Raw genomic sequence first — 44,278 nt, forward strand, 5'->3', positions numbered from 1 at the left:
TTTATTTACCTTACCCCTTAAAATAATGAATCCTGTCACATTGCACTGGCAAGTTCGTTACGAAAAAGATTTTATCATTCGTCAGCCTGCAACTATTGATGCTGATATATTAAGGCAGATAATTCGTTACGAAAAGAATTTTATTTACTTACCCCCTTAATATAATGAATGCTGCCACATTACGCTGGCAAGTGCGTTACGAAAGGCGTTTTTACTTTCCGTCAGGTCTGAAAATTATTGATGCTGCGATATTACGACAATAAATTCGTTACGAAAACTTATTTATCGCTCAAGGTTTATTGATAATCAGATATAAAATCAGATAATTATTGACAAAAAAATCGCAACTTTTTATGTCTGTACTTGTTGATGCTGACATATTAACAGGGGTATTTCGTTACGAAAACCCCTTACCATTATTATATTTCTTTCAGCATAAAAAATGCACTCCCGGCAGTCATCCAGACCGCCAGCAGAGTGCATATAAAATATCTTTTCAGGTTCGTCATCGTTAAAGAACCATAGTGCTAATTTACTCGTCTAAATTCGTTACGAACAGCCCTTTTATAAATTATTCTTACCATGAGTAAAATTTAAAAAAATCAGGACAAAAATTTCCCTGACAACATCCGCCATCCTTAAAGTTCCTTTGCTTGTTTTTTATATTCGTTACGCAGGAATTATGTCCAGGCATCCATTTCCAGCTCCGCGTCGCTCATGATGATACAGGCGTCAACGAAGGTCTCAGCTATCATTAGCTGGTTTCTTATTTTTCCTTCCGAACATTTCTTTTTTCTGGCAATAGCGGATTTAGAAATATTATAGAGATAATGCAGGATAATCAGCTCGGCCTCATCCGAACGCCCAACCTTGTGCAGTTTAGCGATGGCCGCATCGACAATCAGCCCATCGCTGTCGCTACAGGAGAGTCGGCTTCTTCTCTCATCCGGCAGCAGCCCTTTAAAACCCGCCGCAACGGGCGACCAGTCAAGCTGCGTGCCCTCTGCCACCGCCCAACCGCCCCAACGCTCCAGTACTTTTTGTATATTACGCATCAAACGACCTCCTTTTCTTACCCGATTTTTATGGCCCGTCCGATCGGACAGGATGACTGTGGCGATGAACTATACTAAACTGCATTATATGATGAAGCACAATCGCCTTAACACCACCTATTCTAATGCAAAAACGCATAATTGCAACGTTAGCCGGCAATAACAGGAAGATAAAATGATCTTTGATTTGGATGTATTCAACAGTAACATCAAGCACTTGATGGAAAGGGAGGGCATCGGCAGCGTGACGGAGCTCTCTAAAAAAGTCAGGCTACAGCAGTCCACGCTGCACCGACTGTTAACGGGAGAAGTGAAGGACCCAAAGTACACCACGCTGAAGTCACTGGCGGATTATTTTCACGTCTCGCCCATCGATCTGATTGAGCGAGATCTGCAGGCGTCGGCGGCGCAACGTGCGTCAGGGATGACAGGCGAACATCATTCGCTGGTGCTGCATAAGGTACCGGTGCTGGGCAACACCCAACTTGGCCACAGCGGCTACTGGAGCGATATGCAATATCCTGTTGGCAATGGTGACGGGTTTCTACGCTGGCCTTCCTGCGATCGCGATGTCTACGCGCTGAAATGCGTGGGGGATTCGATGATGCCAAGGATCAAAGAGGGCGAGTTCGTGATCGTGGAGCCTAATCAGAACTTTCATCCGGGCGATGAAGTGCTGGTGGTCACCAGCAGTGGTGAGGTGATGGTAAAAACCTTCCTGTTTAAACGTGACGGCTTTTACCATTTACTTCCGGTCAATGAAGATCATGCGCCGATCCGCCTGCCGGTTGAAGAGGTCACGCAGATGCAGTATGTCGCGGGGATCGCAAAATCTTCGCTGTGGCACCCTTAGGCAACCACGGCTGCCTGATGTCCTGCGGGGTCATGGGAAACGGAAGTTGAGTGTGGTAAATTACGTCCCTTCTTCTTTTAAGGGTATTCGCTGAACATGGCTTTGTTGATCACTAAACGCTGTATCAATTGCGATATGTGCGAGCCCGAGTGCCCGAATCAGGCGATTTCCATGGGCGAAAGCATTTATGAGATCGATGTAAACCGCTGCACGGAGTGCGTGGGTCATTACGACACGCCAACCTGCCAGCAGGTTTGCCCTATTGATAATACAATTATCAGCGATCCGGCGTGCGTGGAAAGCCGCGACAGGCTGTGGGAAAAGTTTGTTGTCCTGCATCACGTCGCGTCCTGAAGGGATGAAAGCCCGGGGGAAAATCACGCTCGGGCTGATATTGCAGCCCGAGCGCTTTAGCTCTCAATGATCACCGTCGCGCAGGCGTAGTGCCGTTCGTCCGCCAGGGTAACGTGAACATGCGCCACGCCCAACTTATGCGCTACCTCTGCCGCCTGCTGAAAGAAACGTAGCCCGGGCTTGCCCAGCGCATCGTTATAAACTTCAAACTGATTAAAAGCCAGGCCACCGCGAATACCCGTGCCAAATGCCTTGGCCGCGGCCTCTTTAACCGCAAACCGCTTGGCAAGAAAGCGTACCGGCTGCTGATGCGCCTGATACTGCGCCCATTCGTTTTCGCTCAGCACGCGTTTTGCCAGCCTGTCGCCGGAGCGGGAAATGACCCCTTCAATACGGTCAATCTCCACAATGTCCGTGCCCAGCCCCAGAATGGCCATTAGCGACGCGCTTCCCGCATCAGCGCTTTCATCTCGCTTACCGCATCGGCCAGCCCGCTCATCACCGCACGTCCGATAATTGCGTGCCCGATATTCAGCTCATGCATCTGCGGCAGCGCGGCAATCGGCTGCACGTTATGGTAGGTCAGGCCGTGGCCCGCATTGACCTTCAGCCCTTTATCATGCGCGTAAGCCGCTGCATCTTTGATGCGCCGAAACTCCGCGTCACGGATGGCTCCCTCTTCTGCTTCGGCATAGGCACCCGTATGGATTTCAATATAGGGCGCGCCAGAAGCCATTGCGGCATCAATTTGACGATGGTCGGGATCGATAAACAGCGAAACCTGAATGCCCGCTTCTTTCAGGCGCGATACGGCAAAGGTGATTTTTTCCAGCTGTCCCGCCACGTCTAAACCGCCTTCGGTGGTCACTTCCTCGCGCTTTTCCGGTACCAGGCAGCAGAAATGGGGTTTGATCTCGCAGGCAATATCAACCATTTCGTCGGTCACGGCCATTTCGAGGTTCATGCGTGTCTGGATAGTTTGACGAAGAAGCCGGACATCGCGGTCGGTGATATGGCGACGATCTTCGCGCAAATGCACGGTGATACCGTCCGCGCCAGCCTGCTCGGAAACAAAGGCGGCCTGCACGGGATCGGGGTAATGCGTGCCGCGAGCGTTGCGCACGGTAGCAACGTGGTCGATATTAACGCCTAACAGGAGTTCAGCCATAACAAACCTCAGAATAATGTACGAGGCCTACAGTGTACGTCCGTGCCGTTCCGTGGTACAGCCAGTCGACTTTACTCTGGCGCGTCCGCACGTTTTTTCGGCACGAATTGCCGAAAAAGCTCCTGACTCTTCAGCGGTTTCCCGCCCAGGTAGGGCTTCAGCGCCATGCGTGTGAAGCGCTTAGCCGCTCTGAGCGTCTCGCTATCCGGGAAGCTACGCTCGTAAAGCGCCCGCAGCTCGCGTCCGGTAAAACTTTTATGGCTTTTAACCAGGCTGGCGATAAACCCTTTTTCTTCACGATAGATGTAGGTCATTTCATCCGTCACCTCTTCGCCGCTGCCCGCACAGTGCAGAAAATCGACGCCATAGCCCAGGTGGCCCAGCATCGCCAGCTCGAAACGGCGCAGTGCCGGTTCCGGCGAGCCAACGCCAGCCGCCAGCGCCTGAATGCAGTACAGGTAGTCGAAGAAAAGTTCGGTAAAAGCGGTTTCCTGCTCCAGCACGCGAGCGACAAGCTCGTTAACATACAGGCCGCAGTAAAGAGAAATGCCGGTCAGAGGAAGGGCCAGAGAGATAGGTTCGGCGCCGCGCAGGGTTTTCACCTCGCCGCGCCCGCCCCAGCGTACCAGCAGCGGCGTAAAGGGCTGTAACGCCCCTTTCAGGCTGGAACGCTTGCCGCGCGCGCCTTTGGCAAGGACGCGAACACGGCCATAGTTTTCCGAAAAGAGATCGAGCAGCAGGCTGGTTTCGCTGTAGGGCCGTCCATGCAGGACAAAGGCGCGTTGCCAGCCTTCCATTTATTTCAGATCGTCTACATAACCCAGACTGCGCAGCGCACGCTCGTCGTCTGCCCAGCCGGACTTGACCTTCACCCACAGCTCAAGGTGCACTTTCGCTTCGAACATTTCTTCCATGTCCTTACGCGCCTCGATGCCGATGGTTTTGATCTTCGCGCCCTTATTACCGATAACCATTTTTTTCTGGCCTTCGCGCTCAACCAAAATCAGGCCATGGATGTTATAGCCGCCGCGTTCGTTGGCAACGAACTGCTCGATTTCCACGGTCACGGAGTAAGGCAGCTCGGCACCCAGGAAACGCATCAGCTTTTCGCGGATCATTTCGGAAGCCATAAAGCGCTGAGAACGGTCGGTAATGTATTCTTCCGGGAAATGGTGCTCCGCTTCCGGCAGACGCTTACGCACGATGCTGGCGATGGTATCGACGTTTTTGCCCGTTTCCGCCGAGATCGGCACGATATCAATAAAGTTCATCTGCTGACCAAGGAACTGCATATGCGGCAGCAGAATCGTTTTATCGGTGACGTTGTCAACTTTATTGATCGCCAGCAGCACTGGCACCTTGCCGTCTTTCAGCTTGTTCAGCACCATTTCGTCGTCGTCGGTCCATTTGGTGCCTTCGACAACGAAAATCACCAGCTCAACGTCGCCGATTGAACTGCTGGCCGCACGGTTCATCAGGCGGTTGATGGCCCGCTTTTCTTCCATATGCAGACCCGGCGTATCGACGTAGATCGCCTGATACCCCTCTTCCGTATGGATACCGGTAATGCGGTGACGCGTGGTTTGCGGCTTACGTGAGGTGATGGAAATCTTCTGCCCCAGCAACTGGTTCAGCAGCGTAGATTTTCCAACGTTCGGGCGGCCTACAATAGCAATAAAGCCGCAATGGGTAATTTGTTCGCTCATTCAAGTCCCAGCTTAATCAGCGCCTGTTCGGCTGCTGCCTGCTCGGCTTTGCGACGACTGGAGCCGGTTCCCACAACCGGATCCGTCATGCCGCTAACCTGGCAGTGGATAGTAAATTCCTGGTCATGCGCTTCGCCACGCACCTGCACCACCAGATAGGAGGGCAGCGGCAGATGGCGACCCTGCAGATACTCCTGCAGACGCGTTTTTGGATCTTTTTGTTTGTCGCCCGGGCTTATCTGCTCGAGACGACTGGCGTACCAGTCAAGGATCAGCTGCTCTACGGTCTGGATATTACTGTCCAGGAACACGCCGCCAATCAGCGCTTCTACGGTATCTGCCAGAATTGACTCGCGACGATAGCCGCCGCTTTTCAGTTCGCCAGGCCCCAGACGCAGACATTCGCCTAAATCGAATTCCCGGGCCATCTCCGCCAGCGTATTGCCCCGCACCAGCGTGGCGCGCATTCGGCTCATATCACCTTCGTCCACGCGAGGAAAACGATGATAGAGCGCGTTGGCAATCACGTAACTGAGGATAGAGTCGCCCAGAAACTCCAGTCTTTCATTATGTTTACTGCTGGCGCTGCGGTGGGTCAACGCCTGCTGCAACAGTTCCTGATGGGTAAAAGTGTAGCCCAACTTCCGCTGGAGCCTGTTAATTACGATGGGATTCATGCGTTACCAATATCTTAATGCGAAAATTTTCCTGCACAGGGAACAGGGCTGGACACGCCAACACGAGACTGTTTCGTGTGCAGTGGCTTCCCGCAGGAAGCCACCCTTTTGCAGCGGCGCTTGCGCCGTCAGTGAATACCGCCAATACGGCTAAGGCGAACGCCGGTCGGCCATTGCCCTTCCTGCTTTTCAAAGCTCATCCAGATAGCCGTGGCTTTGCCAACCAGATTCCTTTCCGGTACAAAACCCCAGTAACGGCTGTCGGCACTGTTATCGCGGTTGTCGCCCATCATGAAATACATGCCGGCGGGAACAACCCACGTAGACTGCGGCTGGCCCGGCTGCTGATAGTAAGAGCTTGCCTGACTTTGCGCCTGGGTCACCAACAGAATACGGTGCGTGACGTCACCCAGCGTTTCGTTACGCGTGGCAAGACGCAGGCCGCCGCGGATCGTTTCTCCCTGCGGTTTCTGCCAGAAACCGTTGCCGGTTTCGTTGCCGTCAAAGCCGCTGAAGGTTTGGATAAAATCGCTCGGCTCCACGTCAGAATAGGTAATCGGCAGCGCCGTATCGCAGGCTTTTTCCGGCGCACAGGCTGGATTTACCGTCACGGTTTTGCTCTGCGGATCGTAGCTGACGCGGTCGCCAGGCAGCCCTACTACGCGTTTAATATAATCCATGCTCGGATCTTTCGGATATTTGAACACCGCGATATCGCCGCGTTTTGGATGTCCGGTTGGGATCAGCGTGGTCTGCGTAATCGGATCTTTAATCCCATAGGCGAATTTCTCTACCAGGATAAAGTCGCCAATCAGCAGCGTCGGCATCATTGAGCCTGACGGGATCTGGAAAGGCTCATAGATAAAAGAGCGCACCACAAATACCAGCAACAGCACCGGAAAAACGGACGCAGCCGTTTCTATCCAGCCTGGCTGTGCGGTTTTTTTCTCGCCCACATTGTCTGCTGAAGCCTCCGCAAGTGCCTGGTTGGCCCTGCGGGCCGGTGCCCACTTGAATCTGTCCACGCACCAGATAATACCGGTTACGAGCGTTGCTATCGCCAGTATCAGGGCGAACATATTAGCCATTCCAGTTCCCTCGTCGTTTTAGGCTTTACTTACTCTCTTTACCCACATGCAGAATGGCCAGGAAGGCTTCCTGAGGCAGTTCGACATTGCCGACCTGCTTCATACGCTTCTTACCGTCTTTCTGTTTCTGCAGCAGCTTTTTCTTACGGCTAACGTCGCCGCCGTAGCATTTCGCCAGCACGTTTTTACGCAGCTGCTTAACGGTGGAACGGGCAATAATGTGGTTGCCGATGGCTGCCTGAATCGCGATATCAAACTGCTGGCGGGGGATCAGATCTTTCATCTTTTCCACCAGCTCGCGACCACGGTACGGCGCATTATCGTTGTGGGTAATCAGCGCCAGCGCATCAACGCGCTCAGAGTTGATCAACACATCAACACGCACCATGTTGGAAGCCTGGAAACGTTTGAAATTGTAATCCAGTGACGCATAGCCGCGAGACGTGGATTTCAGACGGTCGAAGAAGTCGAGCACCACTTCCGCCATCGGGATGTCATAGGTCAGCGCAACCTGGTTACCGTGGTAAACCATGTTAGTCTGCACGCCACGCTTTTCGATACACAGTGTGATAACGTTGCCCAGGTATTCCTGCGGCAGCAGCATATGACACTCCGCGACCGGCTCGCGCAGCTCTTCAATATTGTTCAGCGGTGGCAGTTTGCCCGGGCTGTCCACATAGACAGTTTCGCCTGAAGTCGTCAGGACTTCATACACTACTGTTGGTGCGGTAGTAATCAGTTCAAGGTCGTATTCACGCTCCAGACGCTCCTGAATGATCTCCATATGCAGCAGACCCAGGAAGCCACAGCGGAAACCGAAGCCCAGCGCGGTAGAGCTTTCCGGCTCGTAGAACAGCGAGGCGTCGTTAAGGCTGAGCTTGCCCAGCGCGTCGCGGAAAGCTTCGTAGTCGTCAGAGCTGATCGGGAACAGACCCGCATACACCTGCGGCTTCACTTTCTTAAAGCCAGGCAGCGCTTTTTCTGCCGGATGGCGAGCCAGAGTCAGCGTATCCCCCACCGGCGCGCCCAGGATGTCCTTGATGGCGCAAACCAGCCAGCCTACTTCACCGCAGTGCAGCACGTCGCGATCGACACGCTTCGGGGTAAAAATCCCCAGACGGTCGGCGTTATAGACCTGGCCGGTACTCATTACCTTGATTTTTTCGCCCTTGCGCAGCGTGCCGTTTTTAATACGCACCAGCGAGACTACGCCAAGATAGTTATCGAACCAGGAGTCAATAATCAGCGCCTGCAGCGGTCCTTCCGGATCGCCTTCCGGCGGCGGGATATCGCGTACCAGACGTTCCAGCACGTCAGGCACGCCGACGCCGGTCTTGGCCGAACAGCGCACGGCGTCGGTCGCGTCGATGCCGACGATATCCTCGATCTCCTGCGAGACGCGATCGGGATCGGCGGCTGGCAGGTCAATCTTGTTCAGTACCGGTACCACTTCCAGATCCATTTCCATCGCGGTGTAGCAGTTGGCCAGCGTCTGCGCCTCCACACCCTGACCGGCGTCTACCACCAGCAGCGCACCTTCACAGGCCGCCAGCGAGCGGGAAACTTCATAGGAGAAGTCAACGTGACCCGGCGTGTCGATAAAATTGAGCTGGTAAGTTTCACCGTCAGGCGCATGATAATCGAGCGTCACGCTCTGTGCCTTGATGGTAATGCCGCGCTCGCGTTCCAGATCCATAGAATCCAGTACCTGAGCCGCCATTTCGCGTTCGGTGAGGCCACCGCAAATCTGAATCAAACGGTCAGAGAGCGTTGATTTGCCGTGGTCGATATGAGCGATGACAGAAAAGTTTCTTATATGCTTCATTTATATGAATTTTTTCGCTTAAACGTTCGGTTTAGTTCTTGCGGTGGACAGAGCCGTAAACACAGACTGCAATGTACCCGCCATCAATGAGCACGCATCTTACACTGTTAGCCCCCGCCACGAAAGAATTCACATGCATAGCAGATGATTTCCCTGCAGGCCGCGCGTTTACTGTCATCATCATGACCGCAGCGCGCAGCAAGAAACGCTTGTGGGAAACGTTTTGACGTCCGGGAGGAGGAATCCGACCGTGTGTCGGATCGCAGAGAAGTTACTCGGTTTCAACACGTAGCGCATCCGGCGGAAGAGCCACGCTCAAAATCACCGGATGAAAAGAAGCGGATTTACCCAAATAGCCGGAAATGCCTTTAGCGACGATAAACCCCCCGATCCCGCCCAGCAGCGCGCCTGCCGCAGCGGCCAGATCGCTGTGGAAAAACGTCTGGAACAGGCCGGCCACGATAAACAGGCCCAGCAGCGGCGTCATATAGACCAGCAGCGCCGAGCTGAGCAGGCTTTTCTCTTCGATGCCCAGCTCAATACGCTGCCCGGGCACAAGCGGTTCGGCGCTGGCGATTTTCATCACGTGCGCATTTTTCGGCCCCAGCTTGTTCAGCATATGGCTGCCGCAGCCTTTTCGGGCAGAGCAGCTGCTACAGGACGTTTTCAGTTCGGAGTGCAGCGTTGCCACTCCGTTGTGCCAGGAGACCACGGTAGCCCATTCTTTCATCATTTTGCGTTACCTATGCTGTCAGCGATACGCTTGGCGGTGGAAGGCGGAAGCTCACCCACTACCGTAATTTCTTTATTATTGCGTATTACCGTGTGCACCGTACGACGCCCCGTGCGCAATTGCTGCGGAGTGCTGTTTTTGTCCGCCGCGCTGACGTTGATTGAAAGGCTGAACAATCCGTCTGAATAGAGACGCGACTCAACCGGCTTGTTCAGCGAGGGGATTTGCCTGCGGCTCTGGGTGACTTCTTTCATGCCTGCCGGTAACCATGCAGGCTGCCAGGAAAAGGTCGCTTTATCCGCAGCCGGAACCGAAAGCGACGGCGGCAGGCTGGCTTTCTCCAGTCCCTGCATCATTTTTCTGACCCCGTCGTCCACGGCAAAGCTGACCACACGGTATTGTTCCAGCGTATCGCCGTCCCGATCCAGCAGATCGACCCTTAACGGCAACCGGGTATCACTGTCCAGCCAGACGATGTAGCTATAACGGGTGCCATCACGCGCTACGATACGGATCACTTCACACAGCTGATCGGCAATGCGCGTTCGCCCTACGGGGACAAAATCGTAATATTCAGAGAGCTTCTGAAAGTCAGCAAAAACCAGCGACGGCAGCGAATCCACAATATGTTTGCCGGGCAGCGTAAAAGGCTCCAGACCCGGCTCAAAATAGCTGATCTCGTTGCCTCGCTGGATGATCTCACGACGTGGCCCATCCATCTGCAGCAGCTGCGCATACGTTTTACTGTCCAGCACGGCATGGCGGAAACGCAGCGACTCAATGCCAAGTCGCGAGACGTTGATATAGGCAAGTTCGTAGTTGAGGGACTGGCTGGCCTGCTCCATCTGTTGCAACAGCGCCCCGGACGTGGTTTGTGCCGGAGCGAGGGAGGAATAAAACAGGCTGCCAGCCATAAGGCTGACGGCACACCAAAGCTGCTTCATTACTGCTGCTGAATTCCTAACGACTGGTTACCCGGAACCTGAACAGCAGCCTGCTGCGCAGGGGTCTGTTCAAACTGCAGGCTGTCTGAATGCAGGCGGCGCTGCAGTTCATAATCCTGCAGCATCGCGTTAACGCGACGACGCTGATCCTGAACCTGCTGCGGCGCATTGCTGCTGGTTTCTGACGGCACGCCCAGACTGACCGGCGACGCCTGTCCCATCATCGGCAGCGTATTGAAGGCTGGCGAATCTGACTGCGGCTGCCCTTCAGCAGGCTGGTTGTAATGCTGTACGCCAACGATAACCGCTAACGACACGCAGGCTGCTACACCCATTTGCGTGAGCTGCGAGGCCCAGGGACGCACTTTGTGCCAGAACGGCAGTTTGTCATAATTCTGCGGCTCAGGCTGCGCCTCCGGAATGACGCGCTGCACCGGTAGCGGTTCGTTTGCGATTGCCGCCGCGACTTTCGCTGCGATATCAAAATGCATGACCGGCGCAAGGTCACCACGCAGGGTATCGCGGATAAGATGATGGCTTTCCCACTGTTTTTGCAGCACAGCGTCTTTAGATAATGCGCGTAACACGTCATTATCCAGCGTTTCACCATCCATTAAAGCGGAAAGTTTTTCTTTCTGCATGCCTCAGTACCCTTCCTGTGTCCGCTATTGCTAGCGTTGGATAAGTGGTTGAATTTTAGCATCAATGGCTTCGCGCGCACGGAATATACGGGAGCGAACCGTTCCCACCGGACACGCCATGATGGCGGCTATCTCTTCATAGCTCAGTCCATCCAGCTCCCGAAGCGTGATCGCCATACGGAGATCTTCGGGCAGCGTCTCAATGGTGCGAAAAACCATCTGTCTTAACTCTTCCGACAACATTAAGTTCTCAGGGTTCGATATTTCTTTTAACGCGCCCGCACTTTCAAAGTTTTCCGCGTCGATAGCATCGACATCGCTGGCAGGCGGTCTGCGTCCCTGAGCAACCAGGTAATTTTTGGCCGTATTGACCGCTATTCGATAGAGCCAGGTATAAAAAGCACTATCCCCGCGAAACGATTCCAACGCGCGATAGGCTTTAATAAATGATTCCTGCACTACGTCAGGCACATCTCCAGAGGGGACATAACGGGAAACCAGGCTCGCCACTTTATGCTGATAGCGAACTACCAGTAAGTTGAATGACCGCTGATCTCCTTTCTGCACTCGCTCTACGAGAGCCTGATCCGTTAACTGCTCGCTCATCCGAGGTAATGTCTCCCCAAATCTTTTTCCACGCGTATTTGAACTACCCGTAACTCATAATTTTCGAGCAAGCATCCGCTTAGAGTAATGGTCATGAGTAAAGTTCCGTTGCGCCGTTATATTTGTGGTGTCATATGCGTCATCGCCGCAGAGTACTCTAAGAAAGCCGCTTTTTCACCTTTAAATCTTGCAGGTTCACCATAATAAACCGGCCTGCCTTGATGTACAGGTAGAACACCCTTTTTCGGGCCAGTCTGAACGATTTGAAGCGCTATTTTTTGCCTGTTGTCGAAAAAAACCTGTTTTGCTCACGGAAACGGCGTTATGCTCAGCAAACAACCTGTTTAGTAAATTAAACACTATGACTCTGGCATCCGATTACAGTTGTGACGTGTTAATCATCGGCAGTGGTGCGGCGGGCCTGTCGCTGGCGCTGCGCCTGGCTGACCACCAGCGGGTAACCGTCCTGAGCAAAGGCCCGATAAATGAAGGCTCCACGCTTTATGCGCAAGGCGGTATTGCCGCCGTTTTCGATGAAACCGACAGTATCGCCTCGCATGTGGAAGATACGCTGATTGCGGGTGACGGCCTCTGCGATCGGGAGGCGGTTTCCTTTATCGCCAGCAATGCCCGCCACTGCGTACAATGGCTGATCGATAACGGCATGATGTTTGATAAAGCGGCCCCGGACGGCGGTTACCACCTTACGCGTGAAGGCGGCCACAGCCATCGCCGTATTCTGCACAGTGCCGATGCGACCGGTCGGGCAGTAGAAACCACGCTGGTCAGCCAGGCGCTCAGCCATCCCGGCATCACCATTCTTGAGCGCAGCAATGCGGTCGACTTGATTGTTTCAGATAAAATCGGCCTGCCTGGCGAACGCCGCGTGGTAGGGGCGTGGATTTGGAACCGCAAACGCGAAAAAGTAGAAACCTGCCGCGCCCGTGCCGTGGTCCTGGCGACGGGCGGTGCCGCCAAAGTTTATCAATATACGACTAACCCTGATGTCGCTTCTGGCGATGGTATTGCCATGGCCTGGCGAGCAGGCTGTCGCGTGGCTAACCTGGAATTTAACCAGTTTCACCCTACCTGCCTCTACCATCCGGAAGCGAGAAACTTTTTGCTCACCGAAGCGCTACGGGGCGAAGGTGCGCTACTGAAGCGCCCTGACGGCACGCGCTTCATGCCCGATTTTGACGAGCGAGCCGAACTGGCCCCCAGAGATATCGTTGCCCGCGCTATCGATCATGAAATGAAGCGGCTGGGTGCGGACTGCATGTATCTGGATATCAGCCATAAATCCCCGGCGTTTATCAGGGCGCACTTTCCAACTATTAATGAAAAGCTGAAAACGCTGGGCCTGGATCTGACGAAGGAGCCGATTCCCATTGTCCCGGCCGCACACTATACCTGCGGCGGCGTGATGGTGGATCACTACGGCCGCACCGATCTTAACGGACTGTATGCCATAGGCGAAGTCAGCTATACCGGCCTGCACGGGGCCAACCGCCTTGCCTCTAACTCCCTGCTGGAGTGCCTAGTTTACGGTTGGTCAGCGGCAGAGAATATCGTTAGCTGGCTTCAGGACGTCGGACCGGTAGAAAGCCTGCCTGCGTGGGACGAAAGTCGCGTCGACGATTCGGACGAGCAGGTCATTTTGCAACATAACTGGCACGAGCTGCGGCTTTTTATGTGGGATTACATGGGGATAGTGCGTACAACCCGGCGGCTGGAGCGGGCGCTGCGCCGCATCAATCTGCTCCAGCAGGAAATTGACGACTATTATGCCAACTTCCGTATTTCCAATAACCTTCTGGAACTGCGTAATCTGGTGCAGGTGGCCGAACTGATGGTGCGCTGCGCGATGGCAAGAAAAGAGAGTCGCGGCCTGCATTACACGCTGGATTATCCCCTGCAGCTGGAGGAAGCCAGACCCACCATCCTGACGCCTTGATGAACGGAACAGATAAAAGTCGCGGGTCAGGCTGCAGTGCGCTTCTGAATAACGCTGATCTGGCCCGCGTATTGTCATTCTGTCCTGAAACAGCTCGCCCGATTCAGGCGACAGTGCCAACAGCACGCGGTTAGGCGGCCGGTTATCATTGTCAGCAATATCGGTACGGAACCGCAGATGCCATCCTCGCTGTTGCGCCAGCTCTACCAGCTTGTCGCCTGCCGCTGTCGGCAGCACCACGCAAAAGAAGCCGTCTTCGGTGATCAGCGCTTCGGCACAGGCCAGCAGGACATCATGCGTCAGATCGGTGGTAGACCGTGCCGAAGCGCGTTCCGGTGTGGCGCATTCGCTGCCCGGGACAAAATAGGGCGGATTGCTGACAATCAGGGAATAGCGGCGCTCACACTGATTTGTCCAGTGGCGGATATCCCCCTGATGAACGCAAATACGACTGACCCAGGGTGAGGCCATCGCGTTTTCCTGCGCCTGGACGGCAGCCTGCTCATCCAGCTCAACCGCTTCAACGGTGACGTTTTCACCGGTACGCTGCGCCAGCATCAGGGCAATCAGACCGCTGCCCGTGCCAATATCCAGCACGGCGGTCGCGCCTGCCACTGGCGCCCATGCGCCCAGCAGCACGCCGTCGGTGCCGACTTTCATAGCGCAGCGATCGTGCGCGATAAAAAATTGTTTAAAGGTAAAGCCGTTAGGGCGTAATACCGCTTTTTGTTGAGACATTTAAGCGACCTGAAAGAGAAACGGCGCTAGCATAGGACAATTAAGATGCAAGGAAAAGTCATTCATTCCACACAAAGAGATGAAGATCGCGCGCAATCTGTCTATAATCAGCGCCCCAAACTGAGGTAGACCATGACTGTAACCACTTTTTCCGAACTCGAACTTGATGAAAGCCTGCTGGAAGCCCTGCAGGAAAAGGGCTTCACGCGCCCCACGGCAATCCAGGCCGCTGCGATCCCGCCTGCACTGGAGGGTCGCGACGTTCTGGGTTCGGCACCAACAGGTACAGGCAAAACCGCGGCTTACCTGCTGCCCGCGCTCCAGCATCTGCTGGATTTCCCGCGCAAAAAATCCGGCCCGCCGCGAATTTTGATCCTGACGCCAACTCGTGAACTGGCGATGCAGGTAGCCGATCAGGCTCGCGAGCTGGCGAAACACACCCATCTGGATATCGCGACCATCACCGGCGGCGTGGCTTATATGAACCATGCAGAAGTGTTCAGCGAGAACCAGGACGTGGTGGTCGCCACCACCGGTCGTCTGCTGCAATACATCAAAGAAGAAAATTTTGACTGCCGCGCCGTTGAAACGCTGATCCTTGATGAAGCCGACCGCATGCTGGATATGGGCTTCGCGCCAGATATCGAAACTATCGCTGCCGAAACTCGCTGGCGTAAGCAAACGCTGCTGTTTTCCGCCACGCTGGAAGGCGACGCGATCAAAGATTTCTCCGAGCGTCTGCTCAACGAGCCAGTCGAAATTGAAGCTGATCCTGCCCGTCGTGAACGCAAGAAGATCCTGCAGTGGTATTACCGTGCCGATGACGTTAAGCATAAAACCGCCCTGCTGCTGCACCTGCTGAAACAGCCGGAAGTCACCCGTTCGGTGATTTTTGTGCGCAAACGTGAGCGTGTGCACGAGCTGTGCGGCTGGCTGCGTGACGCCGGTATTAACTCCAGCTATCTGGAAGGCGAGCTGGAACAGTTCAAGCGTAATGAAGCGATCAAGCGTGTCGTTGATGGCCGCGTTAACGTGCTGGTGGCTACCGACGTTGCAGCACGTGGCATCGACATCGACGATGTAAGTCACGTGTTTAACTTTGACCTGCCGCGCACGGCGGATACCTATCTGCACCGTATCGGTCGTACCGGCCGCGCGGGCAAAAAAGGCACCGCGATTTCCTTGGTGGAAGCCCATGACTTCCTGCTGCTGGGTAAAATCAGCCGCTACGTCAATGAACCGCTGAAAGCGCGTACCATTGATGAGCTGCGTCCAACCACGCGTGCACCAAGTGAAAAGCTGAACGGCAAGCCATCGAAGAAAGTGCTGGCGAAGCGCAAAGAGCAGAAAGAAAAGAAAGAGAGCGAAGAGAAGCCGCGCGTGAAAAAACGCCATCGCGATGCCAAAAACGTTGGCAAGCGTCGTAAGCCAAGCTCGGCGCCAAAAACTGACAGCGCTGAATAAATACGCTGCCCAACAAAAAACCGCCCTCGACAGGGCGGTTTTTTTATCTTTATCGGTTTGCTTTTAAAGCGTTAGCCCGATTTTTTATCTGAAACGTATTTTTCCGGCTACGTTGGTGCGAAAAATATTCCTTACTCGTTAATTAAATCTTATTTTTCAAAAAAGTAGAACAAATCTTCCCTGATGTTATTTTCCGCACCTGCCCAACCTTCTTCAGGCGAATTTTTACAAACTGGCCGTAAAAGTACGCGTAATCACATCACGTTGCTGTTCAGGCGTTAACGAGTTAAAACGCACCGCATAACCTGACACGCGGATGGTCAGCTGCGGATATTTTTCCGGATGTTTAACCGCATCTTCCAGCGTTTCCCGGCGCAGCACGTTAACGTTCAGGTGCTGGCCCCCTTCCACGCGGACTTCCGGCTGTACATCCAGCGGCACGTCGCGGTATTCAAATTGGCCCAAATCGCTTACCGGCACAATTTGATCTTCTTTATAGCTGGCTTTAGCGCACACGCAGCGAGCCTCTTTTTTTTCATTATCCAGCAGCCAAAAAGAATTAATTAACGCAGGATTGGTTGCTTTGGTGATTTGAATTCCGGAAATCATTGTTGCCTCCCAGGCGGTTGGTGGCTGACGAGGTATCAGCAGATAAAATTGATCTGTATCCGATCTATATAACAGCCTGGAAAGTAAACAGCCTTGACCAAAATCAAAAAGTGAGCGCCCTCAAATCAGCCCGTGTAATCATCTTTATGATTTCCCTCAACTTTGGCGCCTGCTTTTTCCTGATTTATTTGTTCTTTTAAACTTTATTTTAAGTTTGTGCGGCGGTCGATCCGCGCTAAGCTACCCTTTGATTACCCTAAAGGAGGCGGACATGGTCAACACGCTGACCTGGCACGATGTGCTGGCAGAGGAAAAAGAGAAACCTTATTTCATCGAAACGTTGTCGATGGTGGCTAAAGAACGTGCGGCCGGGAAAACCGTTTATCCCCCGCAAAAGGATGTGTTCAATGCTTTTCGCCTGACGGAGTTGGGCGATGTCAAAGTGGTGATCCTCGGCCAGGATCCGTATCACGGCCCTAATCAGGCTCACGGGCTGGCTTTCTCGGTTCTGCCTGGTGTGGCCGTCCCGCCCTCGCTGGTGAACATGTACAAGGAACTGGTGACCGATATTCCGGGATTCCAGCGTCCCAATCATGGTTTTCTGGAGAGCTGGGCGCGTCAGGGCGTGCTGCTGTTGAATACCGTTTTAACTGTAGAGGCGGGGAAGGCGCATTCTCACGCGCGTTTTGGCTGGGAAACCTTTACCGATCGCGTCATCGCCGTCATTAATGAGCATCGTGAAAACGTGGTGTTTTTGCTGTGGGGATCGCACGCACAGAAGAAAGGCAGCATTATCGATCGCCAACGCCATCACGTTCTGCAGGCGCCCCATCCTTCCCCACTTTCAGCGCATCGTGGTTTTTTCGGCTGCGGTCACTTTTCTAAAACCAATGAATGGCTGGAGCAGCATGGCGAGCACCCCATAGACTGGACACCAGTCCTGCCGGCATAGTTTCTGACAGCAGGCATAAAAAAGCACCCGAAGGTGCTTTTTTTTGTTACGGCTGTCAGCCTTTAGCTTTAGCTACCGCAACCATCGCCGGACGCAACAGGCGACCATTCAGCGTGTAACCACGCTGCATTACCATCAGCACGTGATTTGGCGCCACGTCTTCGGATTCCATCATGGACATCGCCTGATGGATTTCCGGGTTAAACGGCACGTTGACGTCGCCAACCACTTCCACGCCGAACTTACGTACGGCGCCAAGCAGGGATTTCAGGGTCAGATCGATGCCCTCGATCATCGCGGTCAGCTCGCTGTTTTCTTTATCAGCAACTTCCAGCGCGCGCTCCAGGCTGTCAATGACCGGCAGCAGCTCGTTGGCAAATTTTTCCAACGCAAATTTATGCGCCTTTTCCACATCCAGTTCGGTGCGGCGACGAATATTTTCAATTTCGGCCTGCGCACGCAGCTGCGCTTCACGCACTCCACCCTGCGCCTGAGTCAGTTGGGCTTCCAGTTCGGCAATGCGTTCATCACGTGGATCCACCCCTTCTGCTGTCTCCGCGTCCTGGGTTGCCTGTTCCATCTCAATTTCGTCTGAGACTTGCTCGTTTGGTGTGTTCTGTTCTTTACTACTCATGAATTTCTCCGCGTTTGTGCACATTCATCTCGCTGGTTCGCTTATTATGGGGATCAGAATTGCGGTTTCAAGGGAACCCGTGACATTGTCTGAGGGAGTTTACCTCATGAGGAACGCCAGCATCATGAACAACCATTTTAACTGCATCGGTATTGTGGGCCATCCGCGCCACCCTACCGCGCTGACCACCCACGAAATGCTGTATCGTTGGCTCACGACGAAAGGCTATCAGGTGATCATTGAAGAGCAGATAGCCCGCGAACTGAATCTGACCGATGTGGAAACCGGCTCGCTGTCAGATATCGGACAAAAGGCCGATCTCGCGGTAGTGGTAGGCGGTGATGGCAATATGCTGGGCGCGGCACGCGTGCTGGCCCGTTACGATATCAAAGTCATTGGCATTAACCGTGGCAACCTGGGGTTCCTGACCGATCTCGATCCTGATAACGCGCAGCAGCAGTTAGCCGACGTATTGGAAGGCAAATACATTACGGAAAGCCGTTTTCTGCTGGAGGCGCGTGTTTGCCGCCAGGGCCGTGAGCCACGCGTTGGTACGGCGATCAATGAGGTGGTGCTGCACCCTGGCAAGGTAGCGCATATGATTGAGTTTGAAGTCTATATTGATGAGACCTTTGCCTTTTCACAGCGTTCTGACGGGCTGATAATCTCTACGCCAACCGGATCAACGGCCTATTCGCTTTCCGCTGGCGGCCCTATCCTGACGCCCTCACTGGATGCCATTGCTATTGTGCCGATGTTCCCCCATACGCTTTCAGCCAGGCCGCTGGTGATTAACAGCAACAGCACTATCCGCCTGCGTTTTTCCCATATGCGGAGCGACCTGGAAGTCAGCTGCGACAGCCAGATCGCGCTGCCGATTCAGGAAGGCGAAGATGTACTGATCCGCCGTAATGACGATCACCTGAACCTGATACATCCACAAAACTATAGCTACTTCAACACGTTAAGCTCAAAACTTGGCTGGTCGAAAAAATTGTTTTAAAATCCGTTGCCAGCTACTTTACTGGTTATGGAACCAGTATATACTGTATGAAAAACCATATCTGTGTTTTCATACAGGAACGCTTTCTATGCTGGCACAACTGACCATCAGTAACTTTGCGATTGTTCGTGAACTTGAGATCGATTTTCAGCGTGGCATGACCGCCATCACCGGCGAAACCGGTGCCGGTAAATCTATTGCTATTGATGCGCTCGGCCTCTGTCTGGGCGGTCGCGCTGAAGCTGATATGGTGCGTCAGGGCGCAAATCGCGCCGATCTTTGTGCCCGCTTCTCTCTGAAAGATACCCCTTCCGCCCTGGCCTGGCTGGTGGAAAATCAGCTGGACGAAGGCAGTGAATGCCTGCTGCGCCGCGTCATCAGCAGCGACGGCCGCTCTCGAGGTTTTATTAACGGCACCTCTGTCCCGCTTTCTCAACTGCGCGATCTCGGCCAGCTGCTGATTCAGATTCATGGTCAACATGCGCATCAGCTGCTGCTTAAGTCGGAGCACCAGAAAACGTTGCTTGATGGCTATGCGGGCGAAAATGACCTGATGCAGGAAATGGCGCAAAGTTATCGGCAGTGGAATCAGAGCTGTCGCGTGCTGGCGCAGCATCAGCAGCTGTCGCAGGAGCGTGAGGCGCGCCGTGAGCTGTTACAGTATCAGCTGAAAGAACTGAACGAGTTTGCGCCCGTCGCCGGTGAGTATGAAGCTATCGACGAAGAGTACAAGCGCCTGGCGAACAGCGGTCAGCTGCTGTCAACCAGCCAGCAGGCGTTGATGCTGTTAGCCGATGGCGAACACGCCACCTTACAGAACCAGCTCTATACCGCGCAGCAGCTGTTAGGTGAGCTGGTGGCAATGGATGAGAAACTCAACGGTGTTTGCGTCATGCTGGATGAAGCCGCTATCCAGATCAGTGAAGCCAGCGACGAGCTGCGTCACTATTGTGAGCGCCTGGATCTGGACCCTAATCGCCTTTACGAGCTGGAGCAGCGTTTATCGCGCTATATTTCTCTGTCGCGTAAACACCGCATTGCTGCAGACGAGCTGGCTGGCTACCACCAACAGCTGCTGGAAGAGCAGTCACAGCTGGATCAGCAAGACAGCAACCAGGAAGAGCTGGCGCTCGCCGTGGCGAAGCATCATGCCACCGCCGTGACCTGCGCCGAGCGCCTGCATCAGCGCCGTATGCACTATGCCCAGGAGCTGAGCCAGCTGATTGGCGAAAGCATGCACGCGCTGTCGATGCCGCATGGCCGCCTGGCTATAGAAGTCCAGTTCAATCCCGATCATCTGACCGCTGAAGGCGCAGACCGTATCGAGTTCCGCGTGACGACTAACCCCGGCCAGCCGCTGCAGCCGCTTTCTAAAGTCGCCTCTGGCGGCGAGCTTTCCCGTATTGCGCTGGCGATTCAGGTGATTACCGCGCGTAAGATGGATACACCAGCCCTGATTTTCGATGAGGTGGATGTGGGGATCAGCGGTCCAACCGCTGCGGTGGTAGGCAAGATGCTGCGCCAGCTGGGTGAATCCACTCAGGTGATGTGCGTAACCCACCTTCCGCAGGTAGCGGGTTGTGGTAACCACCATTTCTTTGTCAGCAAGGAAACGGATGGCGAAATGACGGAAACGCACATGCAGCCGCTGGACAAGCGCGCGCGTCTGCAGGAACTGGCGCGCCTGCTGGGCGGCAGCGAGGTAACGCGTAATACCCTGGCGAACGCAAAAGAGCTTTTAGCGGCCTGAAACGGCACTTTTTTGGCATCAAGAGGTCATAACCTTGCTCCGCAGAGGTTTCCAACTGCGAAAAGGTTTATTATCATCGGCTCCTGACGCTGTGATCGACGCGATAAACCGATACAGAATATAAAATAGCCTGATGCCCAAGGTGTTGGCCCGAAAAGGAATAAAGATACTTATGCGCTGTAAAACGCTGACTGCTGCGGCGGTGGTTCTGCTGATGACGACCGCCGGATGTTCCACTCTGGAGCGAGTGGTTTACCGGCCGGACATCAATCAGGGCAACTACCTGGTTGCGAATGACGTCTCTAAAATCCATACCGGCATGACCCAACAGCAGGTGGCTTACACCTTGGGCACGCCAATGATGCACGATCCTTTTGGCAGCAACGTCTGGTATTACGTTTTCCGTCAGGAACCGGGCCATCAGCCCGTGACGCAGCAGACGCTGACGCTGACCTTTGACGGCAAAGGCGTGTTGACCCATATCGACAACAAACCCCAGCTGTCTTCTGACAAGCGCTAAGGCAGAGACGGACAACGTCCCCGGCCGGGCCGAAGTTTTGTAGAGCGGAATGGCAACGGGAAGAGAAACAGATAAGGCGCCTGAGAGCGCCTTATTTTTTTGCGGCCCGCTCTGCGCGCTGGCGGCGCAGCTCTTTAGGATCGGCCAACAGTGGACGATAGATTTCAATCCTGTCGCCGCTGTTTACTTCATCACTCAGCTTCACCGGGCGGCTGAAAATGCCCACTTTATTGCTGGCAAGATCGATATCGCTGCGCAGCTCCAGCAGGCCGGAAGCTTTAATCGCCTGTTCGACAGTGGCGCCTTCTTCTACGTTAACCGTATAAAGATACTGTTTCTCCGGAAGCGCATAAACCACTTCTACCGCGATATCAGGCACTGTAAACCTCTTTTGCACGCTTGGTGAAAGCCTGCACCATACTGCTGGCCAGCTCTTTAAAGATGCGGCCAAACGCCATCTCTACCAGCATGTTGGTGAATTCGAACTCAAGGTTCAACTCTACCTTACAGGCATCTTCACTCAGTTCGGTGAACTGCCAGCCGCCTGTTAATTTGCGGAAAGGCCCGTCAACCAGCTGCATCTGGATGCTCTTGTTGTTGCTCAGCGTATTGCGCGTGACGAAGGTTTTACTGATCCCGGCTTTGGAAACATCTACCGACGCCGTCATCTGCTGTTCACTGGAATCCAGCACGCGACTGCCGGTACACCCTGGAAGAAACTCCGGATAGGCATCCACATCGTTTACCAACCGGAACATTTGCTCAGCACTGTAGGGCACCAGCGCAGAACGACTAATCTGGGACATAACATTTCCTGTTAATCTTAAACTTTACAATAATAACATCGACGGCCTGTAAACAAAAATTCTCAGCCGCCAGCGTTCTGCTAAAATAGCGCTTTTCCCCGCGCTTGTTGTTACAGGGGATGCCATCATTCACCGCTTCATGTACACTAAGTTGCACTATGACAAAGAAAAAAGCACATAAACCCGGTTCTGCCACCATTGCCATGAACAAGCGGGCGCGCCACGAATACTTCATTGAAGAAGATTTCGAAGCGGGTCTGTCGCTCCAGGGATGGGAGGTCAAATCTCTTCGTGCAGGTAAGGCCAACATCAGCGAAAGCTACATTATGCTGCGCGATGGTGAGGCTTTCCTGTTTGGCGCAACATTTCAGGCGCTGACCGGCGCATCCTCTCACGTGGTGTGCGATCCTACACGTACCCGCAAGCTGCTGTTAAAGGAGCGAGAGCTGGAGACGCTGTTTGGCAAAGCCAATCGTGACGGTTACACCATTGTGCCGCTGTCGCTGTACTGGAAAAATGCCTGGGCCAAGCTGAAAATCGGCGTGGCACGCGGTAAGAAAGAGCACGACAAGCGCGATGACATCAAAGATCGCGAATGGAAATTAGACAAAGCACGTATAATGAAGCACGCTAATCGCTAAGTTACTGGCATTGCGTCAGGTTTTTGTTATACTGCTAAACAGTACTTGGGGCTGATTCTGGATTCGACGGGATTTGCGAAGCCCTAGGAGCATGCCGAGGGGCGGTTGGCCTCGTTAAAAGCCGCAAAAAAATAGTCGCAAACGACGAAAACTACGCCCTAGCAGCTTAATAACCTGCTAAGAGCCCTCTCTCCCTAGCCTCCGCTCTTAGGACGGGGATCAAGAGAGGTCAAACCCAAAAGAGATCGCGTGGATGCCTTGCCTGGGGTTGAAGCGTTAAACTTAATCAGGCTAGTTTGTTAGTAGCGTGTCCGTTCGCAGCTAACCGGCGAATGTAAAGACTGGACTAAGCATGTAGTGCCGACGGTGTAGTAATTTCGGACGCGGGTTCAACTCCCGCCAGCTCCACCAAAATTCTTCAAAGATGGTTCCAGTGCCATCCGCAGAAGTCCTGAAAGCCCGCACGGCACAAGCCCTGCGGGCTTTTTTGTGTCTGTAATCTTCCGAGACGATCCGCCTGAATCCAGAGATAATTGGTACACGAATTGGTACACGCTATAATGTGGGCCAGAAACGTGTACCAATTATGGACGGAAACCAGTCATGGCGCGGATAACACGCCCCCTCACCAATAACGAAATCCTCAAAGCTAAGCCTCAAGAGAAAGACTTCACACTGCATGATGGCGACGGCCTTTTCCTGCTCGTCAAAACATCAGGTAAAAAGCTGTGGCGTTTTCGCTACCAGCGACCAAATAGCAGCAGTCGCACAAATCTTAGCCTTGGCTCTTACCCTGCCCTAACGCTCGCTGTTGCACGCCAAATGCGTGACCAATATCTCTCGATGCTTGCGCAAGGGATAGACCCGCAGAAGCAGCAAGAGGAAGTATCAGAGCAACGGCAAATTGAACTAGATAGCCTTTTTTCAGTTGTTGCTGGGAGATGGTTCCAGCTCAAAAGCAAAAGCGTCACTGAGGATTACGCGAAGGATATTTGGCGATCGCTTGAGAAAGACATCTTCCCAACTATCGGTGAGATTCCTGTTCAAGCGCTTAAAGCCAGAACGATCGTTGAAGCACTGGAGCCGATTAAAGCTCGCGGGGCACTTGAGACAGTTCGCCGGTTGGTGCAGCGCATCAACGAGATCATGATTTATGCAGTTAACACGGGGTTGATTGATGCGAATCCTGCTTCAGGCGTCGGTATGGCATTTGAAAAACCTAAAAAGCAAAACATGCCCACGCTTAGGCCAGAGGAATTGCCAAAGTTAATGCGTTCTTTGGTCATGTCAAACTTATCTGTTCCTACTCGCTGTCTTATTGAATGGCAGCTCCTTACTCTCGTGCGTCCATCTGAAGCATCTGGTGCACGATGGGAAGAAATCGATCTCGATGCAAAGCTATGGACGATTCCGGCTGAGCGAATGAAAGCTAAACGCCAACATATTGTTCCTCTCTCAACTCAGGCTATAGCAATATTGGAAGTGTTGAAGCCAATTAGCGCACATCGAGAACATATTTTCCCAAGCAGGAACGATCCGAAAAAACCGATGAACAGTCAAACAGCAAATGCAGCCTTGAAACGCATTGGGTACGGTGGAAAACTAGTGGCACACGGGCTGCGTTCTATAGCAAGCACTGCTCTAAATGAACAGGGATTCAGTGCTGATGTTATAGAGGCAGCTCTAGCACATAGTGATAAAAATGAAGTTAGGCGAGCGTATAACCGCTCTACCTATTTGAACAAACGAATCGAGTTAATGAACTGGTGGGGAAGTTTCGTCCGTTAATTAATTATAAGTGACTATGATAGTCATAGTCACTTACTATAACTAGTGTTTCATGCCATATTTTATCTCTCTCTCTTTAAAAGCTTTTACTCCTCCTTCGAGAATATGGCAAACATGGTCCCTGATTGCACTTTCAAATAGAACTCCTTTTCTACTTCCATCTATTTTATTATTCTCCAAAGATCCGAAGCAATATTCGAATTGATATTTCTCATTTTCATTTCCTGCTTGCTGTCCAGATTGGTTGGCCACGATAATACATTCAGCATCGGTAGAAACAACTAGATTTGCATTATGAGTCACCATTATTATTTGCCTATCGAGCTTCTTATTTCTAATGTAACCTTTAAGTTGATCATATATAGTTCTGTTATCTAAATTATCTTCTGGTTGATCAATTAAAATAGGATGCTCAGAATTACTTAAATGCAATAAAATGCTCATAAGCACCAATCCTCTTTTACCCGGTGACATCTGAAGTATTTCATCATTCTTATAGAAAACAGAATAATCAATTCTAAAACAATCAGAATATAATTTATTTAGAAGATCTTTAGCCGTAACACCATTTTTAAGATTAGGCAATCCTTTACCCAATCTGATTTTATCATATATTAGATTGATTTTTTGAGCGTGTTCTTCATGATCATACAGGACATTTCCTTTTGCATCCAATAGTCCTGCCATGAATTCCGTTAAGTTAGCCCTACGATCAAATAAATCTAAGAAAGCATTAAACTGCTCGTTATCATAACTAACTTCAGCTTGGACTGAAATTTCATCGCCGAAAGAGTTTATAGGATCATTTACTAAAGAAACTATAGAGCTATATCCCTCCATAACTGACAGATAACTATTTTGCAAAGAAGATTTAATATCGGTTCCCATCTGAGTTTGTTTATCTATTTCAGCCTGTTTTTCGTTAATACGCTTTAATTTTCCATTTTCAACGATAAGCTTTTCACTTATTTCTTTCAGCTTCGATTGCTCTTTAATTTTTGCTGTAAATGGAAGTAATGAGATATTTACTTTTGAAATGTCACTTTCTATTTTATTTAACCAATACGGTATTTTTTTGATTTTTTCATGTAACTTTGACTCTATACGGGGATATACAGACTGCAATGATGAACTTATAAATTCAAAATAATCGTTCATTAATCTTGAATTTACATCGTGCGCAACATCCCTCTTGATAGATGAGAGCAGACTTGAAAGCAAAACTTCAGAATTCACCTTATAGGATAGGATAACCTCCTTCGTAGTTTCATCCATGCCTATCAAAAATTCTTTGCGACTAAGCAGAGACTTGTTCCGAGACATCAAGGAATTATATATTTTTTGTTCTTGTTCTGAAAATCCTGATTTTTTTCTTAGCTCTTCAGACTGATTATTTAATTCTCTGATTTGTCTTTCCACATCCCCCTTAACTCCAACGTCTAGGCACTCTTTTTTCAAATAATTATAATGGTTAATACAGGAAAAAAGCTCACTCAATTTAGTCGATATGTTGATGTTGTTATCCGAGATCAAACTCCTGATAGATTCTGTTTCTTTTTTAAAGCTTTCCCTCTGAGATAAAACTTTGCTGATCAATTCATTTAAATCATTCTTGCCCTCTCTCTCCGCAAGCTGATTAATATATAACTGAGGTATATAAGTTATGGGCTTAGTATTTTCATCAGACAGTTTACATACCTCACCATTATTCCACTCCACCTCAAAATCATAAGCTTGAGATTGCGTATATGGCGTCATTTTAGCAAGAGCCATTTTCTCGGTAACTTCATCTTTATTATTAGCCTTTGCTAAATTATATAACAAAAGAGACTTCCCAGAGGACTTTCCGCCGATTATGGTATTCAAATCCGCATTGAAGTTTATCCATTCACCAGTAAATACTTCCTTAGAAGACTTATTAATAAATCTGGCGCGCTTAATAATCTGATAATCATTTTTTTGGTGGGGATTATTTTCTTGGATTTTAACCCTAGACTCTGGATCATATACAACTTGTTTTAAACCTGAGAAATTAAGGTCAGCTTTAATCCAAGTATATCTATTCAATTTAGGTTTAAACAATTCTACTAAAGAATGTGCATCAGATCCCCATAGGCATGGCTTGATATCTCCAAATTCACTTACATGCTGGTCCTTGTTATACTCCCCCAACATAAAGCTAACGGTTTTTGGATTAGAACTAAAGATAAAATGAGACTGTTTTATTAAGTTCTTCCTTATACTATGACTTTGTGAGTTCCAACTTATTTTGCTTAAGTCTTCATCACTTGGAATTCCCAACATATACTTATTATTATAGCGACTATTACCTTTTAATATTTGTGCTAAGTCAGATTCATTAATTGAAGCATTACATGCACCAATAAAAAAATCACTCCCTATGAACCCAGAATGTTCCGCTTTGAGACGCTGTCCGAATTCTTCAATGGTACGTTTAGTCAAAGGCCTTTTTTCTGTAGCTACTCCTACAGTTGCATCATATTCAATACTGAGCTGAGAAATTATTTCAGACTCAATATCATCAATGTTTAAATCTCCACAAAGCAAAAGGTGATAGTTAAATTTATTGCCCCAATCTTTAGTCTCTTTGTCGCTGGTAAGCAATTTACTTATCCTAAATTCAATATTGGGAAACAAGTAAATTTTACGTATTAAATCTATTTCTGAGTTAGAGAACAGTTCTTTTAATTTCCCTTCATTCAAAAGGTACTCTGTTTTAATTTTTCTATAACCTTCTGGTATATAGTAGTCAGTTATACCAATTGCTTGAACGTTTTCTCTAATTGCAGCTTTAAACAATTCTCGAACGTAAGAATCCCAATCACCAAATTGGTTATTGAGCACTGATGCTGGCGTGTGGATATGAAGATCCCACTTCCTCCATTCCGATCCTCGTGATAATTCCATAATCAATTTCCAGAAAAGATTAAATTAACGCATCAGAATTGCTCTACTTCGATTTAGATGCACATCCAATGCACTGTGTTTATAGACAGCATTATGCTAACGCTGACTAGGAATGAATTTACAACTGCACAATGAGAAATGCGATTAGTTTTTCATCAAAACATTAGGGTTTTTTTAGATTATATGAAAGCAGGTCACCATACCTTTGCATTGTATGAGAGCTATCTCAAACTTATTGGTGCGCCATACCCCCGCAGTACCCTTGAGTTAGATATGAGATATAGACACCGATTGTGATTTGGTTTTACTGTTCGCGCGCAATGCTATCCCCGCCACGCCTGCCCGCTTTTTGCACCGTTTTTCATGCAGGTGCATGATGCGTGCAGAGCGGCGGCCGTTATGGCCTTAATGGGAGAAAGCGGTACATGATTTTGCATGCAGATCCATGCACGCTATGCATGCACGGCTCTTTACAAAGCGGCTCGCCAGAAAAAAGGCTTGAGGAAAACAAAGGACAGGAATAAAAAACCGCTGGTTGAGCAGCGGCAGTGTGAGGGATTAATGAATCTGGCGGAATGCAGAACCATAACGGCCCAGCGTCTGGCGTTCTTTTGCTGGTTCCGGTGATGGTACCGGTATTTTTTCCGGCTGTGGCGGTGCGGTGATCACCTTTGTGATGCTCTCATTCGTCTTGAAAGTACAGGAGCAGTCGAGGTTAGTGCACTGGTGATAACGCTCTTTTACCTGCTCTGACATATAGCGGCTCGATTTGGTATGTGCCGCGCTTTTGCAGTAGGGACAGTGCATCATTTCTGGCTGCCTTCCTGAAGTTTTGCACGCTGCGCCCGGATTGATTCAGCCAGCTTCTGGCGGCGCATAGGATGGCGGTAAAGCTCCATATCAATACCCGTAAGTGGCGGGAGATACAGACCAATATTCTCCAGCAGCGGAGCCTCATGGAGTATGCTGTCTGGCAGAGCAGCAGCCGCCCGCGTCAGCGCTTCACCGACCAGATAAGCCACGTCATTAATACTATCTCGGTCGTCTCCGGTAAACGTCGGGGAAAGCTCTTCACGACGGAGACGCAGCTTAATGGCCCACAGCAGCGACGGACTTACGTTACGCAAGGCTGACTGCCAGTGTGCATCCGCGAAGCCGGTAAATGCTTCCTGGTGCGACTCAACGTACTCTTTCCCACTGCCGCAGCATTTTAGCATCGCCTCCTGCTTATCCAGCGCCAGCTCTTTGAGCAGCCCGCCGAACTCGTCGGCCAGTTCCCGGCTGGCGATGCGCTGAGAATGTTCGGCGCGCAGCTCGTCAGTGAGATTGCCTCGCAGGTTGCGAAAGCTCGTGCGCCAGCTGCTCTCGGCTTCTTTCCCTGCCTCAATGGCTGCCCGCTGCTCTTTTTCACAGCGGGCAATATCGGCGCAGATGCCGTTATAGGCTTTCATCCTTTCGGTATGTTCAGCGCGGGCTTTCTCGAAGCGTTCCAGTGATGCAGGTTTCTGTTCCGGGGTGGTCATGATTGTCTCTCATCGTCTGTAAAGGATAAGGACATTCTGTCGTGTACCACAGGACAGCGCATTTCATTGCTTTCCGCCTGTCGATGAACAAACAAGGGTATAACCGATAAGGGATGATCTCTTAACTGATGGTATTTGTTATATAACTGTTCACCGGTATTCACTGAGATAAAAAATATAATAAATACAGTACTTAAAGTAGTGAACACTTTAGAATTAAGTCTTCACTGAGTATTCACCTGTGTTCACACAGTCTCAGATAACAGTTTTTTTTTGGCGAGCCTTTTTCAGATTTTAATCCTATTAATTAAAGCTTTTTAATCGCTGAAAGCTCTTAAAAGGCAAACGCTGGCAAACGTTGGCAAACAAAGGCAAACAGGAGGTAAGAGAAGTGCTATTTGCTCATTTTTCACCAATCAGGGGGTTGTTTACTTCACCAGAAATATAACCAGAATAGGGAGTTACCTGAAGACACCACCGGAACCGGACAGCACCGGCCGGACTCATAATGAGGTAACACCATGCACGCAGTTTCATCCGTACCGGCTCCTGCCATTACCGCAATCCGCGACGCCGTTTTCCCGCGCGACCGCTTCATGCGCCTACCGGAAGTCATCAGCACCTGCGGCCTCTCACGCTCAACCATTTACGACTTAATCAGCCGGGAGCAGTTCCCGTCGCAGATTTCCCTCGGCGGTAAAAACGTCGCCTGGCTGGCGTCAGAGATTGACGGCTGGATGCAGGCCCGCATCGCACAGCGCGCCGGAGGGACAGCATGATTACGCTGAATGTCGGCACAAAAATCTTTCCGCTCACCCGCGAAGAAGCCGCCTTTGTCGCGGAAAGTCTGAAGGCGGCGGTCAGCGGCAAACCCGCCACGACACCGGCTTTTACCAGCGGGATGCACGGCCATATTTCCGTGCTGAGTAAAAAAAGCGAAGCCTGTCACGCAGGGCGCAAAGAAAGAAGACGGGAAATTCCGATCAAATCCGCCGCAATCCGATCACGTCCTGACCGGTTGCTGAGGAAAACGCCCCGATGAGTGAAAAAAGGCTTTTCTCTGGCGAGCGGCCGTTATACAGTTTTTGTGCTGCCGCAAAATCGGCAGCCGGGCGTAGGAACCCGAGTTACTCAATGGCGACACCAGACGCGCCATGCGTCTTTTTTTGTGTCTATGCCTCGGTGCACCCATTATCCGGGCAACGGTTCTTTAGCCGTTGCGCCGCCTGCGTAATGGTGGCCCGGGCGGGGCAGCCTCCGGGTTGGCCGGTATCCATTGAGGCCGGTATTCCTACCCCCGTCCGGGCTACCACCCATGAGCGTAGGAACTCCGGTGGTAGCAGCAACCGCTACTCAATGGAGATTGTCCTCATGACAACGGCCCTTACTGCCGCTCACCTCGAATTCACCTTTATTTTTGCCGCCGTGCGCCGCACCGATGCCGCCGCCCGTCCCTGCATGCTGCGCACTGTAGCAGGCGATGAGCGCAGCGCCCGCGCCAGCCTCGCCCGTGATTACGTCCTGTCCTTTGCCGGTCGTCTGCCGGTTAAGGCGGTGGCGGCATGAATACCCTTTCTCAACACCTGAATAACCATGACACCTACCCTATTCCCCACGCTGACTATCTGCGTCTGCTGCACGCGCACACCGTCGGCGTGACCGTGCTCGATATGTTCGACTCGGTGAACTGCCTGAGCGCGCGCGGCTGCGTGCCGGACGGCGCGGCGCTTGCCTCGGTCGTCGCCCTGCTCACCGACCAGCTCGGTAAAGTTGTTGAAACCTGTGAATCCCGCATGTTAGCCACGGAGGCCCGCCATGATGACCGTTAATCACTCCTGCCTGCCAGTTGAGGTACGCACCGCCGTTTTCCGCCGCGCGCTGGCGCAGGGCTATCTGAATGTCTGCAAAAGCTTCGGCATTACCGTGTCAGCCACACTCGATGAGCTTCAGATGACTATCGCCCTTGAGCTGGAAGGCTTCTATGTGCGCCGTCACGGCCCGGATGCAGGCATGGAGATGGCCTGCACCATGCTGGGCGATATGGTTGAGCCGGATCTGCTGACAGCGCCGCCGCGCCTGACGCAGCTCGGCGTCACCATGATGGATGAACTTTTCCACAGCCAGCTTGCGGCCGCCAGCCGCATCACGCTGCACTAAGGGAGAACATGCAGATGAAACATATCGTCTCTGACACCGTAAAGGCGGCCACCGGATTCTGGCCGCAGCTTCTGCCTGCCCTCGGTATCAGCGTGCTCGCCGGGGGGCGACACGGTGCCTGCCCGGCGTGCGGCGGTAAAGACCGCTTCCGTTTTGACAATCAGGACGGGCGCGGAACGTGGCTCTGTAACCAGTGCGGGGCCGGTGACGGCCTTAACCTGGTGGAAAAGGCGCTCAGTATCAGCGCTAAAGAGGCCGCCATGAAGGTGGCCGGAATGCTCGGCACGCTGCCGGAGTCAGCCCCGTTTATGCATTATGAAGCCGCAGACAAAAGCCGCGCGCATGCAGACGCCGCCGCACGGGCGCAGGCACTTATCGTCGCCGCCATCAGCCGCACGGACAACGCCTACCTTTCATCGAAAGGGCTGCACGGTACGCAGGCGCTCACACTTGCTGATGCGCTGCGCTGTGGTGGCATCAGCTTTGCCACCGGGGATGTGCTCATCCCGCTGACCGGCGAAGACGGCACGGCCGTTAACGTGCAGCTCATCAGTGCCGCAGGCGACAAGCGCACCCTGCCCGGCGGGCAGGTAAAAGGCACATACTGGCTGGCAGGCGAGCCGGATGGCAAAACACTGTGGCTAACCGAGGGATATGCCACCGGCCTGACCGTGCATAGGCTGACCGGGCAGGCGGTTTACGTGGCGCTGAGCGCCAACAACCTGCCCGCACTGGCAAAGCGGCTGCGTGAGTCATACCCCGCCGCGCTGATGCTGATTGCCGCCGACCGCGACGACAACGGTACCGGCCAGTTAAAGGCAGAGGAAGCGGCGAAAGCCTGCGGCGGGAAAACCGCACTGCCGCCGGTTACGGGTGACTGGAACGACGTGTGGCAGGCACAGGGCGATATCGCCACGCTGGCGCAGCTCACCGCCTTCACGCAGCCGCAGCCACTCAGCCCGTTTGAATCCGTCAGCGAGGCTGACCTGAAGGCCATGAGCGCCAGCCAGAAAGCGGAGCTGCTGGTCGCCCATTACGGAGAGGCGCTGGCCGTGCCGCCGGTCGGGGAGGAAATCTGCCGCTATGAGAACGGCGCATGGCAGGTGATGGAGGCGAAGACGCTGCGCCGGGAAATCGCCGCGCTGTTTCAGAAAGTACGCGCACCGTTCTCGGCTGCCGGTATCGGCAGCGTGCTGGACACGCTCAAGCTGATGGTGCCGCAGATGGGTGAACCATCCCGCCGCCTGATTGGTTTCCGTAACGGCGTGTATGACACCACGAAAGGCACCTTCAGCCCGCACCGCCGCGAGCACTGGCTGCGCACCGTCAACAGCGTGGACTACACCGCCCCGCGTCCGGGTGAAAACCTTGCAGACCACGCCCCGGCCTTCTGGCGCTGGTTAACGCGGGCAGCCGGGCATAATCACGACAAGCAGGAGCGCATTCTCGCGGCGTTATTTATGGTGCTGGCAAACCGCTATGACTGGCAGATGTTTCTTGAGGTGACCGGCCCCGGCGGCAGCGGTAAAAGTGTCATGGCCTCGATAGCCACTCTGCTGGCCGGAAAAGACAACACCACGTCCGCAACCATCGACACGCTGGAATCTTCCCGCGAGCGCGCCAGCGTGGTGGGCTTCTCGCTGGTTATCCTGCCAGACCAGGAGAAATGGAGCGGCGACGGCGCGGGCATCAAGGCGATAACCGGCGGCGATGCGGTTGCCATCGATCCGAAATACCGCGATGCCTATTCAACCCATATCCCGGCCGTCATTCTGGCGGTGAACAACAATCCGATGCGCTTCAGCGACCGCAGCGGCGGTGTTTCGCGCCGCCGGGTTATCCTGACGTTCCCGGAAGTGATACCGGCAAAGGAACGTGACCCGCAGTTATTGGAAAAAATCAGCGCTGAGCTGGCCGTGATTGTTCGTCATCTGATGCAGCGCTTCGTGTCGCCAGATGAAGCCCGCGAGCTGTTGCAGGCGCAGCAGACTTCCGGTGAGGCGCTGGATATCAAACGACAGGCCGATCCGCTGGTTGATTTCTGCGGCTATCTGATGCCGATAAGCACCGCGACAGGTATGTTTATGGGTAACGCCAATATCCGCCCGCTGAATCCGAAGCGCTATCTCTACCACGCCTACCTGTCGTTTATGGAGTCACGTGGCCATCAGCATCCGCTGAGCCTGACCGCTTTCGGCCAGGCGGTGCCGCAGACGCTAAAGGAGTATGAGCGCATACTGTTGAAGCGCAGGACAAATAATGGTGTCCAGACCAATCTAACTCTGCATGAGGACAGCGAGGCCGACTGGCTCCCCACATGTAGCCATTAACTCCCACAATATATGAACCGGCATGAGCCGGTTCTTTAATCATTAAGCAACTATTGATTTCTAGTTAAAAAAAATAGAGTATGAAAATGCAATGAGCTGGAAGTCGCAACACATTGTATTTCTTGGTTCTGACACCGTTGTTTTCGATGCGTCAAAAAATCGTTAACGACAATAATCTTATAGCAAGTTTTGACTATTGAGAGTTGCTATGTTTAGTACTGAAAAAGAGTCATTCGCTATTTTATTCGGTTCAGTTTCGAGGGGTGATTTCAATAAAAATAGTGATATTGACGTTCTGCTTTATAACTATCCGGAAGGCAAGGCCATTTACAAAATAAAAGACCTTGATATTCCTGATCTGCCAATTAATTTTATATCTTATGATACAGCAACATTTAATAATTTTTATAGCCAAGGCAGCCTGTTTCTTTATCATATTTTTGAGCAAGGAAAACTTATTGATGGTTGCGAATCAAAATGGGGGGAACTTACTTCTTCCTTCAAAGTAAAAAAATCATTCGCAGATGAGATTAATAAAATTAAAAATGAAGCACTTATTTATAGAGATCTCGAATTCTTGAATGGATATTACTTGTCTGCTTTAGTAAACCTATATCCTCTGTTGAAAAATTTCTGCATATTCAGCTTGGCCGAAGAAGGAATTTATGAGTTCAACAAGAGAGAATGTATAAAATTAAAAGCAAATAACATTGGCGTATCCAACAACCTTATCCTCCTCCAAGATTTTTATGATTACAGCGTTAGAGAAATTAATATTAAATTAAAATTACCACCCAACTCAGCGGCAGCAAAAAACTTAATCAAAGAGTCTTTTAAATTTATAAGGAATTAATATGATAATTAACGATTCGATGTACACAAACTTATCAGAAACTTTTTATGAATTCGATAACTCACCATCAAGCGATATAAGCAAACTAAGAAAAAAAATTAAATTCATTTTTGAAACTTTAGTTGAGCAAACACATAGTCACATTTTTAAAACGCAATTCAGAAATTTAAAAACAACTCTAAGAATTATAAACACATCTAAAAACCCTGTCCCAGCAGATTACACATCTCTTATTGAAACACTTCAGTTAAGCCTCTCTGCCCCATACCCTTTAAGTAACAAAACGTACACGGATGACAATGATGACATCATCAACTTTGTCGTCAACCATATGATTCCATTCGTTATTGAATTAATGGCATTAGATCATACGAACATAGATAAAAAAACAGCACTACTAAATTTACTTTCAACCATTACAAAAAGATGGGCTATATAATGAATATAGAGAAGGATATTCTTTTAAAGGCTTGGGAGTTAACCCAATCAATTGCTAAGAACAATGCTGAAACTGCATGGAAAGTTAGAATGTGGGGAATTACTATCTGGGGTGCATTATTGAGCTATGCATACACAAACAACAGCCACAGCGTCATTGTAATTAGCTTTCTTATTTTATTTCCAATTTTTATTTTTGAATGCGGCATAAGAGTAATTGAATACAAAATGATCTCTTTTTCTCATGAAATAGAAAACAGTTTAAATACATTATTAGTAGGTTCTGACTTAGACTTACCAGATGAAGGAATTAAAATCAATATCACTGAGACCAGTATAGTAGATTTAAAAAAAATCCTCACTCTTAAAAGATGGCTGATTTGGGGGCCATATGTATGTTTAGCATTGGTCAGTCTTGCATCATTAGTAATCGTTTGAGGTTAATATACAGGAATATTTAGGAGAAGACATAAATGTACGATATTAATTCATGATAAATTGCCAAACAAGCATGAGCATGAGCATGAGCATGAGCATGAGCATGAGCATGAGCATGAGCATGCTACTTAAAAACCGAATAAATAATACCATAAAGACCACGCTAAATGATAATGGCCTGAAAAATGGCTGCCCACATTTTTAGTTTGTAAATTCATGCTTTGAGCCGGTTAAGGCCATATTTAGTACCCTCACTTGAGAGATCACTTTTATTGCATACTAGTGTAGATCCCGCCTCAAACCATTCACCAACTAACACTATGAATTTAATAGATAAAATACCAAAGTGAACAGTATGAACACTTTTCTCTAAAATTATTTTATTTTGGATCTAGCGCGGGGAATTCGTTATCCTTGCCGTGCCGCTCCGGGATGTGAGATCTAATGATTGGTACACGTTTAGGTACACGGAACAAACTTGAATTAGATAAAAACATCTAAATACATGAGCTTGCGATTTTTGTTCAGATTCCGCCAGCCTTGGTCGATGGCCAACAGAACCATTCGATGAAGTCCTGAAAGCCCGCAAAGCGAAAGTTTTGCGGGCTTTTTTGTGCCCTCAGTTTGTACAATGATTGTCTTTAAACCTCAAGAATTCAAAGTATTAAGACAGCCTAAGACGCTACCCCTCTCCAGTCCGCTACGGTAAAATGAAGCCTTTTGCATAGAGGCAACTGTCACCCGACAATGCGGAATGAAAATACGGCTATTGGCTATCGTCTGACCTGACTGTCTCCATGTCCCCCACCCAACAGAAATCATCTCTGAGATGATCTCCTGTGTGGCAGCTGTATCAGAGACTGTGGTGGACTACAGCCGGATGTTCCAGAGGTGCTGATATATCCGCACCGGGCAACCTTTTCCGGGGGACGCTGCGACGGCCGATAGCTGTTCCTCGAAGTAACTACCCACGGCGGCAGCGGGAAAAGCGTGATGGCCTCCATTGCCCACCTGCTGGCAGGCGAGGACAATACCACGGCAGCGACCATCGACACGCTGGATTCATCACGGGAACGCGCAAGCGTGGTCGGCTACTTGCTGATTATTCTGCCGGACCAGGAAAAGTGTAGTGGCGACGGTGCGGGTATCAAGGCGGTAACCGGCGGCGAAGCTGTGACGATTGACCCGAAGTACCGCGACGCCTGGTCAACGCACATTCCGGTGGTAATACTGGCGGTGAACAACAACCCGATGCGCTTCAGCAACCGCAGCGGCGGCGTGTCACTTCGGCGGGTTACCCTGCACTTCCCGGAAGTGAACATGCTTAATAAAACGATTGAAAATTTTGGTAGACCGGCTAATTTTGATAATCTTTCAACCATGCAAAAATCAGGGTTATGCCGTATCGTCGAATCGACAGGAAGATCGAGTGCTAAAGTCGATCTAAAAATGGAAAGACTTTCTTCCGCTGGCAAAGGGTTAATTTTTCTATCCATGGCAATTGCCATTTACGAGATCTATACGGCCCAGGACAAAGTATCAGAGTCTACCCGACAAGCCACTATAGCTGGTTCAGGTATGGCTGGAGGCCGGGCAGCTGGTTCCTTCGCAGACCTTGTATGCGGTCCAGATGCACCAGTATGGATTCTAATAGATAGTTTTATGGGCGGGGTCTTAGCTGCATGGTAAATAAGCAGGCATTGGAGATGAATATGAAATTAACTGACAGCATATCGCTCTCTATCGTCAAAGACGCCCAAAGACTTAGTGAAACGCAATGCGAAATCATTCTGAAAGAAAAAAATACGGATATTATCGTTTCCGGAAAAAAACTCGAAGCTGCTGTCAAAGTGGCTGATACACGATTTTTACTCTTTACCACGGACGATATAGTTTACGAAGAAAGCCTTAATATATTTTATATAGATATTCAATCCGGAATTATTGAAAGCCTTTCCCTCGGTGGTGAATATACTACTGGCACCTTTGAGAATTTGAGTTTGAATCATAATTCAGTGAGCTTTAGTTTTATTGGAGATACAACATGGACTGTGCAAGTGTTGCCAACTCCATCCCTAAGATTACCCTTTTCCGATCCTCGTGGTGTAAGCCGTCCAATGGGATTGAGAAAATACATCGATATTTCTGCTATCCCTGCTCCGGCCAGGGCTGACGGTAGCCGATAGAACATTATGATATAAAAAAAACTGCATTGAAAAGAACGTCCTCTTTTCTGTAGATAAAAGCAGAAACAGGGGTTTAATGTTCACTGTGTATGATGGCGATAATTATCGCTCGGACCTTAATGGTAACATTGTAAAAGTTGCATCTGAGTAGATTTGCCTGTCTCGCGTAGAGGCAGCAATAAATCACCCGCTCTACCCGGTTTGCACCAGCAATGCGGAAGTAAAATGCCCGGGAAGGCTATCCCGACAGAGGGAAAAGCGGCAATGCCCTGCCGCCTGCCTCCCTGTTATCGGGCTTTTCCCGAGACTGGACCGCGCGTTCTGGCAGGAGCCGCGTGTTCTGCCAGGAGCCACTCGCGGGATACCTACTCAAGCTGACTGGCAATCAGCCGCAGCTGCTCGGCAAGCTGCTGCAGATTCTGCTGCTGACGATCGGCTACGCCGCTGGAACTGCGCACCACCAACTTCGCCGGCAAAATGGATGAGGAACGCTGCCTGTCTTGCTCGCTGGCCAACAGAATGCGCGCTACCGCCTCTTTGCCCTGCAGATCAAGATCCAAGGAAACCGTGGTCAGCGCCGGATGGAAAAAGGCACTTTCGTACGTGTCATCATAACCAATAACGGAGATCTGTCCGGGCACCGCCACGCCGCGCTGGTGCAGCGCACTCAGCACGCCAAGTGCCATCTGATCGTTGCCGACCAGCAGCGCGCTGAAGTCAGGCGCTTCACGCAGCAGCTGCAGCACGCCGTTGTAGCCGCTCTGTGCATCCCAGTTACCATGGCGGATGCTGACCGGCTCCAGTCCATAGCTGGCCAGCGTCTCAAGCCAGCTTTTTAAACGCAGCCTGGCCGACACCGACTGTTCAGGCCCCGCCAACAGCGCGACATGACGATGCCCCTGCTCATAAAGATATTTAACGCTGGCGCGGGTGCCGTCCGCCGGGTTAAACGACACGTTAAACACCGAGGTGTAGGGATCGACATCTAAAAACAGGCAGAGGATATCGTCGTTCTCTAACACGATGCGCTCCGCGTCGTCACTCTCGAGCGGCACGTTGATAATGACTTTATCCACCCGTTGCGATTTCAGCTCGTTAAGGCAGTCCTGCAGGCTTTGATTGACGTTCTCATCAATCATGGCAATCAGCACCTGATAGTCAGCCGCATTGGCATAACGCTTTACCGCGGCGGCCACCTGCGAAGGCGCATGCAGCGCCAGCGAAGTGGTCACCAGACCCAGCGTGGTACTCTGTTTGCCCACCAGCTGCTGCGCCAGGCGATTGGGCACGTAACGCAGCGTCTCAATCGCTGCCTCTACCTTGTGCCGCGTTGCTTCGGAGACGTTTGCCGATTTATTCAAAACCCGCGAAACCGTCTGATACGACACGCCAGCATGGCGGGCAACATCCTCTAAGGTGGCATTTTTTGATTTCATAACTCGCATCCCTGTTAACCAGTGGCGGAATACTATCATAACGTAACGTCGGGTCAGGTTACCGTAATCACACGGCGGAAAAACAGTAAAAGTTATACCTTCACATGCAAGATTAAGTGATCTGTTTCACCAATCGTTACAAAATGCACCCTTTTATTTGCAGTACATCACACCTTGTCGTGATTTGAATTGTCACATGCCTGTTAAAAGGCGTTTACTTCCGCCGTATGTGAACGTATGACAATTCAAATGAGGGTAACATGACTACACTACGTAAGGCTGCTGTAGCGCTCGCTGCAGTCCTGACCTCCCCTACGCTTTATGCAGCTATCGACAACATCGATTTTCACGGCTATTTACGCGGTGGCGTAGGCGTGTCTCAGGATGGCGGCATTGAAGAGTGGCAAAAAAATAAGCTTGGCCGCCTGGGTAACGAGGCAGACACCTACGGTGAGGTGGAGCTGGGCAGTGAAGTCTATAAAAAGGATGACGTCAGTTTTTACGTAGACACCATGGTCAGTATGTTTTCCGATGGCTCCAACGATAACGAAACCACGCTCGGCGACGATGCACAATTTGGCCTGCGCCAGCTTAACCTGCAGATCAAAGGCCTGGTACCCGGCGACAAAAATGCGGTGATCTGGGGAGGTAAACGTTACTACCAGCGCCACGATTTACACATCATTGATACGAAATACTGGAACATCTCTGGTTCCGGCGCCGGTGTTGAAAACTATACGCTCGGCCCGGGCGCTGTCTCTTTCGCCTGGATACGTGGCGATGCCAATGACGTGGACTATCGCGTGGATGGCGACAATGATGTGAATATTAACTACCTCGATCTTCGCTACGCCGGCTGGAAACCCTGGAGCGGCGCGTGGACCGAGTTTGGCATTGATTATGCCATGCCAAATACCACCAAAAAGCAGGAAGAGTATGGCGGGCTGTATGACGCTGAAAACGGCGTGATGGTGACCGGTGAAATCAGTCAGGATCTTTGGGGCGGCTATCAGAAACTGGTGTTGCAATACGCTGATAAGGGGCTGGCGCAAAACATGATTTCACAGGGCGGCGGCTGGTATGACATGTGGAACGATACCAGCAACGCCAAAGGCTACCGCGTGATCAACACCGGTCTGCTGCCGGTTACCGACAAGTTCTCGCTGAATCAGGTATTTACCTGGGGCTCGGCTGATGACGTCACCGCCCTGACCAATAAAAGTACGCTGCTGTCGCTAGTAGGCCGTGGACAATATCAGTTTACGCAGTACGTACGCGGCATCGGCGAAGTTGGCAGTTTCTGGCAAAAAGATGAGAACAAAGTCGGCGGTGACTACAAACAGGCCGGACAGAAATACACCCTGGCTTTAGGCCTGGCGGCCGGTCCGGAGTTTATGTCGCGTCCTGAACTGCGCGTGTTTGCCTCTTACCTGAACGACTCTGAAAACGGGCACAGCTTCCAGGACAACACCAGTAACGACACCTGGAACTTCGGCGTGCAGGTCGAAGCCTGGTGGTAACCCTCCCCTATCCTCATTGTCATCATTATTAGCCTCTTATCCGGAGGCTTATTTTGGATAACCGTCGCCGGTTATCCTTTTTTTTAGCCCGGCTAAAAGAAGCGGGCCTCCAGCAACTGACGCAGACGATCGGACTGCGTACCGAAAATCGCATGCACTTCCTGCCCAAGGATTACTACACCAATTGCCCCCTCCTGCTGTAAGCCAGCGGAATCGACCGCCGCCAGCGATTTCACCGTCACGCGCAGTCGCGTTAAACAGGCATCCACCTGCTGAATATTGTCACGCCCGCCAAAACAGTCCAGTAACCGATCCAGCAAGGCGTTATCGGCAGGCTCAGCCTCGGTTGGCAACGCCTGACGGCTGAAGTAGTGTTTAAACGATGTCAAACTTACCATGTTGATCTCCTCCAGAAAAAAAGGCGGGCTGCTGCCCGCCGTATACGGCTAAAAGGTTCAGGAAACGCTCAGGATTACCGTGGCGTAGACAGCACGCGACAGCCCCAGGGTGTCAACGTCAACGCCCCCACCAGCGGTGCGCCGTCAATCAGATCGTTGATCCCGGTTGGCAGCTGCAGATGATGCGTCTGCCCGCTGAAGTTTTGCAGGAAGATAAATGCCCGTTCGCCATCGGTGCGCTGCTGGGCAGTAACACCCGGCGGCAGATCGATCGCCAGCGCGCGCGGCAGTGCCAGCTGTTTGATCAGTGCCCCGTAGAAATCGCGATGGAACGCCAGATCGTTACGGGAGGCGATATACCAGGCTTTGCCCTGGCCAATGCGATTCACGGTGACGGCAGGCGTACCGGCGTAGAAATCGCTTTCGTAGCTGGCCAGCGCCGTGGCCCCTTCCAGATGGATATGTTCGCAAAGCTCGCGTGCCTGATAAGGCCCGCTCAGGCCAAGCTCATTGCCGCGCATGCCGCGCACACCGTTGAACTCTTCATCCGTCAGGCTATCGATCTCTTCTGCCCAGATGCCGAGTAGCGGCCGCAACGGGCCGGGAAAACCGCCGAGATAGCAGAGATCGCTTTCATTGACGATGCCGCTCCAGTAGCTGGCAACGAAATGACCGCCCTGCTCCAGATGCTGCTGCACACGCCCGGCAAAACCGTCGCGAACCATATAGAGCATGGGGGCGATCACCAGCGCATAGCCATGGAAATCACTGTCGCCATTGATCACATCTACGGCGACACCCTGCTCCCAGAACGCGCGATAGTGTTCATTGACGGTACGCTCATAATGCAGCCCCAGATTGCGTGGCCCCTGAGCGTTGTCCATCGCCCAGCGGCTTTCCCAGTCAAAAACGATCGCCACTTTAGCGTCAACCCGGCTGCCGAGTACCGGCGTCATCGCCGCCAGCATCCGCCCCAGCTCGCTGACTTCACGCCCGGTGCGGGTATCAAGATGGCCGACGTGATCGACTACGGCGCCATGAAATTTTTCAACTGAGCCGCGGCTTTTGCGCCACTGGAAGTACTGCACCGCATCGGCGCCATGCGCTACTGCCTGCAGCGAAGAAAGAATATGCATGCCCGGCTTTTTGAGCTTGCTGGTCGGCTGCCAGTTGGTGGCGCTCGGCGTTGACTCCATCAGCACGAAAGGCTTGCCCTGCTTCAGGGTACGCATCAGATCGTGATACATCGCGGTGTAGCAGGCGAGCGCGGTTTCATCCTTCTCGTTATGCCACATGGGATAGCTGTCCCACGAGATAAAATCCAGCGCCTGCGCCAGCTTCCAGTAGTCGTAATCGTAGAAATACTCCATAAAGTTGGTGGTGGCTGGCAGATCGGGATTGGCCGCCTTCAGCGGTTTTATCTCTTCACGGCAGAAGTCGGTCACCTGATCCGTCATAAACCGCCGCCAGTCGAGATTCAGACCATGGATAGAGACTTCGCCCTGCGGGGCCGGCGAAGCAATCTGCGACCAGTCGCTGTAGGTGTGGCTCCAGAAATCGCTCCACCAGGCGTGATTAAGATTTTCCAGCGTTTCGTAACGCTGCTGCAGCCAGCCGCGAAAGGCCTGCTGACAGCGGTCGCAGTGGCATTCACCGCCATACTCATTGGAGATGTGCCAGCCGATCACTGCCGGATGATGGGCGTAACGCGCGGCCAGCTGTGCATTCATTGCCTGTACCTTCTGGCGGTAAACCGGCGAGGTCATGCAGTGGTTATGGCGGCCGCCGTGCAGCGCGGGCACCCGATCGCGCCCGACACGCAGCACCTGCGGATACTGCTGCGACATCCATGCGGGACGGGCGCCGCTGGGCGTGGCCAGAAAGACCGAAATCCCCTGCTGGTGCAGCTTCTCCAGTACGTTGTCCAGCCAGTCGAAAGCGTAGTGCCCCTCCTCCGGCTCCAGCTTCGCCCAGCTGAAGATACCCACAGACATCACGTTACAGCGTGCCTGTTTCATCATCGCCACATCTTCATCAATGATGCCTGGCTGGTGAGCCCACTGTTCGGGGTTGTAATCAGCACCGTGCAGCAGCGCGTTGACCCTGGCGCTGAGTGGGGGAAATTTATTCATACCTGTTCCTTTGAGAGGTCAGCAATATCAGCGATAGCGCTAATGGATTAATGGAAAACCTGTAGCGAAGGCAACGCCTTGCCGTGACAGTCAAACAGCGCCTGATTTTCGCGGGCGTTACCCTGCTTCCACGCATCGTGGATATACGTCATGCCGGCTGGCGTCGCCCAGGTGTTGCCCGGAGCCGGGATCCACGCAGGCTCCCAATACACCACGCCCTTACCGCGATGATTCGGCACCGCCAGCACCGCTTTGATCAGATCGTGTAAATAGGCCGCCTGACCCGCTACCGTTGCGGGATAGCCGCCTGCCTGCTCTTCTTTAGCCTGAAAGCTGTTCTCGGCGTTATCGCAGTTTTCCAACGTGTAGCCGTAGGCGGCCTCCACCACCATCACATCTTTGTCATAGCGCTGGCTGATATCGTCCATATTGGCTTTCAGCGCGCTAATCGGGCCGTTCCAGTAGGTGTACATCGACAGACCGATAACATCGAACGGCACCTGCCTCTTGACGATTTCATCAAACCACCAGCGGAAGGTGTCATTTTTGGTGCCTTCGGCCAGATGCAGCATGATCTTCACCTGGTGCGGATCGCTGAGGTTTTCACGCAGGCCAGCAATGGCCGCTTTCAGCAGGGTCGCCAGCCGATCGAACTCACCGCCGTTTTGCCCCCAGCTTTTGCCCTCCGGCCAGAGCATCCCGCCGTTCAGCTCGTTGCCGATCTGCACGATATCCGGCATCACGCCTTCCGCCTTAAAGCGTGCAATGGTGTCTCGCGTATAGTCATGGACCGCCGTTTCCAGCTGGGCGAACGGCAGCGACTGCCAGGCTTTTGGCTTAAACTGCTTGCCGGGATCGGTCCAGAAATCGCTGTAATGAATGTCGAGCAGCAGTTTCAGGCCCGCGGCTTTTACGCGTTTCGCCAGCGCCAGCGTCATTTTCAGATCGTTGCCGCCGCCGCCGTAGGTGTGCCCGTTGCCGTCGCTGGGATCGACCCACAGCCGCAGACGAACGGTATTGATGCCGTTGGCTTTCAGGATGGCAATGGCATCCTGCTGCTGGTGGGCCGCGTTATAGAATTTCGCGCCCTGCTGTTCCAGCTCCGCCAGGGATGAGATATCCGCGCCCTTGATAAAATCGGCAGGCCACGGGCCGGCCGAGGCTATTGGCTGGTCAGCGGCGAGCAACGGCGTCGCCCAGGCCAGCGCCAGGGCGAGAAGCAATGTTTTCGGTGTCATGGTTTATCCCTTAGTGCCGCCTGAGGTCAGGCCGGAAACAAAGTATTTCTGCAGTGCCAGATAGAAGACGGCGACCGGCAGGGCTATCAACACCGCACCTGCCGCATAAGTGGTATAGCTGGCGCCCATTTTTTGCGACACCAGGTTATAAAGGCCGATCGGCAGCGTAAATTGCTCAGGCGTGCGCAGAAT

45 protein-coding genes, 1 other RNA gene and 3 pseudogenes are annotated in these 44,278 nt (G+C 51.8%); 24 read left to right on the forward strand and 25 right to left on the reverse strand.

All coding sequences use genetic code 11. The annotated features are described in order from the left end of the window. Positions 1-680 precede the first annotated feature (680 nt). The gene (locus tag RTK32_RS00270) at positions 681-1,055 is read right to left on the reverse strand and encodes an antiterminator Q family protein (RefSeq protein ID WP_312041550.1); all 375 of its coding nucleotides are present in this window, start codon (positions 1,053-1,055) and stop codon (positions 681-683) included. 175 nt (positions 1,056-1,230) lie between these two features. Here RTK32_RS00270 and RTK32_RS00275 point away from each other — a divergent pair, with 175 nt between their 5' ends. After that, a complete protein-coding gene (locus RTK32_RS00275) occupies positions 1,231-1,908 on the forward strand; it encodes a S24 family peptidase (protein ID WP_312041551.1) in 678 nt (225 codons plus the stop codon). Between the two features lie 96 nt (positions 1,909-2,004). Beyond that, entirely contained in the window at positions 2,005-2,262 is a 258-nt protein-coding gene (locus RTK32_RS00280) for a YfhL family 4Fe-4S dicluster ferredoxin (RefSeq protein ID WP_312041552.1), read from the forward strand. A 56-nt stretch (positions 2,263-2,318) separates the two neighbouring features. On the opposite strand, the gene acpS is transcribed toward RTK32_RS00280, so the two are convergent. The 11 genes from acpS to rpoE form a co-directional block, all read right to left on the reverse strand. Beyond that, entirely contained in the window at positions 2,319-2,699 is a 381-nt protein-coding gene (acpS, locus tag RTK32_RS00285) for a holo-ACP synthase (protein WP_312041553.1), read from the reverse strand. Continuing rightward, positions 2,699-3,430, reverse strand: coding sequence for a pyridoxine 5'-phosphate synthase (gene pdxJ, locus RTK32_RS00290; protein ID WP_312041554.1), 732 nt, complete (start codon positions 3,428-3,430; stop codon positions 2,699-2,701). The genes acpS and pdxJ overlap by 1 nt, the downstream gene beginning before the upstream one ends. 71 nt (positions 3,431-3,501) lie before the next feature. Next, positions 3,502-4,227: a DNA repair protein RecO gene (gene recO / locus RTK32_RS00295; RefSeq protein ID WP_312041555.1), complete on the reverse strand. Its 726-nt coding sequence runs from the start codon at positions 4,225-4,227 to the stop codon at positions 3,502-3,504. Further along, positions 4,228-5,136 (reverse strand): GTPase Era, encoded by a 909-nt coding sequence (era, locus tag RTK32_RS00300; protein ID WP_312041556.1) that lies wholly within the window; start codon positions 5,134-5,136, stop codon positions 4,228-4,230. Continuing rightward, positions 5,133-5,813 carry a ribonuclease III gene (gene rnc / locus RTK32_RS00305; RefSeq protein ID WP_312041557.1) on the reverse strand — a complete coding sequence of 227 codons (681 nt, stop codon included), beginning with the start codon at positions 5,811-5,813 and terminating at the stop codon, positions 5,133-5,135. Before rnc ends, era begins: the two co-directional genes overlap by 4 nt. 128 nt (positions 5,814-5,941) lie before the next feature. Beyond that, positions 5,942-6,901 carry a signal peptidase I gene (gene lepB / locus RTK32_RS00310; protein WP_312041558.1) on the reverse strand — a complete coding sequence of 320 codons (960 nt, stop codon included), beginning with the start codon at positions 6,899-6,901 and terminating at the stop codon, positions 5,942-5,944. 25 nt (positions 6,902-6,926) lie between these two features. Further along, positions 6,927-8,726 (reverse strand): translation elongation factor 4, encoded by a 1,800-nt coding sequence (gene lepA, locus RTK32_RS00315; RefSeq protein ID WP_312041559.1) that lies wholly within the window; start codon positions 8,724-8,726, stop codon positions 6,927-6,929. A 271-nt stretch (positions 8,727-8,997) separates the two neighbouring features. After that, positions 8,998-9,459, reverse strand: coding sequence for a SoxR-reducing system protein RseC (rseC, locus tag RTK32_RS00320; RefSeq protein ID WP_312041560.1), 462 nt, complete (start codon positions 9,457-9,459; stop codon positions 8,998-9,000). Continuing rightward, complete coding sequence (rseB, locus tag RTK32_RS00325; protein WP_312041561.1) at positions 9,456-10,403, reverse strand: sigma-E factor regulatory protein RseB; 948 nt, start codon at positions 10,401-10,403, stop codon at positions 9,456-9,458. Before rseB ends, rseC begins: the two co-directional genes overlap by 4 nt. After that, positions 10,403-11,044, reverse strand: coding sequence for an anti-sigma-E factor RseA (gene rseA / locus RTK32_RS00330; RefSeq protein WP_312041562.1), 642 nt, complete (start codon positions 11,042-11,044; stop codon positions 10,403-10,405). Before rseA ends, rseB begins: the two co-directional genes overlap by 1 nt. A 30-nt stretch (positions 11,045-11,074) precedes the next feature. Further along, positions 11,075-11,650: an RNA polymerase sigma factor RpoE gene (gene rpoE, locus RTK32_RS00335; protein WP_312041563.1), complete on the reverse strand. Its 576-nt coding sequence runs from the start codon at positions 11,648-11,650 to the stop codon at positions 11,075-11,077. 361 nt (positions 11,651-12,011) lie between these two features. Here rpoE and nadB point away from each other — a divergent pair, with 361 nt between their 5' ends. Continuing rightward, positions 12,012-13,604 carry an L-aspartate oxidase gene (gene nadB / locus RTK32_RS00340; protein WP_312041564.1) on the forward strand — a complete coding sequence of 531 codons (1,593 nt, stop codon included), beginning with the start codon at positions 12,012-12,014 and terminating at the stop codon, positions 13,602-13,604. 3 nt (positions 13,605-13,607) lie between these two features. On the opposite strand, the pseudogene trmN reads toward nadB, so the two are convergent. After that, positions 13,608-14,342: pseudogene (gene trmN / locus RTK32_RS00345) on the reverse strand (tRNA(1)(Val) (adenine(37)-N(6))-methyltransferase TrmN); the annotation flags it as partial. 132 nt (positions 14,343-14,474) lie between these two features. On the opposite strand from trmN, the gene srmB reads away from it, so the two are divergent. Then, entirely contained in the window at positions 14,475-15,806 is a 1,332-nt protein-coding gene (gene srmB, locus RTK32_RS00350; protein WP_312041565.1) for an ATP-dependent RNA helicase SrmB, read from the forward strand. Between the two features lie 225 nt (positions 15,807-16,031). On the opposite strand, the gene grcA is transcribed toward srmB, so the two are convergent. Then, positions 16,032-16,415, reverse strand: coding sequence for an autonomous glycyl radical cofactor GrcA (gene grcA / locus RTK32_RS00355; protein WP_312041566.1), 384 nt, complete (start codon positions 16,413-16,415; stop codon positions 16,032-16,034). 271 nt (positions 16,416-16,686) lie between these two features. Here grcA and ung point away from each other — a divergent pair, with 271 nt between their 5' ends. Further along, a complete protein-coding gene (gene ung, locus RTK32_RS00360) occupies positions 16,687-17,367 on the forward strand; it encodes a uracil-DNA glycosylase (RefSeq protein WP_312041567.1) in 681 nt (226 codons plus the stop codon). A gap of 55 nt (positions 17,368-17,422) precedes the next feature. Here the strand turns inward: ung and grpE are convergent, their stop codons facing one another. Further along, on the reverse strand, positions 17,423-18,001 hold the full coding sequence (grpE, locus tag RTK32_RS00365; protein WP_312041568.1) for a nucleotide exchange factor GrpE: 579 nt from the start codon (positions 17,999-18,001) through the stop codon (positions 17,423-17,425). A gap of 124 nt (positions 18,002-18,125) precedes the next feature. Between grpE and nadK the strand changes: the two genes are divergently transcribed. From nadK to bamE, 3 genes are all read left to right on the forward strand, one after another. Then, positions 18,126-19,004: an NAD(+) kinase gene (gene nadK / locus RTK32_RS00370; RefSeq protein WP_312041569.1), complete on the forward strand. Its 879-nt coding sequence runs from the start codon at positions 18,126-18,128 to the stop codon at positions 19,002-19,004. An 88-nt stretch (positions 19,005-19,092) separates the two neighbouring features. After that, positions 19,093-20,754, forward strand: a complete 1,662-nt coding sequence (recN, locus tag RTK32_RS00375; protein ID WP_312041570.1) for a DNA repair protein RecN — start codon at positions 19,093-19,095, stop codon at positions 20,752-20,754. A gap of 172 nt (positions 20,755-20,926) precedes the next feature. Beyond that, positions 20,927-21,274: an outer membrane protein assembly factor BamE gene (gene bamE, locus RTK32_RS00380; protein ID WP_312041571.1), complete on the forward strand. Its 348-nt coding sequence runs from the start codon at positions 20,927-20,929 to the stop codon at positions 21,272-21,274. Between the two features lie 91 nt (positions 21,275-21,365). Here the strand turns inward: bamE and RTK32_RS00385 are convergent, their stop codons facing one another. Continuing rightward, the gene (locus RTK32_RS00385; RefSeq protein ID WP_312041572.1) at positions 21,366-21,653 is read right to left on the reverse strand and encodes an RnfH family protein; all 288 of its coding nucleotides are present in this window, start codon (positions 21,651-21,653) and stop codon (positions 21,366-21,368) included. Then, positions 21,646-22,080: a type II toxin-antitoxin system RatA family toxin gene (locus tag RTK32_RS00390; RefSeq protein WP_312041573.1), complete on the reverse strand. Its 435-nt coding sequence runs from the start codon at positions 22,078-22,080 to the stop codon at positions 21,646-21,648. The genes RTK32_RS00385 and RTK32_RS00390 overlap by 8 nt, the downstream gene beginning before the upstream one ends. Before the next feature lie 158 nt (positions 22,081-22,238). Here RTK32_RS00390 and smpB point away from each other — a divergent pair, with 158 nt between their 5' ends. The 3 genes from smpB (at position 22,239) to RTK32_RS00405 (ending at position 24,509) form a co-directional block, all read left to right on the forward strand. Then, complete coding sequence (gene smpB / locus RTK32_RS00395; RefSeq protein ID WP_312041574.1) at positions 22,239-22,721, forward strand: SsrA-binding protein SmpB; 483 nt, start codon at positions 22,239-22,241, stop codon at positions 22,719-22,721. Positions 22,722-22,768: 47 nt separating this feature from the next. After that, positions 22,769-23,132: a transfer-messenger RNA gene (ssrA, locus tag RTK32_RS00400) on the forward strand. A gap of 192 nt (positions 23,133-23,324) precedes the next feature. Next, complete coding sequence (locus RTK32_RS00405) at positions 23,325-24,509, forward strand: integrase domain-containing protein (protein ID WP_312041575.1); 1,185 nt, start codon at positions 23,325-23,327, stop codon at positions 24,507-24,509. A gap of 42 nt (positions 24,510-24,551) precedes the next feature. On the opposite strand, the gene RTK32_RS00410 is transcribed toward RTK32_RS00405, so the two are convergent. The 3 genes from RTK32_RS00410 to RTK32_RS00420 all read right to left on the reverse strand — a co-directional run bounded on the left by RTK32_RS00410 (position 24,552) and on the right by RTK32_RS00420 (position 28,960). Beyond that, entirely contained in the window at positions 24,552-27,437 is a 2,886-nt protein-coding gene (locus RTK32_RS00410; protein WP_312041576.1) for a TrlF family AAA-like ATPase, read from the reverse strand. Between the two features lie 558 nt (positions 27,438-27,995). Then, the gene (locus RTK32_RS00415) at positions 27,996-28,247 is read right to left on the reverse strand and encodes an ogr/Delta-like zinc finger family protein (RefSeq protein WP_312041577.1); all 252 of its coding nucleotides are present in this window, start codon (positions 28,245-28,247) and stop codon (positions 27,996-27,998) included. Continuing rightward, positions 28,244-28,960: a hypothetical protein gene (locus tag RTK32_RS00420; RefSeq protein ID WP_312041578.1), complete on the reverse strand. Its 717-nt coding sequence runs from the start codon at positions 28,958-28,960 to the stop codon at positions 28,244-28,246. Before RTK32_RS00420 ends, RTK32_RS00415 begins: the two co-directional genes overlap by 4 nt. A gap of 521 nt (positions 28,961-29,481) precedes the next feature. On the opposite strand from RTK32_RS00420, the gene RTK32_RS00425 reads away from it, so the two are divergent. The 12 genes and pseudogenes from RTK32_RS00425 (at position 29,482) to RTK32_RS00480 (ending at position 37,513) form a co-directional block, all read left to right on the forward strand. After that, entirely contained in the window at positions 29,482-29,739 is a 258-nt protein-coding gene (locus RTK32_RS00425; RefSeq protein ID WP_115757892.1) for a helix-turn-helix transcriptional regulator, read from the forward strand. Beyond that, a complete protein-coding gene (locus RTK32_RS00430) occupies positions 29,736-30,002 on the forward strand; it encodes a hypothetical protein (RefSeq protein WP_312041579.1) in 267 nt (88 codons plus the stop codon). Before RTK32_RS00425 ends, RTK32_RS00430 begins: the two co-directional genes overlap by 4 nt. Continuing rightward, positions 29,999-30,526 (forward strand): host cell division inhibitor Icd-like protein, encoded by a 528-nt coding sequence (locus RTK32_RS00435; RefSeq protein WP_312041580.1) that lies wholly within the window; start codon positions 29,999-30,001, stop codon positions 30,524-30,526. Before RTK32_RS00430 ends, RTK32_RS00435 begins: the two co-directional genes overlap by 4 nt. Continuing rightward, positions 30,523-30,789, forward strand: coding sequence for a hypothetical protein (locus RTK32_RS00440; protein WP_019106103.1), 267 nt, complete (start codon positions 30,523-30,525; stop codon positions 30,787-30,789). The genes RTK32_RS00435 and RTK32_RS00440 overlap by 4 nt, the downstream gene beginning before the upstream one ends. Further along, positions 30,776-31,117 carry a DUF5375 family protein gene (locus tag RTK32_RS00445; protein ID WP_312041581.1) on the forward strand — a complete coding sequence of 114 codons (342 nt, stop codon included), beginning with the start codon at positions 30,776-30,778 and terminating at the stop codon, positions 31,115-31,117. The genes RTK32_RS00440 and RTK32_RS00445 overlap by 14 nt, the downstream gene beginning before the upstream one ends. Before the next feature lie 14 nt (positions 31,118-31,131). Further along, positions 31,132-33,447: a primase-helicase zinc-binding domain-containing protein gene (locus RTK32_RS00450; protein WP_312041590.1), complete on the forward strand. Its 2,316-nt coding sequence runs from the start codon at positions 31,132-31,134 to the stop codon at positions 33,445-33,447. Between the two features lie 208 nt (positions 33,448-33,655). After that, positions 33,656-34,300: a nucleotidyltransferase domain-containing protein gene (locus RTK32_RS00455; RefSeq protein WP_312041582.1), complete on the forward strand. Its 645-nt coding sequence runs from the start codon at positions 33,656-33,658 to the stop codon at positions 34,298-34,300. Between the two features lies 1 nt (position 34,301). Next, positions 34,302-34,739: a hypothetical protein gene (locus tag RTK32_RS00460; RefSeq protein WP_312041583.1), complete on the forward strand. Its 438-nt coding sequence runs from the start codon at positions 34,302-34,304 to the stop codon at positions 34,737-34,739. After that, positions 34,739-35,176, forward strand: coding sequence for a hypothetical protein (locus tag RTK32_RS00465; protein ID WP_312041584.1), 438 nt, complete (start codon positions 34,739-34,741; stop codon positions 35,174-35,176). Before RTK32_RS00460 ends, RTK32_RS00465 begins: the two co-directional genes overlap by 1 nt. Before the next feature lie 948 nt (positions 35,177-36,124). Further along, positions 36,125-36,493: pseudogene (locus RTK32_RS00470) on the forward strand (DUF5906 domain-containing protein); the annotation flags it as partial. Between the two features lie 389 nt (positions 36,494-36,882). Continuing rightward, complete coding sequence (locus tag RTK32_RS00475) at positions 36,883-37,362, forward strand: hypothetical protein (protein WP_312041585.1); 480 nt, start codon at positions 36,883-36,885, stop codon at positions 37,360-37,362. 25 nt (positions 37,363-37,387) lie between these two features. After that, on the forward strand, positions 37,388-37,513 hold the full coding sequence (locus tag RTK32_RS00480; protein ID WP_312041591.1) for a hypothetical protein: 126 nt from the start codon (positions 37,388-37,390) through the stop codon (positions 37,511-37,513). 214 nt (positions 37,514-37,727) lie between these two features. Here the strand turns inward: RTK32_RS00480 and RTK32_RS00485 are convergent, their stop codons facing one another. Further along, positions 37,728-38,798, reverse strand: a complete 1,071-nt coding sequence (locus RTK32_RS00485; protein ID WP_312041586.1) for a LacI family DNA-binding transcriptional regulator — start codon at positions 38,796-38,798, stop codon at positions 37,728-37,730. Between the two features lie 260 nt (positions 38,799-39,058). Here RTK32_RS00485 and RTK32_RS00490 point away from each other — a divergent pair, with 260 nt between their 5' ends. Beyond that, entirely contained in the window at positions 39,059-40,318 is a 1,260-nt protein-coding gene (locus RTK32_RS00490) for a maltoporin (RefSeq protein WP_312041587.1), read from the forward strand. A 92-nt stretch (positions 40,319-40,410) separates the two neighbouring features. Here RTK32_RS00490 and RTK32_RS00495 read toward each other — a convergent pair whose 3' ends face one another. From RTK32_RS00495 to RTK32_RS00510, 4 genes and pseudogenes are all read right to left on the reverse strand, one after another. Beyond that, entirely contained in the window at positions 40,411-40,716 is a 306-nt protein-coding gene (locus tag RTK32_RS00495; RefSeq protein WP_312041588.1) for a glucose PTS transporter subunit EIIB, read from the reverse strand. 74 nt (positions 40,717-40,790) lie between these two features. Beyond that, entirely contained in the window at positions 40,791-42,848 is a 2,058-nt protein-coding gene (locus RTK32_RS00500) for a beta-galactosidase (protein WP_312041589.1), read from the reverse strand. Between the two features lie 47 nt (positions 42,849-42,895). Next, entirely contained in the window at positions 42,896-44,086 is a 1,191-nt protein-coding gene (locus RTK32_RS00505) for an arabinogalactan endo-beta-1,4-galactanase (RefSeq protein ID WP_409451048.1), read from the reverse strand. A 3-nt stretch (positions 44,087-44,089) separates the two neighbouring features. After that, positions 44,090-44,278, reverse strand: a pseudogene (locus RTK32_RS00510) (sugar ABC transporter permease); the annotation flags it as partial.

Source organism: Erwinia sp. (genome assembly GCF_031978025.1).
Classification (GTDB): Bacteria; Pseudomonadota; Gammaproteobacteria; order Enterobacterales; family Enterobacteriaceae; genus Erwinia.

Coding starts and splice junctions, on each gene's coding strand:
- pdxJ (WP_312041554.1), bottom strand. CDS start 3,430: ATGGCTGAACTCCTGTTAGGCGTTAATATCGACCACGTTGCTACCGTG.
- nadK (WP_312041569.1), top strand. CDS start 18,126: ATGAACAACCATTTTAACTGCATCGGTATTGTGGGCCATCCGCGCCAC.
- RTK32_RS00505 (WP_409451048.1), bottom strand. CDS start 44,086: ATGACACCGAAAACATTGCTTCTCGCCCTGGCGCTGGCCTGGGCGACG.
- RTK32_RS00415 (WP_312041577.1), bottom strand. CDS start 28,247: ATGATGCACTGTCCCTACTGCAAAAGCGCGGCACATACCAAATCGAGC.
- RTK32_RS00450 (WP_312041590.1), top strand. CDS start 31,132: ATGAAACATATCGTCTCTGACACCGTAAAGGCGGCCACCGGATTCTGG.
- srmB (WP_312041565.1), top strand. CDS start 14,475: ATGACTGTAACCACTTTTTCCGAACTCGAACTTGATGAAAGCCTGCTG.
- grcA (WP_312041566.1), bottom strand. CDS start 16,415: ATGATTTCCGGAATTCAAATCACCAAAGCAACCAATCCTGCGTTAATT.
- RTK32_RS00465 (WP_312041584.1), top strand. CDS start 34,739: ATGAATATAGAGAAGGATATTCTTTTAAAGGCTTGGGAGTTAACCCAA.
- era (WP_312041556.1), bottom strand. CDS start 5,136: ATGAGCGAACAAATTACCCATTGCGGCTTTATTGCTATTGTAGGCCGC.
- RTK32_RS00275 (WP_312041551.1), top strand. CDS start 1,231: ATGATCTTTGATTTGGATGTATTCAACAGTAACATCAAGCACTTGATG.
- bamE (WP_312041571.1), top strand. CDS start 20,927: ATGCGCTGTAAAACGCTGACTGCTGCGGCGGTGGTTCTGCTGATGACG.
- RTK32_RS00280 (WP_312041552.1), top strand. CDS start 2,005: ATGGCTTTGTTGATCACTAAACGCTGTATCAATTGCGATATGTGCGAG.
- lepB (WP_312041558.1), bottom strand. CDS start 6,901: ATGGCTAATATGTTCGCCCTGATACTGGCGATAGCAACGCTCGTAACC.
- RTK32_RS00405 (WP_312041575.1), top strand. CDS start 23,325: ATGGCGCGGATAACACGCCCCCTCACCAATAACGAAATCCTCAAAGCT.
- nadB (WP_312041564.1), top strand. CDS start 12,012: ATGACTCTGGCATCCGATTACAGTTGTGACGTGTTAATCATCGGCAGT.
- grpE (WP_312041568.1), bottom strand. CDS start 18,001: ATGAGTAGTAAAGAACAGAACACACCAAACGAGCAAGTCTCAGACGAA.
- rseB (WP_312041561.1), bottom strand. CDS start 10,403: ATGAAGCAGCTTTGGTGTGCCGTCAGCCTTATGGCTGGCAGCCTGTTT.
- rnc (WP_312041557.1), bottom strand. CDS start 5,813: ATGAATCCCATCGTAATTAACAGGCTCCAGCGGAAGTTGGGCTACACT.
- RTK32_RS00495 (WP_312041588.1), bottom strand. CDS start 40,716: ATGGTAAGTTTGACATCGTTTAAACACTACTTCAGCCGTCAGGCGTTG.
- RTK32_RS00490 (WP_312041587.1), top strand. CDS start 39,059: ATGACTACACTACGTAAGGCTGCTGTAGCGCTCGCTGCAGTCCTGACC.
- RTK32_RS00475 (WP_312041585.1), top strand. CDS start 36,883: ATGAATATGAAATTAACTGACAGCATATCGCTCTCTATCGTCAAAGAC.
- ung (WP_312041567.1), top strand. CDS start 16,687: ATGGTCAACACGCTGACCTGGCACGATGTGCTGGCAGAGGAAAAAGAG.
- smpB (WP_312041574.1), top strand. CDS start 22,239: ATGACAAAGAAAAAAGCACATAAACCCGGTTCTGCCACCATTGCCATG.
- RTK32_RS00445 (WP_312041581.1), top strand. CDS start 30,776: ATGATGACCGTTAATCACTCCTGCCTGCCAGTTGAGGTACGCACCGCC.
- RTK32_RS00455 (WP_312041582.1), top strand. CDS start 33,656: ATGTTTAGTACTGAAAAAGAGTCATTCGCTATTTTATTCGGTTCAGTT.
- acpS (WP_312041553.1), bottom strand. CDS start 2,699: ATGGCCATTCTGGGGCTGGGCACGGACATTGTGGAGATTGACCGTATT.
- rseA (WP_312041562.1), bottom strand. CDS start 11,044: ATGCAGAAAGAAAAACTTTCCGCTTTAATGGATGGTGAAACGCTGGAT.
- RTK32_RS00460 (WP_312041583.1), top strand. CDS start 34,302: ATGATAATTAACGATTCGATGTACACAAACTTATCAGAAACTTTTTAT.
- recO (WP_312041555.1), bottom strand. CDS start 4,227: ATGGAAGGCTGGCAACGCGCCTTTGTCCTGCATGGACGGCCCTACAGC.
- RTK32_RS00420 (WP_312041578.1), bottom strand. CDS start 28,960: ATGACCACCCCGGAACAGAAACCTGCATCACTGGAACGCTTCGAGAAA.
- rseC (WP_312041560.1), bottom strand. CDS start 9,459: ATGATGAAAGAATGGGCTACCGTGGTCTCCTGGCACAACGGAGTGGCA.
- RTK32_RS00390 (WP_312041573.1), bottom strand. CDS start 22,080: ATGTCCCAGATTAGTCGTTCTGCGCTGGTGCCCTACAGTGCTGAGCAA.
- RTK32_RS00410 (WP_312041576.1), bottom strand. CDS start 27,437: ATGGAATTATCACGAGGATCGGAATGGAGGAAGTGGGATCTTCATATC.
- RTK32_RS00440 (WP_019106103.1), top strand. CDS start 30,523: ATGAATACCCTTTCTCAACACCTGAATAACCATGACACCTACCCTATT.
- RTK32_RS00270 (WP_312041550.1), bottom strand. CDS start 1,055: ATGCGTAATATACAAAAAGTACTGGAGCGTTGGGGCGGTTGGGCGGTG.
- RTK32_RS00435 (WP_312041580.1), top strand. CDS start 29,999: ATGAGTGAAAAAAGGCTTTTCTCTGGCGAGCGGCCGTTATACAGTTTT.
- recN (WP_312041570.1), top strand. CDS start 19,093: ATGCTGGCACAACTGACCATCAGTAACTTTGCGATTGTTCGTGAACTT.
- RTK32_RS00425 (WP_115757892.1), top strand. CDS start 29,482: ATGCACGCAGTTTCATCCGTACCGGCTCCTGCCATTACCGCAATCCGC.
- RTK32_RS00430 (WP_312041579.1), top strand. CDS start 29,736: ATGATTACGCTGAATGTCGGCACAAAAATCTTTCCGCTCACCCGCGAA.
- RTK32_RS00485 (WP_312041586.1), bottom strand. CDS start 38,798: ATGAAATCAAAAAATGCCACCTTAGAGGATGTTGCCCGCCATGCTGGC.
- rpoE (WP_312041563.1), bottom strand. CDS start 11,650: ATGAGCGAGCAGTTAACGGATCAGGCTCTCGTAGAGCGAGTGCAGAAA.
- RTK32_RS00500 (WP_312041589.1), bottom strand. CDS start 42,848: ATGAATAAATTTCCCCCACTCAGCGCCAGGGTCAACGCGCTGCTGCAC.
- lepA (WP_312041559.1), bottom strand. CDS start 8,726: ATGAAGCATATAAGAAACTTTTCTGTCATCGCTCATATCGACCACGGC.